The sequence below is a fragment of the Sulfitobacter sp. HGT1 genome (assembly GCF_013282155.1).
GTDB lineage: Bacteria > Pseudomonadota > Alphaproteobacteria > Rhodobacterales > Rhodobacteraceae > Sulfitobacter.
The window spans coordinates 113,585-168,636 of sequence record NZ_BLWI01000008.1 but is presented as its reverse complement, the minus strand read 5'-3'; the positions used below and the strand labels follow the sequence as shown (position 1 = coordinate 168,636).

The window sequence follows — 55,052 nt, the reverse complement described above, 5'->3', positions numbered from 1 at the left end:
CGAACTGGGCGGCAAAAACCCGGTTGTGGTATTCGATGATGCCGATTTCGAACGCGCCTTGGATGCGACGATCTTCATGATCTATTCGCTGAACGGGGAACGCTGCACATCGTCAAGCCGCTTGTTGGTGCAAGACACGATTGCCGACGCATTCGAGGCGCGACTGGTCGAGCGGGTCAACACCATTCGCGTCGGTCATCCGCTGGACCTTGCCACCGAAGTCGGCCCACTGATCCACAAGGTACATTACGACAAGGTGTGCAGCTATTTTGACATTGCCCGCACGGATGGTGCGACTGTGGCCGCAGGCGGCACGGCACCTGACGGGAAGGGCTGGTTCGTCAAGCCGACCCTGTTTACCCACGCGACCCCGAAAATGCGGATTTCGCAGGAGGAAATCTTTGGCCCGGTCCTGACCTCGATCCGGTTCAAGGACGAAGACGAGGCGTTGCGCATCGCCAATGATGTCGATTACGGGCTGACGGGATATGTCTGGACCAATGATGTCACCCGCGCCTTGCGGTTCTCGGACGCGCTGGATGCGGGGATGATCTGGGTGAATTCCGACAACGTGCGCCACCTGCCGACACCCTTTGGCGGCACCAAGGCCAGCGGGATCGGCCGTGATGGCGGGCAATGGTCGTTTGATTTCTATATGGAGCAGAAAAACACCGCCTTTGCCCTTGGCCAGCATAAAATTGCCCGTCTGGGCGCGTAAACAAAGGACAGCGCTATGCCAATTCCCGCCGCCAACCTGAACCCGCCCTTCAACATCGTCCGCCTCAGCCATGTCGAACTGCGCGTGACCGATCTGGCATGGAGCCGCGCGTTTTACGTCGATACCCTGGGTCTGCAAGTCACCCACGAGGACGCGACCCATATCTATCTGCGCGCCATGGAGGAACGCGGCCACCACTGCGTGATCCTGAAAAAAGCCGAAGCCGGATCGGTGGGGGTTCTGGGCTTTAAGGTCTGGAGCGAAGAGGACTTGGACCGCGCCGAGGCATGGTTCAGATCCCGCGATCTGCCCACCGCATGGATCGAGCGCCCGTTTATGGGCCGGGTGCTGTCCACCCGTGATCCGATGGGTATCCCGTTGGAGTTTTATGCCAAGATGGACCGGCTGCCGTCGATCCATCAGAAGTACAAGCTGTACCAAGGCGTGAAACCGCTGCGCATCGACCACTTCAACATGTTCAGCCCCAACGTCGATGCGTCGGTGCAATTCTATGGCGACATGGGGTTTCGCGTTACCGAATACACCGCAGACGAGGAAACCGACCGCACCTGGGCCGCATGGATGCAGCGCAAGGGCGGCGTGCATGACGTGGCCTTCACCAACGGCACCGGCCCGCGCCTGCATCACCTTGCGTTCTGGGTGCCGACGCCGCTTAACATCATCGACCTGCTCGATCTGATGAGCACGACCGGCTATGTGACCAACATCGAACGCGGGCCCGGACGGCACGGGATTTCCAACGCGTTCTTCTTGTATATCCGCGATCAGGATGGCCACCGCACCGAGATTTACTGCTCGGATTACCAGACGATCGACCCCGATATGGAACCGATCAAATGGGATCTCAAAGACCCGCAGCGCCAGACCTTGTGGGGGGCCGCAGCGCCGCGCAGCTGGTTTGAACTGGGGTCGCTTTTCGACGGGGTCACTGTCGCTGAAAGCGATCTGAAGGCGCAACCGATCATCGCACCCTAAAGGAAGTACACCATGAAATTTGCCACATTCACCGTTGATGACACCCAATATTACGGCGCTGTGTCAGACGGCGGCATGATCGCGCTGTCGGGCGATTTCCCGCAGTGGAAGACATTGCGCGATGTGATTGAAAACGATGGTTTTTCATCGCTTGAGGTCGCCGCACAGGGCAGGGCTGTCAGCCACGCCAATGGCACCTTCCGCTGGGATATTCCCGTGCCAAATCCCGAAAAGATCATCTGCGTGGGCGTCAATTTCCCCGATCGCAACGCCGAATATAAAGACGGGCAAGACGCACCGCCCAACATGTCGCTGTTCATCCGGTTTCCGCGCTCCTTTGTCGGGCATGAATCGCCTCTAACCCGCCCACCAGAGACACATCAGCTGGATTACGAGGGCGAAATTGCTGTCGTTATCGGCAAAGGTGGCAGACGGATTGACCAAGCTCATGCACTGGATCACATATCTGCAATAACCCTTTGTAATGAAGGTACATTAAGGGATTGGGTGCGTCACGCGAAATTCAACGTGACCCAGGGCAAGAATTGGGACGGATCAGGGGCCATGGGCCCTTGGTTGGTGCCCTTTACGAATCCTGACCAGATCGTCGATGTCGCGCTCGAGACGCGGGTCAACGGCGCGCTCCGCCAAAAGGACCGCACCGGGCGGATGCTGTTTCCCGTCGCGCGCCAGATCGCCTATATCTCGACCTTCACGACTTTGGTGGCGGGCGACATCATCATCACGGGCACGCCCACGGGTGCGGGTGCGCGGTTTGATCCGCCGGTCTGGCTGGTGCCCGGTGACGTGGTCGAGGTCGAAGCCCAAGGCATCGGCATCTTGCGCAACGGAGTAACCGACGAATGACCCCTGCTGAAATTACCGCCGCCGCCGACATGTTGTTTCAGGCCGAACTCAGCGGCCAGCAATGCGGGCTGCTGAGCCTTGCCTATCCCGCCATCACGCTGGACGATGCCTATGCCGTGCAGGCCGCCCTGGTCGCGCGCAAACGGGCGGCGGGGGCGCGTGTCATTGGTTGGAAGATCGGCCTGACCAGCCGCGCCATGCAACAGGCGCTCAACATCACCACACCTGACAGCGGCGTTCTGCTGGATGACATGGTGTTCCAGACCGGCGACACGGTGCCCAAGGGGCGGTTCATCCAACCCCGGATCGAGGCCGAGATTGCCTTTGTCATGAAAACCGATCTGGCCGGCGCGGATGTCACGCGCGATGCCGTTATTGCAGCGACCGACCATGTGACCCCCGCGCTCGAAATCCTCGACACCCGTGTGTTGCGTACTGATCCGGCGACCGGCAAACCGCGGGTGATCTATGACACGGTGGCGGATAATGCGGCCAATGCGGGCATCGTTTTGGGGGCTGAGCGGCACAGGATCGACGCGCAAGATTTGCGTTGGGTCGGGGCCGTGGTCAAACGCAACGGGGTGGTCGAAGAAACCGGATTGGGCGCAGGCGTGCTGAATGATCCGGTGATGGGGATTGTCTGGCTGGTCCAACGGCTTGCCGTCTATGGCATGGGTCTGTCGGCTGGCGAAACCGTTCTGTCAGGGTCGTTCATCCGCCCGATCGAGGCAGAACCCGGCAGCGTATTCGACGCGGATTTCGGGGCATTCGGCCGCGTGCAGTTGACCTTTGCCTGACCCGTTGCCGCGCTGGCTGCCGAACCGATCTAGGTCGCTGGCATTTGGGTCAGCCGCATTCACAAGGCAGCGATGGCGGCCAAGGCGCGCGGGCGATATCGACCATGTCTATTCGGAGAACGTCAGCAACACCGACTATGCCCGCGTCGTGTGTGAATATGCCGAAGCCGGGAATGGCCTGAAACCGTCGTTGCCTCGGCGATCTGGAACTTTGCGCCGACCTTGGACAAGACGATTGCCGAAGTGCACCTAGGCATGTGCATGGCGGCGGATTTCGGGATCTATGCGTTCACCAAAGAGGGCGGCACCGTTCTGGCCCCCTTGGGCACGTTTGAGGGTAAGGCCCCCGAAGCCGCGCTTGAACTGGTCAAAAAGCGCGAGGCCGAGATCATGTCAGGTGATTTCACCGTCGAGATCGACGATTGCGAACCCACGTCGCCGTAACCCATGATGGCAACCTCAGAGGTCGTTCTGCGCTTTGACGCCATCATCAAACGCTTTGGCAGGCTGGTCGCGAATGACGCGGTCAGCTTGTCTTTGCATCGGGCCGGGGTCGTGGCGCTGTTGGAGGAAAACGGCGCAGGCATGACGACGTTGATGAATATCGTGTTCGGGGGCGATACCGCCAGCAGAGTGTCGGTGCAGGTGTTCGGCCAGACCCTGCCGCCGGGCAATGCGCGTGCCGCGCGCGATGCCATGGTGCATCAGCATTTCACCTTGGCGGATAATCTGACGGTGTTGGAGAACATCGCGCCTGGCGTCCAATCGCTGAATTATTTTCACTTTAAGAAGGTTTGAATACCGTTCAAAAACAAATAATTGTAAGGCATATTTAAACTTATGGTTGAACCTTCGGCGCGGGTGGGCGGCCTGTCGGTCGGCGAACGCCAGCGGGTGGAAATCTTTAAGGCGTTGTACCGGTATGTGAAAATCCTGATCCTTGACGAACCCACCGCACATCTGCCCCCGCAAGAAGCAGATGACCTCTTCGCAACCCTTCGATTGGCAACCGCAAACGGTTTGTCGATACCCTTTATTTTCCATAAATTACATGAGGTTATAGAGATATCCGACCGTGTTACGGCGCTGCGCTATAGCAAGTTGGTCGCCCAGACCCGTACCGCTGACACGGATAAGAACCCATTGCCGGCGCTGATGATGGGCACGGTGGCAAAGCCCCCCGATATCACATTGCCTTCACCATGTAAGGCACTGCTTTCAAATGATAATATAAGTAAACCGAATTAGGGGGCATCCCGGGCCTCAACGTGATCCCGAACCCGCTGATCAACATCGTCTTGCAGGGGCACCATGATACATTCCCCAAGCGGCGCGGCCTGACGCGGTTCAAGGAAATGCTGGCGATGGGGATCAATGTCGGCTGGGGGCAGGATTGCGTGCCGGACCTGTGGTATTCGCTGGGAACGGGCGACATGCTGGACGTGGCGTTGATGGGGTTGCAGGTGGCGCAGATGACCAGCCCGGACGCGTTGCGCAAATGCTTTGACATGGTGACCACGGGCAATGCGCGCACCATGGGCTTGCAGAATTACGGATCGGAGGTCGGGGCCAAGGCATCACTGGTGGTGCTGGATGCCGGTGACCCGATAGAGGCGCTGCGCCTGCGGGCCAACCGGTTATGTGTGATCGCCAAGGGCAGGGTGATCGCGCGGGGGCCACGGTCTGACACGGTGCTTAACCTGCCGGGGCGGCCTGACCGCGTGGGGCGGCGGCATAAGACGTCACAGTAAATCGCGGCCGAAACCCATTAGCGGCATGAAATCGAGCCAAATCGGCAGATGATCCGACGCGCGCTTGGCATCCGGTGTTTCAACCACGCCGCCGCCGACCAGCCGCAGATCGTCATCCATCGCAATCCGGTCAAGGGCGGCCATGGGCATGCGCGCATGAAAGCTCTTGCCCGGTGCGTGGATGTTAAAGTGGTGTGCCAGCCGGCCAAGCCCGACAGTCTGTGACCATTCGTTCATATCACCGGCAATCAGCGTCGGGCGGCGCGACCGCGCGTCCAGATGGGCGATCAGCGCTGACAGCTGCGCCCGGCGCGACCGGCGCATCAGGCCCAGATGGGTGGCAATGACGCGCAATGCGATGCCGCCGATATCGGTATCCACCACCATCGCGCCGCGCGGTTCGGCACCGGGCAGGTTGATGTGCTGGACATCCTGAACTTCGGCGCGCGGGGTCAGCAAGATCGCGTTGCCATGCCAGCCCATGCTGACCTTGCTGGGCACGGGCACTGCGATCAGGCCGGTTTCGGCGGTCAGCATATCCATCGGCAGGGCCGAGGGGCGTTCACCAAGGCGCATGTCGGCCTCTTGCAGCACAACGATTTCGGCATCCAGATCGCGGATGATCCGCATGATCCGGTCAGGGTCGCGTTGGCGGTCCGTGCCCTTGGCCTTGCGCATATTATAGCTGGCGATGCGCAGCGTGGGGGCGGTGGTGGTATCTGGTGCGGTCATAACATCGGGGCTCCGATGCGGAATATGGCCTCGGACAGCCGGCGCGGCAAGGTCGGGTGCGGCGTGTTTGTGTGGCACTGCGCAAAACCGGCGGTGAACCAGTCAGACAAATCCGCCACGCTGCCCGCATCATAAAGAAACAACATCGCCTCAAAGTTCAGCAACATGCTGCGCACGTCGAAATTGGCCGTGCCCATGGCGGCGGCGTCATCAATCACCATCGCCTTGGCGTGCATCATCGCAGGGGTGAAATAGTGGATCACGGCACCGGCTGTTTCAGCGTCGCGCAGATAGGCACCGCGGGCGAAATCGGCGATCGGCTGCAACGATTTCTGCGGCACCATGATCCTGACATCGACACCGCGCAGGGCCGCGATGCGCAGGGCATTGGACAAGGGTTCGGTCGGCACGAAATACGGTGTCGCGATCCAGATGCGCGAATGTGCCAGATGCAGGGCGCGGATCAGCCCGTCATGCAGGGGGTCTTCGGCAATATCGGGGCCCGAGGGGATCAGTTGTACCGTGGCAAGGCCCGCAGATTTCGGGGCGGGGCTGGTCAGCTTGATATCGTTACCGCTTGCGACCTCCCAATCGGATCTGAAGACATCGCAAAACCCCTGTACGGCCAACCCTTCGAGCAGATAAGCCAGATCGACCCAGCTTGCATCGGTGGGCGCGTCCGACATGTAGTTGGCCCCGATGTTCATCCCCCCCGAGAAAACGCGGGCATTGTCGGCGATGATGATCTTGCGGTGATTGCGCAGGTTCAGGTGGCCCGAACTGGGCAATTGCAGAAACGGCGAAAAGAACAGCACGTCGGCACCTGCCTCTCTCAGCGCTTTCATCGCCTTGTGGGGGCCGCGCATGGTGCCGATCCGGTCCATGAGCAGCCGCACTTTGACGCCGGCCCTGGCCTTGGCGGTCAGCGCCTGGACAAAGCGCCTGCCGGTGTCGTCGTCGGTAACGATATAGAACAGGCAATCAATGCTGTGTTCGGCGGTTTCGATCATCTCCATCAGCGCATGAAATGTGGCCTGCGGGCTGTCGAGCAGCCTGAAGCTTTGGGCCTCGACGGCGGGGGGCATGTTGAAGGCCTGAAAGGTGTGATCCAGCGCGTGTACCGGCGTGCGGTGGTGTTCCTTGTCGGAAAACCGGATCGGGTTGTACTTCTTGTTTTGTTTGCGAAACCCAAGGCCCAAAAACACCGGCACGGCCACATAGGGTAATAACACCAGAAACAGGATCCACGCGGCAGTGGATTGGGGGCTGCGCCGCTGTTGCAGCAGAATGAACGCAACCAGCAACGTCAAAAGAATGACGCCCACGACCTCGATATGGGTGGTGATAAAGCCGAACATAGAGGGTCCCTGCATGTCTTCTTGCGGTAAGGGGCGATGTCGCGCCCCGCTTCAAGACTTAACAGAGCCCCCCGCGAAGTCACGGGGGGAGTTGCATGTTATTGGGGCAGGTGGATATTGAACCTTTCGCGGATCATCCGGTCGGTTGCGGGATCAAACCGCGCATTTGCACGCTGGGCCAGGATTTCTTCCTTGCGGGCTGTCGCCTTGGCCAGCAGATCGGGTTTGCCCAGTTCGGCCCATTCCTTGGGCGATGTGCGGTCGGCCAGTGCGGGATAGATATATTCGGTCTGCATCAGGCTCAGGGTCTGGTCGGAGCCCAGATAATGCCCCGGGCCGCCGATACAGGTGGCGCGGATCACCTCAAGGCTGACACTGTCCTCGGTGACTTCGATGCCGCGCACGCAGCGCAGGGCCTGACCGATCAGATCATCCCCCAAAATCAGCGATTCCAGACAGAACCCCAGCAAGGAGGCGTGCATGCCTGCGGCCTCGTAGACCATGTTCAGGCCGGACATGCCCGCCATCACATTCGACATCGCCTGTTCCCACCCCGCTTGCATATCGGGCAGCTTGGCATCGGCAATGCCCGCCGCAGCGCCGCCGGGCAGGTCATAGTAACGGTGCATCTGTGCACAACCCGCCGTCAGCAGCGCCTGTTCGCCGGACCCGCCCGACATGGCACCGGTGCGCAGGTCGCTGACAAAGGGCCATGTGCCAAAGATCGCGGGATGCCCCGGCTTGATCGCGTTGACATAGACCAGCCCTGCCAGACATTCCGCAACCGCCTGAACGATCGCACCGGCAATGGGGGCAGGGGCGGTGGCACCGGCCTGACCGGCCGACAGCAGCAGGATCGGCATGCCGCCGTCGATCAACGCCTCCATCACCAGACAGCTTTCGGTGGCAAATTTCATCGGGGGCACGACAAAGCAGTTCGAATTCGACACGAAAGGCCGTGCGCGCCATTTGTCTTCGCCTCCCGCGATCATGTGCAGGAGTTCCAGCCCGTGCGGCACAAAAGACGGTTCGGTAAAGGAAACCCCCACATGTTTGGTGGTGCCCGCACAGCAGGCATAGATCGAATTCAAATCCATCTCGAGGTTGTCGGGGATGTCGCGGCACACCATCGGGCGCTGCACGAAATGCAGGTTGTCGAGCTGGTCGGCAATGCGCGCGGCATCATGCAGGTCTTGCACGCCACATTCGCGGTAGGTGCGCCCGTCCACTTCGACCAGATGCACAGCGGCCCCGGCGGTGCCGTAATGGACCTTGGTGCCCGACAGTTCCAGATCGTGCTTTGGATCACGGCCATGCAAGGTGACAGAGCGGTTGGCCGATGCGATCGTGTCTTCGATCAGCGCACGGGGAAAGCGCAGCCGGCCGTCGTCGCCCAGAATGGCACCGGCACCGGTCATATAGGCAATTCCCGAAGGGGGCGCGTCGGCAAGGCCGATCTGTTCCAGCGCGTCCAGAACGGCCAGATGGATACGGTCCATCGCGGCGGGGGACAGCGGATTATAGGTGCCGCCCGACATGCCAGCCCGAACCGGGCGCAGATGATCGGCAAGGGGGGCAGCGCGTGCGGCACGGCGTGCGGCGCGGCCACCAGTGCGGTGAGGTGTTTGTACGGTCATGAAGTGAATCCAGTATTGGTGACTGTCAGGGTGCGAAAGGCCAAGCTAGTGGCCCAAGGGTGCCCCCCGTGCCGCACGCCCGCGATCCGCACCGATGGTGCGGCTGACACGCGTCGCGATGCAGTGGTCTGTTTTCATGAACCTGCTCCCAAGATTGTTCCGATGCTGCGAAAATAAAGTCGCCGACGCTGTCTTGTTTGCGACGTAAATTCTGTTTGCGACCAAGTGAACTCCTTGTGAACAAGGGCAATGGGTGGCGGCCCTCCGCCGACGGGCAAGGCAAAACAGCAACAAACCGCCCCCCGATTGATCTATGACAAGTGGTGATTGAAACCGATGCCTACTTTGCGAGTTATGTCATCGAGGCGGGATTGCCCCGCTCGGACATAATACTTCAAGGAGTTATCTATTATGAAACGTACAATGAAAATTGCTTCAGCCGCTCTTGTCGCATCATCTGCTTTCGCAGGCTCCGTCTTTGCCGGCAGCCTGAGCGAACCCGTGATCGAACCTGTGATGATGGAACCCGTTCCAGTCATCAACACTGGCGGCGATTGGACCGGTTTTTACGCTGGTTTGCAGCTCGGCTATGGCGATGCAGATGGCCCGGGCGTGCTGGATGGCGACAACGGCCTTTATGGCTTCCACGCTGGCTATGACTATGATTTCGGTCAGTTCGTCCTGGGCGGCGAGCTTGATTATGACCAAACCAACATCGACCTGAACGGTGGTGCAGCAACAATTGATTCCGTTGCACGTGCCAAGATCAAGGGCGGTTACGACTTTGGTAACACATTGGTCTATGCGACCGGTGGCTATGCCTTGGCTGACACGTCGGGCGGCGACGAAGATGGCGCGTTCTATGGTATCGGCATGAGCTATAAGGTCTCGGAACGCTACACCGTTGGTGCGGAGCTGCTGGAGCACCGTTTCAAGGATATCGGTGGTGTTGTCGGTGACGATCTGGACGTGACAACCTTTACCCTGCGCGGTTCCTACCGCTTTTAAGGCGACCAAGTGAGAAAACTGGCGGTGTGACCCTTGGGGGTGCCTGAAAAGGTGCCTCCGGCGGGGATATTTAAGAGCCAGAGAACAGGGGCCAGGGAGCAATCCCCGGCCTCTGATACGTTTTGGCGGTGCGGTTGCTATTTGATGCGGCTGTCGGCGAAATCGCACAGGGTTTTCAGGGCCTGCGCAAAAGCGGTGTCTTCGATGGTCATCGCAACCCTGATATGGCCCGCGGCTGCCTGACCGAAGCTTTCCCCCGGCATCACCGCGATATAATGGGCCTCGAGCAGGGCATAGGCGAAGTCTTCGCCGGACATGCCGGTGCTACGGATGTCCAGCATCAGATACATGGCCCCATCGGCGGGCACCAAGGACACGGCATTCTGGCGCGCGATGATATCCTGGGCCAGCAGACGGCGGCGCTGGAAGGGGGCGGCGATTTCTGTTTCGAAAGCGGGGCCTTGGTTCAGGGCGAATTGGGCGGCATCCTGGATAAAGCCCGGCACGCCGTAGGTGGTATGGGTGGCAAGATTGGTCAGATGTTCGATGGCATCCGCCGGCCCCACGATCCAGCCGCAGCGCGACCCGGTCATGGCGTGGCTTTTCGACATGGAGCCGACAACAAGCGTGCGGTCGGCCATATCGGGCAGGGCGCGGGGCGACAGATGTGTGCCTTTCCAGACTTGCGTGTCGTAGACTTCGTCAGAGATCAGCCACAGGTCGTGATCCATGCAGGCCCGCGCAATGCCGTCGAGGGTGGAGCGGGAATAGACCACGCCGGTGGGGTTGTTGGGCGAATTGACCAGCAGCGACTTTGCCCCCGGTGCGGCGGCAGCGATTACATCGGCACGGGGCTGGAAGGCGTCATCGGCATGGGCGGGGACTGCTTTTGGCACGGCACTGACACCGCGGATCGTGCCGGGATAGGTCGCATAATAGGGATCAATGAACAGCGCCGTGTCACCGGGGTTGGTGGCGGCGGCATGGGCGGCGAACAGGGCGGCCTGGCCGCCGGGGGTGATAACCACGTTATCGCGGGTCGTGGGCACGCCGGTGCGGTCCTGCACGCGCCGGGCGACGGTATCGCGCAAGGCGGTGGTGCCGGGAACCGAGGCATAGCCCGTGTGCCCGGCAAGGGCCGCCCGGTGCATTTCCTGCAAAATCGGTGCTGCGGTGCGGATGTCATGCTCTCCGATGGTCAGTTCGGTGACGGGGGTGCCGTCAGAGATCATCTGGCGGGCGCGCAGGAACACGCCCCAGCCATCTGATCCGCCGCCCAAAAGACCTGTGATGCGTGAGGAAAGCTGCATTCGTTATCTCCGATTGATCTGTTTGCGCCGCAGGGGCGCAGAGGTGGCGGGCTTTGTCAATCAAGCTTGACCCATAGGGCTGCCCCGCGCTAGGCAGGTGCCATGACGATGAACACACTCATTATTTGCTGTATTCCCTGCTGAGACTTTCCGGCGGGCCTGTTCATAGCGTTTTCTTTTCAAAACAAATGTGCCATGCCCGCGCCATACTTGCGTAAGGACGCGCCATATGACGACGATCAAGCTGCACAACACGAAAACCCGCAAACGCGAGGATTTCGTTCCCATCGACCCTGAAAACGTGCGGATGTATGTCTGCGGGCCCACGGTGTATGACCGCGCCCATCTGGGCAACGCGCGGCCGGTGATCGTGTTCGACGTGCTGTACCGGTTGCTGCGCCATGTCTACGGGCCGGATCATGTGACCTATGTGCGAAATTTTACCGACGTGGATGACAAGATCAACGCACGTGCGGCGCAAAGCGGTCGGTCGATCGGAGAGATCACCGCAGAGACGACCCAGTGGTTTCTGGACGATATGGCGGCCGTTGGGGCGCTTGAGCCGAACGAGATGCCGCGCGCAACGGCGTATATTCCGCAGATGATCGAGATGATCGAGGGGTTGATCACCAGTGGTCATGCCTATGCCGCCGAGGGGCATGTGTTGTTCGCCGTTGAAAGTTACAAGGACTATGGCGCGCTGTCGGGGCGGTCGATTGACGACATGATCGCCGGTGCGCGGGTCGAAGTGGCCCCCTACAAGCGCAACCCGATGGATTTCGTGCTGTGGAAACCGTCGGATGCGGACACGCCGGGCTGGGACAGTCCGTGGGGCCGTGGCCGTCCGGGGTGGCATATCGAATGTTCGGCCATGTCGTTCGAGTTGCTGGGCGCGCATTTCGACATTCACGGCGGCGGCAACGATCTGATGTTCCCGCATCATGAAAACGAGATCGCCCAAAGCTGCTGTGCCCATCCGGGGTCGGGCTTTGCCAATTACTGGCTGCATAACGAGATGTTGCAGGTCGAGGGCAAGAAGATGTCCAAGTCGCTGGGCAACTTCTTTACCGTGCGTGATTTGCTGGACCAAGGTGTGCCGGGCGAGGTGATCCGTTTTGTGATGCTGAGCACGCATTACCGCAAGCCGATGGACTGGACGGAGAAGAAGCGGGAAGAGGCCGAGAAGACTCTGCGGAAATGGATGAACCTGACATGGAATTTGCAGCCATTCGATGCTGGTTTGTTTGAGCCTGATCCAAAGTTTGTCGAAGCCATCGCCGATGATCTGAATACTCATCTCGCACTTGTTTACCTGAACGGTCTGACCGCGCAGCCGCAGAAACTGCTCGACCACGCGCGGTGGCTGGGGTTTCTGTCCGATAAGGCTCGTTTGGAAGAAGAAAAAGCGCGCCGTGCCTATTCGTCGGGCTCTGGAACTGGAGCAAGTGAGCTTCTGGCTTCTTTGAGACAGCGTATGGATGCTTTACGAAATGACGCTAAGCTAAGTAAAAATTTTGATCTGGTCGATGTGTTCAAGGCAGCGCTACTGGACGCTGGTGCAGAAGTGCGAATGAGCAAGGACGGCGTTGAAGTCATAGCAGGCCCTAATTTTGACCCAACGAAACTAGAGGCTCTCAAATGATGCGCGCAGTTGGCAACGGCGGGGCAGTTTGTTGGGACCGGAGTGAGGGGCCAGCCCCTCACGCTCCCCGGAGTTTATTTGGCAAAATGAAGGTGGGGGTGCGGAAGTGACGAGAGAACGCCTTTATCTTTATGACACCACGCTTCGGGACGGGCAGCAGACCCAAGGGGTGCAGTTTTCGACCGCCGAGAAAATCACCATCGCGAATGCTTTGGACGGGCTGGGGGTGGATTATATTGAGGGCGGATGGCCGGGGGCGAACCCTACGGATTCCGCGTTTTTCGAGGATGCGCCGCGCACCCGTGCCCGGATGACGGCCTTTGGCATGACCAAACGGGCGGGGTTTTCGGCCGAGAATGATGACGTGTTGGCCGCTGTGATGAACGCGGGTACCGAGACCGTTTGTCTGGTGGGCAAGACCCATGATTTCCACGTGACTGCCGCGCTTGGCATCGAGCTGGATGAAAATACAGAAAACATTGCGAAATCAATTGCCTATCTGGTGGCGCAAGGGCGCGAGGCGCTGTTTGATGCGGAGCATTTCTTTGACGGGTACCGCGCCAATCGCGCCTATGCGCTGACGGCGATCAAGGCCGCCTATGACGCTGGCGCGCGCTGGATTGTGCTGTGTGACACCAATGGCGGCACCATGCCCGCCGAGGTGGGGCGGATCACGGCTGAGGTGATTGCGGCGGGCATTCCGGGCAGCCATCTGGGCATTCACACCCATAACGACACCGAAAACGCGGTCGCCTGTTCGCTGGCGGCGGTGGATGCCGGTGCGCGGCAGATACAGGGCACGTTGAACGGGCTGGGCGAACGCTGCGGTAATGCAAATCTGACCACGTTGATCCCGATCTTGCTGCTGAAAGAGCCCTATGCCAGCACGTTTGAGACCGGGATCAGTCTGGAGGCGCTTGAGGGGCTGACCCAGATCAGCCGCAGTCTTGATGAAATCCTGAACCGTGTGCCGATGAAACAGGCGGCGTTTGTGGGGTCTTCGGCCTTTGCTCACAAGGCGGGGCTGCATGCGAGCGCGATTCTGAAAGACCCGTCGACTTACGAGCATATTCCGCCCGAACGGGTGGGCAATGCGCGGATCATTCCGATGTCCAATCAGGCGGGTCAATCCAATCTGCGCCGCCGTTTGGAAAGCGCAGGCCTGACGATTGCCAAGGGCGATCCGGCGTTGGGGCTGATCCTCGATCAGGTCAAGGCACGCGAGGCCGATGGCTATAGCTATGATACCGCGCAGGCCAGTTTCGAGCTGTTGGCGCGGCAGGCCCTGGGGCAGATGCCCGACCTGTTCGAGGTCAAGCGCTATCGCGTTACGGTTGAGCGGCGCAAGAATAAATACGACCAGATGGTCAGCCTGTCGGAGGCCGTTGTCGTCGTCAAAGTCGACGGTGAAAAGCGGCTTTCGGTAAGTGAAAGCATGGATGAGGAAGGCTGCGACCGTGGCCCGGTGAACGCGCTTTCCAAGGCGATCGTCAAGGATTTGGGGCAGTATTCGGCCCTGCTGGAGGATATGCATCTGGTCGATTACAAGGTGCGCATTACCCAAGGCGGCACCGAAGCGGTGACCCGCGTGATCATCGACAGCGAAGACGGGCAGGGGCGGCGTTGGTCAACCGTAGGGGTATCGGCCAACATCGTGGATGCGTCCTTCGAGGCGTTGCTGGACGCGATCCGGTGGAAACTGATCCGAGACCTGAAGGCATAAGGGACCAAAGGGATGCTGTTGAAAACCCTCCTGGCCATTGTGCTGAGCGTGGTGATCACGCTGGCTGTCGCTGTTGTTCTTGTTGTGAGTGATCCGGCCACGCCAGCCGCGCCAGTCGCGGCAACGGGCGGGTTGGATTTCGCAGACTATCTGGCGAATACCGCAGGGGGCACCGTGGCACCGCCGCTGCAGAATGCCACGATGCGCGATGGCTACGCGCTGGCCTACCGTCGTTTTGACGGGCCTTTGGGGGCACCGATGTTGGTCTTGGTGCACGGGTCGGGGTGGCACGGATTGCAATTTGTGCAGATCGCCCAACAGCTGAGCAAGAAGGCCACGGTTCTGGTCCCTGATTTGCGGGGCCATGGTGCTGCACCGGGGCGGCGCGGGGATATTGATTACGTCAACCAGCTTGAGGATGATCTGGTTGATCTGATCACTGCGCTACACGAACCGGGCCAAAAGATCGTTCTGGGCGGGCATTCCTCGGGCGGCGGGTTGGTCGTGCGGTTTGCGGGCAGCGATTATGGCCAGTTGCTGGATGGGGCGGTGCTGATCGCCCCGTTTCTAAAGCATAACGCGCCGACCACGCGGAAAAATGCGGGCGGATGGGCGACTGTGCATCAGCGCCGGATGATCGGCCTGTCGATCCTGAACGCCGTTGGCATTTCGACGTTTAACGACAAGACCGTGATCCGGTTTGCGATGCCCGATCTGGTGCTGGACGGGCCTTTGGGCGATACGGCGACCACGGGTTATAGTTACCGGCTGAACACCGGATTTGCACCACGGGATGACTATCTGGCTGATGTGGCGGGGCTGCCGCCGTTCGTGGTGATCGCCGGAGCCGATGATGAAGCGTTTTACGCAGATAAATACGAGGAAACGATGGCCGCAGTGAGCGACAAAGGCACCTATGTGATTGTGCCGGGCAAAGGGCATTTGGGGATCGTTGACGCCCCCGAAACGGTTCAGGCAATCGGGGGTTTTCTTGATGCAATTTGATGATGATCTGACCGCCTGCGCCGCCATTGTTGAGCGCGCGGACCCGTTGCGGTTTCGCGCGACCATGGCGGCCCCAGTCAAAGCGCGGCGCGTTTTGTTCCCGCTATATGCTTTCAACATCGAAGTGGCCCGTGCACCTTGGGTCACGCAAGAGGCGATGATTGCCGAAATGCGCCTGCAATGGTGGCGCGATGTCTGCGAAGAGATCAGCCAGGACGGCCCTGTGCGCCGCCACGAGGTCGCGACGCCTTTGGCGTCAGTCCTGACCGCAGATCAGGCGCGGTGCCTTGATACGCTGGTGGGGGCGCGCCGTTGGGATATTTACCGCGATGCCTTCGAGGATACCGCGCATTTTGACGCCTATATCGACCAGACCGCGGGCAGCCTGATGTGGGTTGCGGCCTCGGGGCTGGGTGCGGCGGATGAAACCGTGGTGCGTGACGCCGGCTATGGCGCGGGGGTGGCGGCGTGGTTTCACGCCATTCCGCAACTGGTGGAACAGGGCCGCGTGCCTTTGCTGGATGGCACTGATGCGGGGGTGGCGGGCCTGGCGCACAAGGCGCTTGGGCGGCTGCAAAACGCCCGAAGCCAGCGCGGCAAGGTGTCGGCAGCAGCGCGGCCTGCGCTGTTCAGCATCGGGGCAAGTGCTGCTGTGCTTGAGGCCGCGATCCGCGAACCGTCGCGGGTGGGGGATGGCAGCTTGCCCGCGCTTGATGATTTTCCGCTGTCGTGGCGCGCACTTAGCGGGCGGTGGTAAGCTTAGGCTTGTGCCGATTTCTGACGCAGCACCAGCCAGATCAACGCGCCGCCTGCCAAAACCAGAAACGGGATCATCGCGATATTCACTGCGGCCCAGCCTTCGATGGCGCTGCCGCCTGAACAGTTCATCAACCCGCCACTGGCCAGCGATGCAAAGGTCACGCCGCCGAACACCAGCAGATCGTTCAGGCCTTGCATCCGGCCCCGCTCGTGCGGTTCATGCGCGCCTGCCAGCATGGATGTGGCCCCGATAAAGCCAAAGTTCCAGCCGATCCCCAACAGGATCAGGGCGACATAGAAATTGCCCAGCACGACCCCTTGCAGGGCGACCATGCCTGCGACCGCCAGAATTGCGATGCCAAGTCCAAGGATCTTTTCGACGCCAAAGCGCGCGATCAGATGGCCGGTAAAGAAAGACGGCGCGTACATTGCCAGAACATGGCCAGTGACCACATGGGACGCATCCACGATGTTATAGCCACAGCCGACAACCGCCAGCGGCGTCGATGTCATGACAAGGTTCATCAACGCATAAGAGACCATGCCGCAGATCACTGCGACCGCAATGCGCGGCGTCTTGAGCAGCTCCATCCGGGACCGCCCCTTGGGGGCGTCAACCGATGGCAGAGGTGGCTTGGGGATTTGCAGGAACGCAAACAAAAGCATGCCAACCGCGTTCAATGCGATTGCGGCCACATAAACGGGGAAAAACCGCATCACGGTCGCATCAGGGCTGGAATCGGTCAGCAGACCCACCAGTTGCGGCCCCAGCACGGCCGACAAAAGCCCGCCCGCCATGACATAGGAAATCGCCTTGGGGCGAAATTCATCCGACGCGGTGTCGGTCGCGGCAAAGCGGAAAAAACCCTGGGAAGACATGTAGATGCCCATCAGGTAGCTGCCCAGCAGGAACATCGCAAAGCTTTGGACCGTCAGGGCATAGGCACAGGTCGCTGCCCCCGCCATGCCGCCAAAAGCGCCAATGATGAACCCGGTGCGCCGCCCGAATTTCTGCATCACGCTGGACAGCCACGGTGCCGTGGTCATCGACCCGAAGACGATCATCGAGATCGGCAAGGTCGCAAGGCAGACGTTGGGCGACAGCTGTTGCCCCGCCAATCCGCCGATCACGAAATACATCGGCATCTGGCTGCCAAGGAAAGCCTGCGCGGTGACCAGAACGGCCACATTGCGCTTGGCGCGGGTGTCATCAATCATTGTCATGGCAACGGCGTAAACTTAGCTTTTGCCATGGGCAAGCCCCTTGTGTCTGGTCGCGGCCTGAGCGACGATTGCACGATGGATCAGAGCACTCATATTTTGTTGATCGCGGGCAGCGCCGAGGCGCATGGCATTGCCGCACAGATAGCGCAAACATCGCAAAGAATGCAGGCGTTCCTGCGGGCCCCCGAACGCAGTTTCGGGCCTTTGCCCGTGCCTTGGAAAATCTGGTGCCCTGCGTCGGTTGAGGCGATGAAATTATTTCTGAAGCAGCAGCGGATCACCGCCATTTGTGATGCCGGTCACGGTTTTGATGCCGATGTGTCGGACCGCGCCGCCGCCGCTGCCGCGGAACTGGGGCTTGCCTATGGGCGGGTGTTGCGGCCGGTCTGGCCCGTTGATCCGCCGGGCCTGCGGGCCGCATCGGTTGCCGAAGCCGGCGCATTGATATTGCCGGGCGCGCGGGTTTTTGCGGCAACGGGCAGGGGCACCGTGGCCCAATTCGCCCCCTTTGCCGGCGCGCGTCTGTTCCTGCGCCAGAACGGCCCGAACGCCCGCAGTGTCTTGCCCGATTTTGTGGAACCGGTGTTGGGCACGCCGCCCTTTACCGTGGCACAAGAGGTCGCGCTGTTCGAGCAGTTGAACATCGACACAATGATTTGCCGCAACGTCGGCGGTGCCCCGAGCCGCCCCAAGTTGGATGCCGCGCGTCAGATGGGGTTACGGACCATCGTGATCGACAGGCCGGCCCCGCCACGCGATGTGCGCATCATGGGATCAACCGCTGAAGCGGTGGATTGGCTGGCCGCGCTATGACCGTCGGGCGCATTATCACCTGCGATGCGGATGTGGCCGAGGGGGCGGCGTGGCTGGCCGCGACCCATCCGCGCTTTGCCGATGCTTTGCAGGCGACCGGCCCTTTGCCCCTGCGGCTGCGTGCCGACGGGTTTGACGCGTTGATCGGGGCGATCATCAGCCAGCAGGTGTCGGTCGCGTCGGCAAATGCCATGCGCGCCAAGATGGATGCGCAGGGCCTGACCCACGAGGCGGCGATAGTTGCGGCGGGCGAAGACGGGTTGCGCGATGCGGGCCTGAGCCGCCAGAAAATCCGCTATGCTTTGGCGCTGGCACAGGCGGGCGTGGATTATGCCGCCCTGCGCGATGCCCCCGATGCGCAGGTGATCAAAACGCTGACCGCAATCCCCGGTGTGGGCAGTTGGACGGCGCAAATCTATGCCATGTTCTCGCTTGGCCGCGCCGATGTGTTCGCCGAGGGCGATCTGGCCTTGCAAGAGGCCGCAAAAGTGCTTTTTGATCTGCCAGAGCGACCAAAGCCCAAAGCGCTGGCGCTGATGGCCGAAGACTGGTCACCGTGGAGGTCGGTTGCAGCCCGCGCGCTGTTTTCGTACTACCGCGTTGTAAAACAAAGGGAAGGGATCACATGACACGCGTCTTAAACGCAGAGCGCCGCGAGCCGGTATCGGGGAAAACGCGGTCAGCCGTGGTCTTCCTGCACGGCTACGGGGCCAATGGCGCTGACCTTTTGGGGCTGGCCGATCCGTTGGGCGAACATCTGCCCGACACGCTGTTCGTGGCCCCCGACGCGCCCGAGGCCTGCGCCGGTGCGCCGATGGGGTTTCAGTGGTTTCCGATCCCGTGGATTGATAATTCCTCCGAGGAAGAATCCGAGCGCGGCATGATGCAGGCGGTGCAAGACCTCAATTCATTCCTGGATGCGCTGATGGTGGACGAAGATTTGCTGCCCGAACAGGTGGTGTTGTTCGGCTTTAGCCAGGGCACGATGATGGCGCTGCATGTTGCCCCGCGCCGCGAAGAAGCAGTGGCTGGCATTGTCGCGTTTTCGGGTCGTTTGCTGAGCCCCGAAAGCCTGAAAGACGACGCATTGGTGCGCCCGCCGGTCTTGTTGGTGCATGGCGATTCCGACGATGTCGTGCCGCCACAATCGCTGCCCGAAGCGGCGCAAGCCTTGCAAGACGCAGGCTGGACGGATGTGTTTGCCCATATCATGAAGGGCACCGCCCACGGCATCGCGCCTGACGGGTTAAGCGTATCGCTTGCGTTCATGCGCGACAAACTGGGGCTTTAGGTCTTTGATCGGCGGCGTGGCCCTTCGTCGGGCACGTCGCCCATTTTTTTCGGCGCAGCGTTCCCGATCCCGGCCATAAACGGGCGGTCGAACCTGAACGCATCGCCGCATTGGCTGCGCATGAAACGCCGGGTTTACCCGCTTGGCGAAACTTTCACATGCCCGTTACTTAACCATCATACCCTGTCTGCGACATCTTGTGCTCCTTTGCGACTTGTCAGGCGCAAAACACGAGATATAGTTTTAACCATCGGCGGGGCTGTTCCCGCCGGACCGGACGCGGAACGGCAAAGGGTTTACAGTTACATGGACGGCGACTTTAGAACAGAATTCACGCGCAGCCCCGCAGGGCTGAAAGATAAACCGGCCCTGGTGCTGAATGCGGATTACAGGCCATTGTCCTACTATCCGTTGTCGCTGTGGCCCTGGCAGGATGCGATCAAGGCGAAATGGCTGGACAGGGTCGATATCGTTGCCGAATACGACGACTACGTGCACAGCCCCTCGATGGAGATACGGATCCCTTCGGTTGTCGTCCTCAAAGATTATGTGAAACCTCAAAAGCGCGTGGCCTTCACGCGCTTTAATTTATTTCTGAGGGACGAATTTTGTTGCCAATACTGCGGCGCACGGGGCGATCTGACATTCGACCATGTGGTGCCACGGGCGTCGGGCGGGGTGACAAGCTGGCAAAATGTGGTTGCGGCGTGCAGCCCGTGCAACCTGCGCAAAGGGTCCAAAGCGCTGCACCAGACCGGGTTCCACCTGCGCAAACCGCCGCGCCAACCCGCTGCCGAGGAACTCCGCAACATGGGCCGCAAATTCCCGCCAAACCACTTGCACGAAAGCTGGATGGATTTTCTGTATTGGGATGCCGAGCTTCAGGCCTGATTGCGATGTGTGGGGTCGATTATCGCTGCCGGATCAGGTGAATTGCGATCTTAGAAACGCAGCGACGCGGTCATGGGCGGCAGGCGTTCGCGCCCCGCGGCGGCCATGCTTTCCATCAGGGCGCGCGCGTCTGCTACGGAGCCGTCTTGCAGTTTCGGCAGGTCAAGCGCTGCCATGGTATCAAGGACAGCCTGAATTTGAGGATGGACGTCGTCTGGCATGGGGGATCCTTGCTGCGTTTGGAAGAACAAAGTTTATTGGATTTCGCCGGCCTGACCACCATGAACAAACCCTGCGCCGCGCGTTGGCGTCTCAACCTCCGAAGCCGCAGCTTTCGAGGGAAAACTGTGGCTAGATATCCAGATCAACCCAAACCGGCACGTGGTCGGACGGCTTTTCACGGCCGCGCACGTCCTTGTCGATCTGGCTGTCGCGCAAACAATCCGCCACAGCGGGGCTGAGCAGAAAATGGTCGATGCGGATGCCGTTGTTGCGGTTCCATGCCCCGGCCTGATAATCCCAAAAGCTGTAATGGCCGGGCCCTTGGGTGCGCGCACGGAATGCATCGGTCAGGCCAAGGACCAACAAACGCCGCCAGGCCGTGCGCGATTCAAGCCGAAACAACGCATCCTCGCGCCAGGCATCGGGGGTCGCGGCGTCTTCGGCCTGGGGGATGATGTTGAAATCGCCAGTCATCAGAAACGGCGTTTCTTCGGCCAGCAGGGCGCTGGCGCGGTCGTGCAGGCGCTGCATCCACGCCAGTTTATAGGCGTATTTCCCGCCCTCTACGGGCTGGCCTGCGCTGTCGAGCTCGACCGGATTGCCATTGGGCAGATACAGGCCGCAAATGCGGATGGCCTGTTTGTCCCCCATGACCGAGGCCTCGATATAGCGCGCCTGATCGTCGGCTTCATTGCCGGGCAGGCCGCGTGTCACGTCTTCGAGCGGCAGTTTTGACAGGATCGCCACCCCGTTGAACGATTTTTGCCCGTGGGTTTCAACATTATATCCGCGCTCTTCGAATATCTCGCGGGGGAAATTTTCATCGACGGATTTGATCTCTTGCAGGATCGCAACATCGGGCTGCGCCTCGTCCAGCCATTGGGGCAGCGCGTCGATCCGTGCCTTGATCCCGTTGATGTTGAACGTTGCGATTTTCATGGCTGGCCCCCTGGCAAAGATAGGCTCCAGCTATCGCGTATCCTGTGCAGTGGGGCAAGAGCGCGGTCCGTTAAAATAGCGCTGGAATTGCCCCTGATTCGGGGCAGAATTGCGGAGGGGCGCGGATTTTAAAAATTCCGGAAACGTCAGGATGCCGGTTGAGATAGCTTCGAGCGTTCCGCTGTGTGCCGTTGTTTTTAATAGAATTTTCCCGATGGTCCGAAACGGATTTGATACACGGAACCCGCCGAAATTCGCGCTAAAATGGCAGTTAACGCACGAGTAACTACTTTTGAGATTAATTATTGGGCAATTGGAGCATTCGCTCGCAATTGGTTGAAAATCTAATTTCGAAGAGGACCTTACATGACTGCATTTGCCTATGTTGAAGAAACACTTTTCACCGCCGCACCATCGGACCGGACCTCGCTTCATGGGGGTGGGGGAACTGACCTGTTTACGACAGGGGCCAGCGCCGGACCTACCGATATGGCGACAGGCGGGGGGACCGACCTGTTTACCACCAGCTGCACCCCTGCGGGGACCGCTATGTCGTCGGGACATCTGGTGGAGCTGTTTACCACCAGCTGCTGATCTTCGTTTTGTAACGGCCCTGTGCCCGATGTGGCGCAGGGCATCTTCGGGGGCCGTCTATGTCGAATGTTCTTTCTTTCATGCCGCGCAACGGCGTCAATCCCGCCGGTTTTGGCAGCCTGACCTCAATGGTCGCTAACCAGCGCCGGGCGCGGGGGGATGTGTTCTGGCTGAAGGAAAATGCCGAATGGCTGGGCATTCTGGTCAGCATGCGGGCGCAGGTCGGGGCAGAGGCTCTGGCACCCTATGCACCGTTTTACGAAGCGATCCGCACACAGCTAGAATTTTTTCCGCAGTACTACCGCTTTTTCCTGTCAATCTGTCTGGACCTTGAGGATCTGGGCGCGGGCAGCAATCAGGGCGAAGCCTTGTGCAGTTGGGTTGCAACGCAGGGCGCGCCAGAGGCGGAATTGTCGGATCTGCAAAGGGGCGAAGCCGCGCGGCTTTTGGCGCGGCGTGGCGTCAGGCCCGACCCTTGCGATGGCTATTTGCCGGACCGCTTGCACCGTTTCATAGACCGGTCGGACACCTTTGCCTTGCCCAACAAGAAAGCGGCCTATGAACTGGCCCATATTGTTTTCTACCTCAGCGATTACGGGCATGTTGATCCGCAGTTGAGCGACAAGGCGGCTGTTAGCCTTGAATATGCCGGGCTGCTTGCTTTTCTGGATCAAGATATTGATTTGCTGGCTGAAATCTGCGCCGCGCTGCGGTTTTCAGGCCTCACGCCAAGTCCGATCTGGGAGGGTTTGGTTCAGGACGCCCATCATTCCTGCAGGTTGGTAAATGGCGGGCAGGGCGCAGCGAATGACGCCTATCACGGTTATCTGGTCACCGGATGGTTGGCGCACATGACCGGTTCACGCGCATTTGCCAGCCCTGTGCCGACGGGGCAGGTGGCCGTTCAGGGGGCTTTGAGCGGGCAAGGGGCATTGCGCCGCTTGTCTGAAACCCTGTTCGATCTCGGCTCTGACAGGGTGCCGGATTGGTCGCGGATGCGGGGCCGGGTTTTTTCGGATCTTGGCGGGGACGCGCAACAGGTGATTGTTGCGGCTGAACGCTCCAGCCCGATGTTTGACGCCTTTTTTGAGGGGTTTGCCCGGGCTGCAACGGCAGAAATGGCCTCATTGGCATGAGGCCAGCCTCCGGCGGGAGTTTATTTGGCAAAATGAAACCCCGAGGCGGGGTGTTACATCGAAAAGGAGGTGCCGCAGCCGCAGGCGCTGGTGGCGTTCGGATTTTCGATCACGAAACGCGCGCCGATGAGTTCTTCGGAGAAGTCGATTGTCGCATTTGCCAGAAACGGCAGGGAGATGCTGTCGACGACGACCTTTTGGCCGGCCCCTTCGAGGATCATGTCATCGTCTTTGGGGGCGTCCAGGATAATTTCATATTGAAAGCCCGAGCATCCGCCGCCTTCGACTGCGACGCGCAGGGCCTTGCCATCAGCCGCCGCACCGATTTCGGCAAGGCGGTCAAAAGCACGGGATGTAACTTTGGGGGGCAGGTTCATTTTCGGGCTCCGGTGTGATCGGTTTCCATCTGTCGTTGGTTGCAATATAGAAAGCCATAGGACAGGCCACAAGGACCACTGATCATGCGCGCTTCTTTTGCCTCTGATCCGGCAGCGACCCGGGGACGGTTGATGCCGGAGGAGGAAAGCACCTTCCGGTCTTGCTTTCAGCGGGATCGCGACCGGATTATTCACGCCAGCGCCTTTCGCCGGCTCAAGCACAAGACGCAGGTGTTCATTGAACACGAGGGCGATTATTACCGCACGCGGCTGACCCATTCGATCGAGGTGGCCCAAGTGGCGCGCACGATTTCGGGGGCATTGGGCTTGAACGCGGAGCTGACCGAGGCGGTGGCATTGGCCCATGATCTGGGCCATCCGCCCTTTGGTCACACCGGAGAGGACGCGTTGCAGGCGTTGATGCTGCCCTATGGCGGGTTTGATCACAATGCGCAGGCGATCCGCATCGTGACGCATCTGGAGCGGCATTACGCGGAATTCGACGGGTTGAACCTGACCTGGGAGACTCTGGAGGGACTGGCCAAGCATAACGGTCCGGTCACGGGCCCGCTGCCTTGGGCATTGGAGGTTTATGGCCGCCAGCATGATCTGGAGCTGGGCACCTATGCCAGCGCCGAGGCACAGGTGGCCGCGATTGCCGATGATGTGGCCTATAACCACCATGATCTGCACGACGGGCTGCGCGCGGAGCTGTTTTCGACCGACGAGCTGGCCAAGCTGCCCATTCTTGACCGCAACTTTGCCGAGGTGGACCGTTTGTACCCCGGCCTGAACTATTACCGCCGCCGTCACGAAGCGCTGCGCCGTTTCTTTGGTGTGCTGGTCGAGGACGTGATAAACTTTGCGCGCATGCGTCTGGACGAAATGCAGCCGCAATCCGCGACCGATATTCGTATGGCGGGCCGGACGTTGATCCGGTTTTCGGACCCTGTGTTTCAGGACCTCAAGGTGATCCGCGCGTTTTTGTTCGACCGGATGTACCGGGCACCGTCTGTCGTGATCATGCGTAAGCAGGTGACGCAGGTGGTCAATGACTTGTTCCCGCATTTCTGCGCCCATCCCGAAGAGCTGCCCAAGCAATGGCGCAAGGATGTCGAAGAGGCCGAGAACGACACAGCCCTTGCGCGGATTGTCAGCGATTATATCTCGGGGATGACCGACCGCTTTGCGCTTCAGGAACATGAACGGCTGATCAAAGGCTAAGCGCCCTTGATGTTTGGCGGTTTTTCAGGTGATACACGGGCCTAAGACGAAGGAAAGCCCCAAATGAACCTATTTGCCGATATCCGCACCCATGTGCTGTCCACACTTGATGCACTTGTTGCTGACGGGTTCTTGCCCGCCGGCCTGAGCTTTGACGCCATCACGGTGGAGCCGCCCCGCGATGCGGCCCACGGCGATATGGCCACCAACGCGGCGATGGTACTGGCCAAACCGGCAGGCATGAAACCCCGCGAGATTGCCGATAAACTGGCGGAAAAGCTGGCTGAAGACCCGCGGATCACATCAGCCGAGGTCGCAGGGCCGGGGTTCTTGAACCTGCGTCTTGCCCCGTCTGTCTGGCAGGGTGTTGTGGGGGCTGTACTGGCCGAGGGCGTTGATTTTGGTCGCGGCGCATTGGGCAAGGGCAAGCGGGTGAACGTTGAATACGTGTCCGCCAACCCGACCGGGCCGCTGCATGTGGGCCACACCCGTGGCGCGGTTTTTGGCGATGCTTTGGCATCCTTGCTGGATTTCGCGGGCTTTGACGTCACGCGTGAATATTACATCAACGACGGCGGGGCGCAGGTCGATGTTTTGGCGCGGTCTGTCTACAACCGCTATCTTGAGGCGCATGATCTTTCTGTCGATTGGCCCGAAGGCACCTATCCCGGTGACTATCTGATCGAGGTCGGCGAGGCGCTGAAAGCCAAGGTGGGCGATGCCTATATCGGCAAGGACGAAGATGTCTGGCTGGAAGACGTGCGCAACTTTGCCACCGAAGCAATGATGGAGCTGATCCGCGCCGATCTGGCGTCTTTGGGCGTCAAGATGGATGTGTTCTTTTCCGAAAAATCGCTTTACGGCACCGGCCTGATCGAGGCGGCGATTGAAGACCTGAAATCAAAGGGTCTGATCTATGAAGGCGTGCTTGAGCCGCCAAAAGGCAAGCTGCCCGAAGATTGGGAAGCCCGCGAGCAGACCTTGTTCAAATCGACCGAGCATGGTGATGACGTGGACCGCCCTGTGATGAAATCCGACGGGGGCTGGACCTATTTCGCGCCCGATATCGCCTATCACTATGACAAGGTGCAGCGCGGCTTTGACATGTTGATTGATGTGTTCGGGGCCGACCACGGCGGCTATGTCAAACGGATGAAGGCGGCGGTATCGGCGCTGTCTGGTGGCACTGTGCCGCTGGATATCAAGCTGACGCAGTTGGTAAAGCTGTTCAAGGACGGCAAGGAATTCAAGATGTCCAAGCGGGCAGGGACCTTTGTGACCCTGCGCGATGTGGTGGATCAGGTTGGCCCTGATGTGACCCGTTTTGTTATGCTGACCCGCAAGAACGACGCGATGTTGGATTTCGACTTTGCCAAGGTACTTGAGCAATCCCGCGAAAACCCTGTGTTTTATGTGCAATACGCCCATGCGCGGGTGAATTCGGTTCTGCGCAAGGCCGCCGAGGCCGGCATCGCCACGGATATGGCGACCTTGCAAGCTGCGGATTTGTCCCTGCTGGATCACGAGGCAGAGCTGAAGCTGGCAGGCAAGCTGGCCGAATGGCCGCGTCTGGTTGAAACAGCAGCCCGCAGCAATGAACCGCACCGGATCGCCTTCTATCTCTACGAGCTGGCAGGCGATTTCCACGGGCTTTGGAACCGGGGCAATGATGACCCGTCCTTGCGGTTCTTGCAGGAGGACGCGGCTGTGTCTCAGGCAAAAATCGCGCTGGCAAAGGCCGCGGCGATTGTAATTGCGTCAGGTCTTGGTATTCTTGGTGTGACCCCGGCGGAAGAGATGCGTTAATCGCACGCCCGCTGGACAGGCAAATTCAAACTACAGACCCGCGCCGATTAAACGAGTGGCGGGCAGTGAGGCAGAAATGGCAGATTACACGTCTTCCCCCCGTGGTGGGGGATACCACGCAGAGTCCGATATCTATGCCGTGCGTCCTGCGCAGGGTAACCCGTTGGCAAAGCTGACAAATGTGGCAGGTGCCGCGATGTCCGTGGCGCTGATTGTCGGGATCGGTGTCTGGGGCTACAAGCTGCTGGTACGCGATGTCACGGGTATTCCGGTCGTGCGCGCGGCCCAGGGCGACATGCGTGTGCGCCCAAAGAACCCCGGTGGCCAACTGGCGCAAAACCAGGGGCTGTCGGTGAATGCCGTTGCCTCGGAAGGGACGGCGGATCAGCTGGCCGATCAGGTCATTCTGGCCCCCAGAGCGCTTGATCTGGCCGATGAAGACCAACCCGTTCTGGCGTCGATGGTTGCAACTGCGCCACAGGTTCCAGCCCCGAAAAACCCGACCCCCGATGTGAGCGCCGCCCTGCAAAGCGGTAATGTCGACGATCTGGTTGCCCAGTTGACCGACGGCATGGAGCCGCTGGATGATGCCCCGCTAGAGCCGATCAATGCCAGTATGTCGATCGACACGTCAGTCTTGGACATGGCTGTGTCGAATGCGGTTGCTGTGGCGATGGTCGCCGAACCTGGGGTGAAAGCATCGTTGCGCCCGAAAACGCGGCCTGCCGTGCGGGCCGTGGTGACACCAGCGGCCTATGACAGCGGCGCACCATCCTCTGTCAAAGAACTGGCCGCCGACAGCCTGCCTGCGGGCACGCGGCTGGTGCAGCTTGGTGCCTTTGACTCGCCGGAGATCGCGCGCAGCCAGTGGGACAAGCTGAACGGTCGTTTCGGGGCCTATCTGGAAGGAAAATCGCGCATCGTTCAGGAAGCCAGCAGTGGCGGGCGCACGTTTTACCGTTTGCGCGCACATGGGTTCGAAGACATTGCCGACGCGCGCCGCTTTTGCTCCGCACTGGTTGCCGAGAACGCGGATTGTATCCCTGTCGTGACCCGCTAATGCGCTTTGGTGCGACGATACTGGATGCGACCGGCCTGCGTCTGACCGCGCAGGAAAAGGCGTTGTTCCGTGCGGTGAAACCCTTTGGGTTTATCCTGTTCGCCCGCAATATCGACACCCCCGATCAGGTGCGTGCGCTATGCGCCGAAATGCGCGAAGCGGCGGGGCATAATGCGGTGATTACCGTCGATCAGGAAGGCGGGCGTGTGCAGCGTTTGCGGGGTCCGGTCTGGCGCGACTGGACAGCCCCGCTTGATTTCGTGCAGGCCGCCGGTGCCAATGCGCCCCAAGCGATGTACCTGCGCTTTCGTCTGATTGCGCAGGAGTTATTTGCCGTGGGGATCGACAGCAACTGCGCCCCCATGGTCGATGTTGCAGGCCCGCAAACCCATGAATTCTTGCGCAACCGCTGCTATGGGACCGATCCGACGCAGGTGGCCATATTGGGCCGCGCGGCGGCTGACGGGATGTTGGCGGGCGGGGTGTTGCCTGTGGTCAAACACATGCCCGGTCACGGGCGCGCGACGATGGACAGCCATTTTGACCTGCCCTTGGTCGGCGCTGCCCGGGCTGAGCTATCGGAGTGCGATTTCGCCCCCTTCAAGGCGCTGAACGACCTGCCGATGGGGATGACCGCGCATCTGGTATATGATGCGATTGATCCGCGCCCTGCGACATTGTCACCGGTGATGATGCAGTTGATCCGGGACGAGATCGGATTTGATAACCTGATCATGACCGATGACATTTCGATGAAGGCGCTTGCGGGCAGTGTTGACCAGATCAGCCGCGATGCCTTAGCGGCGGGATGCGATGTGATCTTGTACTGCAATGCCTCGCTTGAGGACCGCAGGATGGTCGCAGATGCGGCGGGCGAAATGACGGATGCCGCACAAATCCGCGCCGAACGCGCGCTTGCCATGCGCAAAACACCAGACGAGATTGACATTTCCGCCCTGACTGCGAAGCTTGACGCGCTTTTGGGCGGGGAATGGCATGGCTGAAAACCTTTTTGAGGAAGACCAGACAACGGTCGCCGAAAGGCTGGCCGCTGAAGCGCTGATCGTGGATGTGGACGGGTTCGAGGGGCCATTGGACCTTTTGCTGACCCTCAGCCGCACCCAAAAGGTCGATTTACGCAAAATATCGGTTCTGCAACTGGCGCGGCAATATCTGCTGTTTGTGGAAAAGGCCAAGGCGCTGCGGCTGGAACTGGCGGCGGATTATCTGGTGATGGCGGCGTGGCTGGCGTTTCTGAAATCGCGTCTGCTCTTGCCGCCTGACCCGACCGAAGAAGGCCCCTCGGGCGAAGAACTGGCCGCCCATCTGGCATTCCAGCTGGAACGCTTGCAGGCGATGCGCGATGCCGCCGCACGGCTGATGGCGCGCGACCAGCTGGGGCGCGATTTCTTTGCCCGCGGCCAGACCCACGAGGTCAAGCGCACGCGCCGCGTCACCTATAGCGCGACCTTGCTGGACCTGATGCAAGGCTATGCCCGTATCCGAACCCGCGATGATTTCCGCCCCTTTGTGATGGACCGCGAAAAAGTGTTCACCATGGAACAGGCGCTGGAGCGGATGCGCGGGTTGATCGGATTTGCGGGGGACTGGGGCGATCTGACCAGCTATTTGCCGGAGGGTTGGGGCGATGACCCGGTGATGCGCCGTTCGGCCACGGCCTCGACTTTTGCGGCCTCGCTTGAACTGGTCAAAGAGGGTCATCTGGAGATCCGCCAGTCAGAGATTTTTGCCCCGATCGAGCTGCGTAAAAGGGAAAAACGTCGTGAGTGAAGCGATTGAAGAGAAAGAAGAAAGCCTGTTCGAAGCCCCGCCTGTGGCCGAACAGGAACGCATGTTGGAAGCGATCCTTTTTGCCGTCGCGGAGCCGATAACATTGCGCGAGATCGAAACCCGTCTGCCCCATGGCTGCGATGCCGCCGAAGCGATGGTGCATCTGCGCAAACGCTATGAGGGGCGCGGCGTGCAGGTGGCCAGGATCGGCGATGCCTATGCCATGCGCACCGCCGCCGATCTGGGGTATCTGATGCAAAAAGAAACGGTCGAGGTGCGCAAACTGTCGCGTGCCGCAATCGAGACCCTGGCGATCATCGCCTATCACCAGCCCGCCACCCGCGCCGAGATCGAGGAAATTCGGGGCGTGTCCGTGTCGCGGGGCACATTGGATCAACTGTTAGAACTGGACTGGATCCGCTTTGGCCGGCGCAAAATGACACCGGGGCGGCCCGTCACATTTGTGGTCACCCAAGGTTTCCTGGCGCATTTCGGGTTGGAAAGCCCGCGCGATCTGCCCGGGTTGAAAGAGCTGCGGTCTGCCGGATTGCTGGAGAGCCGCCCTGCCTTTGGTGGTCTTCCGCTGATGACGGGCGAAGAAGACGAGGGCGACGAGGTGGACGGCCAGAGCGAGCTTTTCGAGGATTAATCGCCAAGTGGCCTGAAAATTGCCTTAGTGATCGCTATGTTCTAGGCAAGAGACAGAGTTGCGCGAAATAACGAGGTCAAAACATGAACCAGATTGTGAATATGATACTGCGCCGCGTCATGGGGCAATTGATCAACCGGGGTGTGAACTTTGGCTTTGATCAGGCCTCCAAGATCGGCAAAGGGAAACGCGGTTCGGCTGTTCAGCCTGATGTGTCGCCCGAGGAAGACGCCCGCCGCGAACATGCCGCGCGCGCGCAGGGCAAGCAATCACGCCAGATGCTCAAGACCATGCGCCGTTTGGGCCGTTTCTAGGTGAAGGTAGGGGGCGCTGCCCCCCGCCCCAAGGGGCGTCCCCCGGGATATTTCAGAGCCAGAGAAGGGGCTTAGCGGGGCGCTGCAAAGTGTTTGCTGAGCTTGAGGCCTTGCCCCTGGTAGTTTGAGGCGATGCCGGACCCGTAAAGTTGCGTCGGGATGATCGCCATTTTTTCATAGACCAGACGTCCGACGACCTGACCGTGTTCCAGCACGAAGGGGGCCTCGTGGCAGCGGACTTCGAGCACGCCGCGTGATCCGGCACCGCCGGACTGGTCGTGGCCAAAGCCCGGATCGAAGAACCCCGCATAATGCACACGGAACTCACCCACCATCGCCAGATAGGGGGCCATTTCGGCGGCATATTCGGGGGGAATCGTCACGGCCTCGCGGCTGACAAGAATATAGAACGCGCCGGGGTCGAGGATGATCTGACCGTTGTCGCTGTGTACTTCTTCCCAATAGTCGGCGGGGGCGTAATGGCCGATCTTGTCCAGATCGATCACCCCGGTGTGCGGTTTGGCGCGGTAGCCGACCAAGGTGGTGTTTGGCAGGCGCAGATCGACGGAGAAGCCCAAGCCATCGTCGATCACGGCCTCACCGTCCACCAGGGGCGTATCGGCGTGGAGCTGGCGCAGGGCGGCGTCGTTCAGTGTGGCATCGCCGGTTGAAAAGCGGATCTGGTTCAGGCGCATGCCGGGGCGCACAAGCACCGAGAAGGAGCGCGGGCAGATTTCGGCATAAAGCGGTCCGGTGTAGCCGGGGTTCACGCGGTCGAATTCGGTGCCGCCATCGGTGATGGTGCGGGTCAGCAGGTCAAGCCGGCCGGTCGAGCTTTTGGCATTGGCGACAGCGGAGACATCATCGGGCAGGGAGAGTTCTTCCATCAGGGGCACAACGTAAACGCAGCCCTTCTCCAGTACGGCCCCGTTTGTCAGGTCAACCCGATGCATTTCAAATTCGGCCAGACGGTCGGCGACTTTGGCACCATGACCGGCAAGGAACGAGGCCCGTACGCGGTAGGCCACTGCCCCCAGGCGCATATCAAGGCTGGCGGGTTGAATCTGCGCCGGATCCACAGGCAGGCTGCCGGTGATCTGGCCTGCGTCGATCATGTCGCGGATTTGCTGGTTTGGAATCACACCGCCCATAGCTGGACCTTTCAAATGCAAACACCCGCACCGTGAAAGGCGCGGGCGTTTGTTTTATGTCGGTTGGTCGGGCTAGCAGGACTCGAACCTGCGACCTTCCGTCCCCCAGACGGACGCGCTACCAGGCTGCGCCATAGCCCGACATGACGGCGTAAATACCTGATAATCGCGGGTGCGCAAGGGGGAATTGCCGCAAAGCGCATGTCGTTTCAGTCTTTTGCCACAAGACTGCGCCCCGAGCCCATCGCAGCGCGCAATTTTGAAAGCCGCGAGAGCAGGGGGGCTATGTCGGCAGCGGCATCAGGGCTTAGTTTTCGAAGGTTGCGTGCCGAAGAAACCGCGCCGGCTTTGGCGGGGATGTCTTCCTCGGCAAAGTCGATCGAGACGTCGATGATACGCGGCTTGGGCTTAGGCGCGTCTTGCGGCGCGTCTTGTGTCGGAGTGGCGGTTTGCCTGGACGGGGTTGTATCTTCGGGTCGGGTATCAGCCGCGGCGGGTTTGGCATCGCCGGATTGCGGCGCAATATCGGTAGCGGCGTCCAGAATTGGTTGGGTTTCCGGATCAACCTGTTTGTTTTCAGCAGGTTGCGCCCCATCTTCTTGCGTCGCATCTTCGACGCCGATTTCTGCGGGTTCGTGATCCTCGGGCGCGGTTTGCAGTGCTTCGGGCTGTTCCGTTTCAGCGGCACGCGCGGCATCAAAGGGCAGCACGACGTTTTCGATTCTTTCGGAGCTTTCGGGGTCCGGCGGGGAGGCCACCGCGTCGATGGTGGCGTTGGTCGGGGCCTCGGCAAATTCGGCTTGTGTCAGTTCGTCCAGCGGCGCGGACATTGCGGCGACATAGTTCATGCCTTCTTCGCGCAAGACTTTCTGGACGCCTTTGATGGTCAGCCCGTCGTCGTGCAACATCCGTTTGATGCCGCCAAGCAGCAGCATGTCGGCGGGACGGTAATACCGCCGCCCACCGGCCCGTTTTATGGGCTTAACCTGGGTGAATTTGCTTTCCCAAAACCGCAGGACATGGGCCTGAATGCCCAACCAATCTGCGACTTCTGAGATCGTACGGAATGCGTCCGGAGACTTGGACATCAGATCAACGCTTGTTTCCGTCTGCGACCCGGTCCTTCATCAAATGGGACGGGCGAAATGTCAGAACGCGGCGGGGATTGATCGGAACTTCCTCGCCTGTTTTTGGATTGCGGCCGACGCGGGCAGATTTGTCGCGGACCGAGAACGTCCCGAAGGACGAGATTTTGACCTGCTCGCCTTGAACCAAGGCGTCGGACATATGTTCAAGAACGGCCTCTACCAGCTGCGCGCTTTCATTCCGGGACAGACCTACTTCGCGAAAGACAGCTTCGCTTAGATCCATCCGGGTCAACGTTTTGTCGGCCATTCTATCCCCCATGTATTTTCGATGAGCATAGGCAGGGATGTTTTGACCTGTCAACAACTATGGGTCGTAAGGCCCTGTTTGCGCGGCAAAAAGCCGGATTACCAGCGCAGGACGACTGCGCCCCAAGCCAGCCCGCCGCCGATTGCTTCGGTCACGACAAGGTCGCCTTGCTTGATCTGGCCGCGCTGTTTGCCGACCGACAGCGCCAGCGGAATTGACGCCGCCGAGGTGTTGCCGTGGTCTTGTACGGTCACGACGACTTGCTCCATCGGGAGGTTCAATTTCTTTGCAGTGCCTTGAATTATACGGATATTTGCCTGATGCGGCACGATCCAGTCGACATCTTCGGCGGTGACGCCTGCGCGTTCCATCGCGGTGGTCGCCGTGGCGGCCAGCTTTTCAACCGCATGGCGAAACACCTGATTCCCCTGCATCCGAAGGTAACCGGTTGTGCCTGTGCTGATTCCACCATCGACATACAGCAGGTCGCGATAGCGCCCGTCCGAATTCAGATCCGTCGACAGGATGCCACGGTCGGCAGGGGTGCCTGTGCCTTCCTGGGCCTCAAGCAGCAACGCGCCGGCACCGTCACCGAACAATACGCTGGTGCTGCGGTCGGTCCAGTCCATGATCTTGGAGAACGTCTCGGAGCCGATGACCAGCACGCGTTTGGCCTGACCGGATACAATCAGCGCATTGGCGTTGGACAGCGCAAAGATGAACCCGGCGCAAACGGCCTGCACATCAAAGGCAAAGCCGTTTTCCATGCCCAGTTGCGCCTGCACCATCGTGGCGGCAGAGGGGAAGGTCAGATCGGCGGTGGAGGTCGCCAGAATGATCGCATCAACGTCGGCGGGGGTTTTACCCGCTTCTTCCAGCGCGATGCGCGCAGCAGCGGTGGCCATGGTCGAGGTGGTTTCACCTTCGCTAACGAAATGCCGCCGCTCGATGCCGGAGCGCGACCTGATCCATTCGTCATCGGTGTCAATCTTGCCCTCGAACTCGGCGTTTTCGACAATACGTTTGGGCAGATAATGCCCCGAACCAATTACAACAGATCGTATGGTCATTCTTCGGTCTCTTTCACCGGTGGGGCGGTCGCTACGCGTGCCGCAAGCCGGTTGGTAAATTCACTGTCCGCCAAACGTGCGGCCAGCTTGATTGCCGAGGATACGCCTGTTGCATCGGCAGCGCCATGGGATTTTACGACAGTGCCGTTCAGCCCCAGAAACACACCACCGTTGACGCGGCGGGGGTCAAAACGTTTGCTGACACGACGCAGCGAGCCATAGGCCAGCACTGCGGCCATGCGTGACCAAATCGAATGTTTAAAGGCTTCGCGCAGGCCTTTGCTGATCAATGTGGCAGTTCCTTCGCCGGTCTTGATTGCGATATTGCCGGTAAATCCGTCGGTCACGATCACGTCAGCCACATCGCCCGAGATATCGCCGCCTTCGACGAAACCCACGAAATCGAATTCGGCAGCGTCAGCGGCATCACGAATCAGCTCGAAGGCTTCTTTCAATTCGGTGCGGCCTTTGTGTTCTTCGGTGCCGACATTCAAAAGCCCGATGCGCGGGCGTTGGATGTCCATGCCGTTTCGGGCGTAGGATTTGCCCATCAAGGCAAAGCGCAACAGGTCATCGGCATCCGCACGGACATCCGCGCCGACATCCAGCAAGACATTAAAACCTTGCGGACCGGTAGAAGGGTAAAGCACGGCAATCGCAGGGCGGTTCACGCCGGGCAATTTTTTCAGCCGGATCATTGATATCGCCATCAATGCGCCGGTGTTTCCGCAACTGACGGCGACGGATGCCTCGCCGGTGCGGACAGATTCGATGGCAGACCACATGGAGGTGTCTTTGCCATTGCGCACGACATTGCTGGGCTTGTCATCCATGGTCACAACGCCAGCGGCATCACGCACCGTACAACGGCCCGCAAGTTCGGGGCGCTTGGCAACCAGAGGTTCCAGCGTTTCAGCAGGGCCATGCAGCACAAAGCTGATGTTCGGATTCTTAGCCGCAGACTCAGAGCACCCGGCAACAACAATTGCCGGGCCCTGATCGCCCCCCATCGCATCAACTGAAATGAGGGTACGCTGAGCGTTCGCTATAGGCTGATCGGACGAAACCGTCATCTGGTGCGAAGCCTTTTTTAAACCGCGGTTGAAGATAACAGCTTACGCCGCGTCTTCGTCTAGGTCGATCTCTTCGTTTTGAGCGATGACTTGATTGTCATCGTAGTGACCACAGGCCGCACAAATGTGGTGTGGACGCTTCAGTTCACCACAGTTGTTGCATTCGTTTGGGTTCGCAGCGGTCAGCGAATCGTGTGCACGACGGTTATTGCGACGCGACTTGGATACTTTATTCTGTTGGACAGCCATATCTGGTGCCTTTGCCTTCGGGGTCGTTCAGCGGCATGTAGCCAAAGACGACCGTGTTTCAGATCAACTCCCGGTTTGGGCGTGACGTGCGTTTAGGCCGAAGCCTATCCGATGTCCAACCTTAATTGGGGTGAAGGGCGCAAAATACTGCGAAACCTCGCCGATGCAACCCCGTTTTACCCCCAATCGCCGGTCAATTCAGTCTTTCGGGTCTTCGAGTTTTTCGCGCAGCTGCGCCAAGCCTGCAAAGGGCCGCGCATCTTCGTCGGTCATCGGCGCGGCACCAGGTTCGGTATAGACGGCCTGTCCCAGCTCTGCGTCGGCCGCACGGGGGTATTCGGGGACCTCAAGCGCCAATGCCTCGATCATCACCACCGCGGGGTCGATCCAGGTGCCCAGCCGTTCGCTGGCGTCATCCTCGGGCATTTCGGCCTCTGGTTCTTCGGGCTCTATATAGTCTTTGACGAACAACCGCGTGATATTGGCGTCAATACGGGTCATCACGGGCTCAAGAGTCACAACGCAAGGCTGCACAACAGTCGCCCCAAGACGGCCTTCGAGACGCCAATCGGTTTTCCCAAGGGCTGTCAGCTTTCCCTCGAAGGATAATTTTCGCAAAGTTGTCAGGCCCAGCTCATCCGCGATCTGGCGCAGTCTGTCGGCGTCAGGGCGCAAGGAAAAAGGGGTATCAGCGTTTTGGGGCAGATCTGCAACGCGCAATGCAGTAGATGTTGGGGGCGTGCGAGACATGATGTTTTGCTTTCGTTTCTTGAACCATAGGGCATGCTTGGTGTATGCGAGATAAAAGCCATGATCCCCAAGGGCAAGAGGGCAGCAAGAATGCGTATCAACCGCCATGTCACAAAGACACTGATGACCGCCGCTCTGGTAAGCGTTGGTCTTACGCTTGGGGCCTGCACGCCGCAGTACCAAAACCACGGCTATATCCCGCTTCAGGAAGACCTTGACCAGATTACCGTGGGCAAGGACACCCGCGAGACTGTTGCTGCAACAGTGGGTGTGCCTGCCTCGGCCGGGCTGCTCAAGAATTCGGGCTATTACTATGTACGCTCGCGCCGCAAGGCGATCGGCTTTCTGGAGCCCAAGGTGATCGAGCGCGAAGTCGTTGCCATCAGCTTCAGCTCCAACGGGGTGGTGCAGAATGTTGAACGTTTTGGTCTGGAGCGGGGCAATGTCATCACACTTGACCGCCGTGTGACCAGTTCGCCGGTCAGCGACAAATCCTTTATCCGCCAGCTTTTGGGTAACATCGGCCGGTTCAACCCCGCCGGTATTGCAGGCTAAGGCATAAAACCTTGGGCGGGGGTGCCCATGTGGACATGCTCGCCATGAGCCGGGGGCGTTACGAGGTTTCCACCGCAAGGCTACCGCAGGATATTGAAGTCGCCCAAGCGCTTAGGGCGCGGGCCTTTGGCCTGAACGCGGCGCTTGATGCCGATTCCTTTGATGCAGACCAACGCCATATTCTGGTGCGCGACCGCGACACCGGGCGGCTTGCCTGCTGCTTTCGTATCGGTGTATTCGAAGGGCGGGCGATCAAGGACAGCTATGCCGCACAGTTTTACGGGCTGGATCGCTTGGCGCTGTTTGACGGCAAGATGATGGAGCTGGGCCGTTTTTGCGTGCATCCCGATGTGTCGGACCCCGATGTGGTGCGCATCGCCTGGGCCGCCATGACCCGCTTTGTCGATGCCGTGGGGATCAGGTTGCTGTTTGGCTGCACGTCCTTCAAAGGCACCGATCCGAGCGGGTTTCTGGATGCGTTCGGGGTGCTGGCCGAACGCCATCTGGCACCGCCCGCATGGCACCCGCGCGAATTGGCCCGCGAGGTCTTGCGGTTCGCGGATCTTGCACCGGCGGATTCCGATAGAAAATCCGCCACACTCCAGATGCCGCCCTTGCTGCGCACCTATCTGTTGATGGGGGGCTGGGTCAGTGACCACGCGGTCGTGGACCGGCAGATGAATACCCTGCATGTGTTTACCGGACTCGAGATCGACGCGATCCCCGAGAATCGCAAACGCCTGCTGCGCGGGTTGGTTTGAAAAGATTCTATGCCTTCGGCGAGGATTTAGAACCATTTGGAAGCAGGGGTCATTGACGCTGGCGCGGCGTGACGCTAGCTGGCGTTCATGGCACGCGCACCCTTATTACAAGTGAACGAGATTACGCTGACTTTCGGCGGCGATCCCGTATTCGAAAATATGTCTTTGGTCGTTCAACCGGGCGACCGGCTGGCTTTGGTCGGGCGAAACGGCTCGGGTAAATCCACCTTGATGAAAGTCATGGCTGGCATTGTTGAACCGGACAGCGGCGAGGTCGTCGTAGGCCCCGGCGTGTCGGTTGGATATATGGAGCAGGACCCGGATTTGACGGGGTTCGAGACCTTGGGCGATTTCGCGTCCCACGGGCTTGATCCGTCAGAGATGTACAAGGTTGAACGCGCGGGCGAGGGGTTGAAGTTCGACCCTGCGCGCCCTGTCAGCACCGCCAGTGGCGGCGAGCGTCGTCGCGCGGCTTTGGCGCGGTTGATGGCGTCGGAGCCCGAGCTGATGTTGCTGGACGAGCCGACCAACCATCTGGACATCGAGGCGATCCGCTGGTTGGAAGACGAGTTGAAAACCACCCGCGCCGCTTTTGTTATTATTTCTCACGATAGGGCGTTCTTGCGTGAATTGACCCGTGCGACCCTGTGGATCGACCGCGGTGTGGTGCGCCGGCAGGAAATCGGCTTTGGCGGGTTCGAGGCCTGGCGCGACCAGATGTGGGAAGAAGAGGACATGCAGCGCCACAAGCTGAACCGCAAGATCAAGGCGGAGGCACGCTGGGCTGTCGAGGGCATTTCCGCGCGGCGCAAGCGCAACCAGGGCCGCGTGCGCGCCTTGCAAGACCTGCGGGCCGAGCGCGCCAGCCAGATCAACCGGCAGGGCACGGCCGCCATGGCGCTTGAGGCCGGACCCAAGTCGGGCCGCAAGGTGGTCGAGGCTGTGGGCATCACCAAAGCCTTTGGCGATAAAACGATTCTGCGCCCCTTTGATATCACGATCCAGCGCGGCGACCGGATTGCGCTGGTGGGGCCGAACGGCGTGGGCAAGACCACGCTTTTGAACATGCTGATCGGCAAGGAACAGCCTGATTCAGGGACGATCAAGCTGGGCACCAACCTTGAGATCGCGTTATTTGACCAGGCGCGTGCGCAGCTGGATGGCGACATGTCGCTGTGGGACAGCCTGACCGGCGACCCCGAGATGCGCGTATCGGGCAAGGCGGACCAGATTTTGGTGCGCGGCCAGCCGAAACATGTGGTCGGCTATCTGAAAGAGTTCCTGTTCGACGAAGCGCAGGCGCGTGCGCCTGTGCGGTCGCTGTCGGGTGGGGAAAAGGCGCGGTTGCTGCTGGCCAAGATCATGGCGCGGTCCAGCAACATGCTGGTGCTTGATGAACCGACCAACGATCTGGACGTCGAAACCCTTGATTTGATGCAGGAATTGCTGTCGACCTATGACGGAACTGTGCTGCTGGTCAGCCACGACCGCGACTTCCTTGACCGCGTTGCCGCGACCACTATTGCGATGGAAGGTGACGGCAAGGCCACGGTCTATGCGGGCGGTTGGACCGACTATCTGGAACAGCGCCAGCAGGATGACTTTGACCAAAGCGTTGTTGCCAAGGCCAAGCCGGGGGCAAAGGGTGAAAAGCCGAAAGCCGCCGCGCAAAAGGGCCTTAGCTTTACCGAAAAGCACCGTCTTGAGGCATTGCCTGCCGAGATTGCACGGCTTGAGGCCGAGATTGCCAAGCTGGAAGAGCTGATGAGTGATCCGGCGCTTTATACCGACAATCCGGTGAAGTTCCAGAAAGCCACGGATGCGCTGATCGAACGGAACGAGAAGCTGCAAGATGCCGAGGCCGAATGGCTGGTGCTTGAGGAAAAAGCCGAAGATTAAAGCGAGGGGGGCAGGGTGAACCGCCCCCCTTTTTGCTTAGCCCAACTGCACCAGCGCGTGGCGTTTCTTGCCCGCGCTTAACTTGAGTGGCGATGCCAGTGCCGCGGCGTCGATCATCATGCCTGCATCGGTCAGCGGTTCGTCATTGATCCGCGCCCCGTTTTCCGAGATCAGGCGCTTTGCCTCTTTGCCGGACGCTGCCAGACCGGATTTCACGATCAACTGCACGATCGACATGCCGTCGCCAATGTCAGCGGCTGTCAGTGTCAGGGTCGGCAGATCATCCCCGATGCCGCCTTTTTCGAACACTTCGCGCGCGGTTGCTTCGGCGGCTTTGGCAGCCTCGGCCCCGTGCAGCAGGGTTGTGACTTCGTTGGCAAGGCGGATCTTGGCCTCGTTGATCTCGGCCCCCTCAAGGGCACCCAGACGGTCGCATTCCTCCACCGGCAGTTCGGTATAAAGCTTGAGGAAACGGCCCACGTCAGCATCGGTGGTGTTGCGCCAGAATTGCCAGAACTCGTAGGGCGACAGCATGTCGGGGTTCAGCCAGATGGCACCCGATTGCGATTTGCCCATCTTCTTGCCGTCGGATGTGGTCAGCAGCGGCGATGTCAGACCGTAGACTTCGCCATCAATCACCCGGCGTGTCAGGTCGATACCGTTAACGATATTGCCCCACTGGTCCGATCCGCCCATTTGCAGGATACAGCCATAGCGGCGGTGAAGTTCCATGAAATCATAGGCTTGCAGGATCATGTAGTTGAATTCGAGGAAGGACAGCGACTGTTCGCGGTCAAGGCGTGATTTAACGCTTTCAAAGGACAGCATCCGGTTGATCGAAAAATGCCGCCCGATGTCGCGCAGAAAATCGAGGTAGTTCAACCCGTCCAGCCATTCAGCATTGTTGATCATCAAGGCAACATTTTCCGGCCCTACCGCTTCGCTACTTGAGGGCATCGGCCCCTCTTCATAGGTCAGGTAGGCGCTGAACACTTTTTTAATGCCGGCGATGTTATCGTCGATCTGTTCAGGGGTCAGCAGGGGGCGTTCATCGGCGCGAAACGACGGGTCGCCCACCTTGGTTGTGCCGCCGCCCATCAGGGTGATCGGTTTGCCGCCGGTCTTTTGCAGCCAGCGCAACATCATGATCTGGATCAGCGATCCGACATGCAGGGACTTGGCAGTCGCGTCAAATCCGATATAGCCGGGTTGCGCCCCCTTGAGCAGCGCCTCGTCAAGGCCTTGATAATCCGTGCAGTCGGCCAGAAAGCCGCGCTCCATCATGATGCGGATAAATTCGGATTTGGGATGGTATGTCATGGCGCTTGCCCTCAGCTTGGGTGGTGGTGCACTCTATATGTGCTGAGCAGACAAAGGAAAAGGCCATGAATAAGGCCCATGGAAATCGGATCGCGAAAACAGGCGTATTGCGGGCCGCCGGCGCGATGAGCGGCACGTCTTTGGACGGGGTCGATGTGGCGGTGATTGACACGGATGGCCATGATATCATGGGGTTTGGTGCGTCAGGCTACCGCGAATACTCAAGCGATGAACGCAAGGTGATCGCCGCGGGTTTCGGAAAATGGTCCGGACCCGAGGTTCAGGCCGCGGCGCAGGTGATCGAGGCGGCGCATCTGGAGGTGCTGCGCGATTTTACCCAAGTGGATGTTATCGGCTTTCACGGGCAGACTTTGGCCCATGCGCCGCGCCAGCAGGGCACCTTGCAAGTGGGCGACGGGGGCGCGCTGGCCGATGCCCTTGCCACGCCCGTGGTGTGGGATTTTCGCAGCGCTGATGTGGAACTGGGTGGCGAGGGTGCGCCTTTGGCCCCGTTCTTTCACCACGCCTGCGCACGCTTTGCGGGGCTGACCGGCCCGGTGGCGTTTTTGAACCTGGGCGGTGTGGGGAACCTGACCTGGGTTGATCCCGCCATCGCACAGCCCCATGCGGATGGCGCTTTGCTGGCGTTTGATACAGGGCCGGCAAATGCGCCGATCAACGATCTGATGCAATCGCGGTTGGGGCTGGCCTATGACAAGGGCGGCAGGATCGCGTCAACAGGCACGGTGGAAACCGGCGCGCTTGAGCTGTTTCTGGCAGAGCCGTATTTCACAAGAATGCCGCCCAAGTCATTGGACCGTAATGATTTTGCTGAAATGGTGGCGCTGGTGGGCGAGTTGTCGGATGCTGATGCGGCGGCCACCCTGACCGCCATGTGCGCCGCTGGCGTGGCCGAGGCGATGGCGCATTGCCCGCGCTTGCCGGACCGTGTTCTGGTCACAGGGGGCGGGCGGCATAACCCGGTGTTGATGGAGATGTTGGCGGTAAGTCTGGATTGCCCCGTCGCCCCCATCGAAGACATCGGGCTGGATGGTGACATGCTGGAAGCGCAGGCATTCGGCTATCTCGCCGTGCGTGTGGCACGCGGGCTACCCACGTCTTGTCGCAGCACCACGGGCGTCAGCGCGGCGGTTGGCGGCGGCACGGTCAGCTATCCGACATCGGGTGAGTGAGCGGCAGTACTGCGCCGTAACCGGTTCTAAATCAGATACTTACCCCGAAAAATGAAAAAGCGCGCAAATGATTGCGCGCTTTTTTGTTTTGGCAGAAGGGCAGTTCGCCCAAGGAAATTACCCCTTGAGGATCGACCGGCCTGCATATTCGGCGGTGAGGCCGAGTGCTTCTTCGATGCGGATCAGCTGGTTGTATTTCGCCAACCGGTCCGACCGCGCCAAAGACCCTGTTTTGATCTGGCCACAGTTTGTCGCAACTGCCAGATCGGCAATTGTCGCATCTTCGGTTTCGCCGGAACGGTGGGACATCACGTTGGTAAAGCCCGCGCGATGCGCCATATCGACGGCTTGCAGCGTTTCCGTCAGGGTACCGATCTGGTTGACCTTGACCAGCATCGAATTGGCCGATCCGCGCTTGATCCCTTCGGCCAGACGGGCAGGGTTGGTGACGAACAAATCGTCGCCCACCAACTGGATCTTGTCGCCCAAACGGTCGGTCAGCAGTTTCCAGCCATCCCAGTCATCCTCTGACATGCCGTCTTCAATCGAGATGATCGGGTAGTCGGCGCAAAGGGCGGCCAGATAATCGACGTTCTCGGCGCTGGATAGTGTTTTTCCTTCACCAGCAAGGACATAGCTGCCGTTCTTATAGTATTCTGTCGCCGCGCAATCCAGTGCGAGGTAGATTTCCTCGCCGGGTTTGTAGCCTGCTTTTTCAATGGATTTCAGAATGAAATCAAGGGCATCGCGGGTGGAGTTGATGTTAGGCGCGAAGCCGCCTTCATCGCCGATACCGGTGGACAGGCCCGCGGCGGAAAGCTCTTTTTTCAGGGTGTGGAACACTTCGGCACCCATGCGCACGGCATCGCGGATGTTGTCAGCGGCCACTGGCATGATCATGAATTCCTGAATATCGATAGGGTTATCAGCATGTTCGCCGCCGTTGATGATGTTCATCATCGGGACGGGCAGGACCCGTGCCGACGTGCCGCCAACATAGCGAAACAGTGGTTGCGAACAGAAATCTGCGGCGGCTTTGGCGGCGGCCAGGGACACACCCAAAATCGCGTTGGCCCCCAAACGTTCTTTGTTATCAGTGCCGTCCAGTTCGATCATGATGCTGTCGATTTCGACCTGTTCGGTGGCGTCGATGCCAACCAGCGCATCAGCGATTTCACCGTTGACGGCTTCGCAGGCCTGCAACACGCCCTTGCCCATATAGCGCGCCTTGTCGCCATCGCGGCGCTCCATCGCCTCGTAGGCCCCAGTGGAGGCACCCGATGGCACGGCTGCGCGGCCCATGGTGCCGTCTTCGAGAGTTACATCAACCTCGACGGTGGGGTTGCCCCGGCTGTCCAGAATTTCGCGGGCGTGAATGTCGATGATGGTGCTCATGAGGGCAGATCCTTTTGGGATGGGTATTTGCGCGGTGTATTAGCCCGAAGCGGGCCGGATGGGAAGTGGTTAGGGCAGGTCTTTGACTTTGCGTTCACGCCATACGGTATAGATGCCCGAGGCGACAATGATGGTTGCGCCAACATAGGTTAGCATGTCGGGGCGTTCGCCGAAAATGGTGATCCCCACGGCCATCGCAAACAACAGGCGCGCATAACGAAACGGGGTGACAAAGCTGATTTCGCCCACCCGCATGGCCGCCACGATCCCGTAATAGGCCACCATGCCAATCGCCAGCGCCGACCCCATATAGGCCCATTGCAGCGCCGTCATCGGCACAAAGAAGGTGCCGGTGCCCAGCATATAGATCAGGCTGGCCGGGATCAGCGCCAGAAACGCAAGAAACGACAGTTGAAAGCTTGATGTGCTTTGGGGCACGCGGCGGGTTGCCAGATCGCGCAGGGACAGGCCGAAAACGCCGATCAACGCCAGCAAGGACAGCGCCTGAAAGCTTTCCATCCCGGGGCGGATGATCAGGATGACGCCGAACAGGCCCACCAGAATTGCGCTCCACCGTCGCCAGCCGACCGGATCGCCCAGAAAAAGGGCCGCCCCCAGGGTGACCACCAGCGGTGTCGCCTGCAAAATCGCCGAAGCCGATGAAATCGGGGTCAGCACGATTGCGGATACAAAACCCAAAGTGCCGATGATTTCGCCCAAGGCACGCAGAAGAATTGGTTTGGACAGCATCGTGCGTTCGAACAGCGGTTGCGCCTTGACCCGCATCACCAGACCAAAGCAGATTGCGCCGCCCAGGCCCAGGATGAACAGAATTTGGCCAATGGGTATTTCATTGCCCATCAGTTTGATGAACATGTCCTCAATGGCAAAGCCCAGCATGGAAAATACCATGATGATCGCACCGCGCAGATTGTCCATATATCAGGCCCTTATGATTACCGGGCAGCCATTTCAGAGCGGCTGGCGATTGTCGATACCCCGATCGTCCGGCTAGCCGGCCTTTGCGGGGCCAAAAATCGCCCTTGCGCTGTCTTCGTCCGCCCGCACAACGCGGCGTTTCGAATATTTCGCACCCTCTCGAAGCTGCGCATCCGATGTCAAAAGGGGAAAATCCTGCTTTTCTTTCGACAACAAGATCCCGCGTGTGCCGGTTGATCCGGTGACAAGGTACATGTTCATTTCTGGCCAGTTGAAATGCCCGCCCTCCCGCAGCGCGTTGATATCCGCAACAAAGTTGTGGCATTGGACATTTTCGACCAGCAAGACAAAGCGGTCCGCGCTGTTGACCATATTGGCCAGGGCCACGAAATGGCTCACGGCGGTGTGGATATGCATCAGCACCGCTTGCGAATAGACCAGTTCAGCGCGTGGCCAATGGTGCGAAAAGGGCATGGTCAGGTCTTGCAAGCCGACGCAGTCCGCAAGTTCGGGGTGGCGTTGCACCGCCATATCAAGCTGGGTTTGGCCCCGATCCCCGCCGGTGAAACGGATCGCCGGGTAAAGCGTCTTGCCGTTTGCCACATGGTCCCCGCCGCCACATCCGACCTCGTGCACCGACTTTGGTTGCAACTGGCCGATCATCTCGAGGATCAACAGAGCGTTCGGATGCAAGGCACCATTTTGGATAGTAACACCCCCAGTTGCCGCGTCAAAGCTCAACTGGCCGTCCTGCGCAATCGCGACAAATTCGGATTCTATATCGTTCTTGACGCGCCTGGCATAGCTATCCGCCGTATAGGTATTCCAGTCGAAATCATCGTCATAGAACTTGCGGGTTTTATAAATCAGGCGGCCAAGCAAAGACATATCGAGAAACCTTTCAAATACGTTACAAATTGCTAGGCGATCACCGCCGAGAACTCAAGTTAACCGGTTCGTTATTTAGCAGCGCAGACAGACAAGCGTTGACTTCCCCCGCCGCAGCCCCCATGTGACACTCAAGCGAAGCCTTCTGCCGCGTGAGCAGTTCAGCCTTTGGCCCATGCGGGTCATGTCAGTGCCGAGAGATAAGGCCGCCGATGTTCCCAAAATCACGCGTGGGGCCAAACGCAACAGACAGGGTATCGGCATTAGGCTGGCCCCTGCGATCTGCTTTGCGTCCCTCGCGGTATGTCCCCTGTACGGGGTGCCGCGTGATTTAGACGGGTCCGGCGCTTGTGCCGCGGCCCTCGGAAAGACGACAGAATATGAGCGATTTTGAAATGATGGGCCTGCCGCGCCGTTTGGTCAAAGCCTTGACCAACATGGGCATGACCGACCCGACCCCGATCCAGCGCCAGGCGATTCCCCATGCAATGAACGGCCGCGACGTGATGGGCCTTGCCCAGACCGGCACCGGCAAAACCGCAGCCTTTGGTGTGCCGCTGGTTGCGCAAATGCTGGAAATGGAAGCCCGCCCCGAACCGCGTACCGTGCGCGGCCTTGTGCTGGCCCCGACCCGTGAACTGGCCAACCAGATCATGGAAAACCTCAAAGGTTTCTGCGAAGGCACACAGTTGAAAACGATGATGGTCGTGGGCGGTCAGTCGATCAACCCGCAGATCAAACGCATGGAACGCGGCGTTGACCTGTTGGTCGCCACGCCGGGCCGTTTGCTTGACCTGATGGACCGTCGCGCCGTGCTGCTGCACAAAACCACGTTTCTGGTTCTCGACGAAGCCGACCAGATGCTCGACATGGGCTTTATCCACGATTTGCGCAAAATCGCGTCCGTGTTGCCCAAAGAACGTCAGACCATGCTGTTCTCGGCCACCATGCCCAAGCTGATGAACGAAATTGCCAACAGCTATCTGATCAGCCCGATCCGCATCGAAGTGTCTCCTCCCGGCAAAGCGGCGGATAAAGTGACCCAAGAGGTGCATTTTATCGCCAAGGCCGAGAAAAAAGCCCTGCTGATCGAATTGCTGGCCAAACACACCGAAGAACGCGCCTTGGTCTTCGGGCGCACGAAACACGGCTGTGAAAAGCTGATGAAGGATCTGGTCAAGGCCGGTTTCAAAGCCGCCTCGATCCACGGTAACAAAAGCCAGGGCCAGCGCGACCGCGCGATTGAATCCTTCAAAAAAGGCGAGATCACCGTGCTTGTGGCCACCGATGTGGCCGCGCGCGGTTTGGATATTCCTGACGTGAAACATGTCTATAACTACGAATTGCCCAACGTGCCCGACAACTATGTCCACCGCATCGGCCGTACGGCCCGCGCAGGCAAGGACGGGGCTGCGATTGCCTTTTGCGCCCCAGACGAAATGGGCGAATTGAAGGACATCCAGAAGACGATGAAAATCTCGATTCCCGTGGCATCGGGTCGTCCGTGGGAAGCGATTGATGAACCCGCCGCGCCGAAAGGCGGCCGTGGCCGCGGTCGCGGTGGACGCCCTGGTGGCGGTGGCGGCGGTCGTCCCGGTGGCGGTGCTGGTGGCGGCGGCGAGGGTAAACCCGCAGGCGCGGCCCGGCGTCGGCGCAAGCCCGGCGGCGGTGCCGGCAAACCCGGCGGCCAGCGCGCAGCGTGACCCCGAAACTTCGCAAACTGACGCTTGGCGTCCTTTATTCCGTGGTGGCGCTGCTTGTTGCAGTGCCACCCGTCTACATTATGGCAAGGGCCGGAACCTGTGATGTGCCGCCCTGCACGATGACATCAAGCCAGCTGTTCAAAGGCGACACGATCCTGTTCTGGATGCTGCCCTTCAGCATTGCAGCCGTGGTTTTGGCCTTTGCCTTCAAGCTTAAAAGCCGCCGCTGACCGCATTCCAAATGGACTTAAATCCTCGCCCGAAGGGCGAAACCAGCCCGGTTTGCCGCGCAGGTCTACGTTGATGTTTTGCGGACCACAGACTGCTTGTTCACAACACGGCCCAACCGTAGCATCAGCAAGAACCCCGTTGCCGCCAGAGCCAGAACCGATGTGGTCAGCAGATCGAGATTGCCCTCGAACCGCAATCCGATGGGCGAAGCGATGAGCGCAGCCAGCACCGTGGACACGGCCCCGATGACAGACGCGGCAATGCCCGCGATATGGCCCATCGGTTCCATCGCCAGCGCGCTCAAATTGCCCAAGACCAGTCCGGCCTGAAGAAACAACGAGATTTCCCAGATCAGGAAAAAGCCAAAACCGAAAGGTTCGGGCAAGTTACCCAATCCGAAAAACAACATGGCCGCAGACAGGACGATCTGCGCCCCAAGGGTCAATGTCACGATCCGCTGCATCCCCAGACGCACCACCAAAAGCGCGTTCATCAGGCTGGATGCGCCGGAGATCAGTGCGATCAGCCCGAACCAAAGCGGAAAGCTGCCCGCGCGGTCATAGACCTGGTCGAAAACCGGCTGAACCAGCATCAATGTGGCAAACATGATCGACATCGCCAGCGTCTGAACGGTGATCGACAGGCGCACCACGGGATTGCTGAAAATCTCTTTCACGGCCGACCAAAGCAGCCCCAGTCTGAGCGGCCTGCGGTCTTCTACAGCCAGCGTTTCAGGCAGCCGCATCCCGACCCAGATCAACGAGACGATCGAGAAGACGATAAAGCTAACGAAAATACCGCGCCAGTTGGAAAAACTGACAATAACCGCGCCCATCGACGGGGCAAAGGCCGGCACCAGAACAAAAACCATCATAACAAAAGACATGATCCGCGCCATCTCGCGGCCAGAAAACAGATCGCGAATAATCGCAAGGGACACGATGCGCGGCCCGGCGGCACCCAAACCCTGCAAAACCCGCGCGGCGAGCATCAGTTCGAGCGACTGACTGGCCCAAGCCAAAACCGTGCCCGCAATATAAAGCGCGGCCCCGCCATAGACGACGTTTTTACGGCCATAGGCATCCGACAGGGGCCCTGTGAAAAATGTTCCAAGTCCAAGGCCAAAGATAAATGCCGTCAGGATCAGGGGCACCCGTTCCGGCGTCATGGGGGCCAGATCCGCAGTAATTTGGGGCAGGGCGGCCAACATCGCATCGGTTGAAAACGCGATCGTGGCAAAAAGCATCGCAATCAGGGCCACGAATTCTGAACGGCCCATCGCAAAGTCAGGTCTGTCTGAAGGCATCTGCACCGCTCCCTAAACGCCCGGCGGCGATATTGCGCCAAGCCGTTCTCCCTTAGCGAGTGCCGGGGGACAGTACAATGCCTCTAAGGTTTAAGCCGATTTCAAGACGTGCTCTGACCGGCCTGGGGAAATTTCTGATGGCAGGCGCACAACTTGCACGATGTCGTGCAGATCATCCACATGCGCCGGTGCGCCGCGGCGCAATGCCAGCACCGAAATGTTGTAATTCACGATGTCGGTGCGGCGTTGGTCCCAGCTGTCCAGCGCGATCACCCGCGATACATAGCGACAGCTTTCCAGCACAGCACGGCGCTGGTCAAAGGATATCGCCGAATCCCGGCCCAGTTGCACGCAAAAGGCGTCTGTCGCGCAGCCGACGATCAATTCGGTCCCAAGGCTGGACAGATCGGCCAGAAGACGCGCGTGGTGCGCACGAAACCCGTCGAAACAGCCATAGGTCAGCACGCTGCGCGATCTGATCCTTTCGACGGGATTGACGGTAAGAGAGGGCGCAGCCTGCGCCCGGTTACGCACCCGGAAGGGGGGTACTGATTGTTCTAACATGCTGCCCGCTCATTTATTCAACTGGGGTCTTCGCCCCGTTTATAGCGGTGATTCTAGGCTGGCTGATCTGCAAAGGCAAAGTGTTTTTGCAAGGTCGCGGCAGTCTTGGCAGCCTTAACCGGCCTTGCGCAGATCGGCCAGCACCTGTTTCCACAGCTCGGGTGGCTGGGCACCGGGGACCGCATGTTTGCCGCCCACGATAAAGGTCGGAACAGAGGTGATCCCCATCTTGCGGCTGTGCGCATCGCGGTCGCGGATGTTTTGCACGTCAGCATCCGTGGCCAGCAGGCGGCTGATCACCGATGCATCCAGCCCGATCCCGTCTGCGATATCGGCCAGCACTTCGGCATCGCCAATGTCGCGCGCATCCACGAAATAGGCCTTGAACAGGGATGACACGGCAGCCGTCTGACGTCCCTCGATGCCGGCCCAATGGATCAGCCGGTGCGCATCCAGCGTGTTTGGCGTGCGTTTCATCGCTTCAAAATTGATCGTCAAACCGGCTTTTTGGGCATGTTCAACCACGGGCGCATAGGCTTTGACTGCGGCTTCCTTGCCCCCGAATTTACCTTCGAGGTATTCGCGGCGGTCCATGCCGCCCTTTGGCATGTCCGGGTTCAGTTGAAACGGATGCCATTCAATCAAAAAAGGATGGTCCGGTTCTGACGCCAAAGCGCGGTCCAGATGGGCCTTGCCGATATAGCACCACGGGCAAATCGGATCGGACATGATGTCGAGCTTGATTGTGTCAGTCATTTTGCGCCTCATACCCCGCGCGCAGGGCGCGTCGCAGCAATTTGCCGTTGGCACCCATGGGCAGCTCTGGCAGATGAACATAAAGGCGCGGCTGTTTGTAGCGCGCCAGGTTTTCTTGTGCATAAAGCGCCAGTGCGGCTTCGTCCAGCGGGGCATCGGCGGTATAAAACGCAGCGATCACGCTTACATCGGCACGCACGGTGACTTCGGTGACACCCACGGCGGTGATGCCGGGATAGCTGACCAGCTTTTGCTCCACCTCGATGGGCGATACGCGAAAGCCGCCCGCGTTCATCATATCGTCATTGCGCCCCAGATAGGTGATCTGGCCATCCTCGGCCATCACCCCTTGATCACCGGTCATAAACCAGCCGTCCTGAAATTTTTCCGCCGTTTGTTCGGGCGCGCCAAGATAGCCCAGCATCAGCCCGGGATCGGTTTTATAGACCGCAATCGTCCCTTCGGTGCCATAGGGCACAGGCCCGTCCGGTCCGATAAGGGCCACGCGCCGGCCGGCCTGCGGGTATCCCAGCGACCCGCCCGATGCAGGACGCGCGGGGGAGCCGGATAGGAACGTCGAACATTCGGACATGCCATAGGCCTCGAAGATCGGGGTACCACTGGCGGTTTGCCACGCGCTGCGCACGGCCTGAGGCAGCTTTTCCCCCGCGCTCAAACCATGGCGCAGACCAGGAATGTCGATGGTGTCATGTTGCTTGAGGATTTGCCGGTAAACCCCCGGGGCAGCTGCGAAAATACTGGCACCGGCCTGGCGCATCAGCGCTGGCAGATCAGCGGCAGCAGTGCCCGCGGCAGGGATCAAGGCCGTGGCCCCCATCGTCCAGGGGTCCATCAATCCGGTGCCCAATGTATAGGTCCAGTTGAACGCCCCCGCATGCATGACACGGTCGTCTTCGTGCAGGTCATACCAGCCGTCAAACATCATCTGCCGCGCCCAAATGGCACGGTGCGCATGCATGACAGCGCTCGGCTTGCCCGATGTGCCAGAAGTATAGATGATATAGCCCAGCCGTTCGGGATCGCCCATGTGCCAATCGGCGGGCGGCAGGCTGCGCATGGCACGCAGCGCATCGACAGTGACCACACCCGCGACATCCGGACAGGCTACAGCCGGATCGTTCAAGATCGCTTTGGGCTGCAAGGTTTCGACAATCGCGCTGACTTCGGGTTCGGTCAGCGCCGCAGCAGTGGGCACAGGCACCAATCCGGCACCAAGAGCACCCAGATAGGCCAGCGGAAAATCGACCGTATTGCCCAACCGCATCAAAACGATGTCACCGGGCACCAGCCCAAGCGCCAAAAGACCGGTCGCGGTCCCGCGCACGGCCGCTTCCAATGCAGCATAGGTCCAGGTTTCGGCACCATCCGGCGCAATGACCGATAGCGCGATTTTATCGCCAAGCGTGGCCGCTTTTGCCAGCACATGCGCGGCCATATTGAACGGTGCGGGGCAGGGCGCAAATCCGTCAGAGGGAGAGAGTGATAACATGCCCCTTCGCTAGCGCGGGTTCCGGCCCGTTGCAAGCAGGATGGACGGGCTATATACGCAAGCTATGACCGACCAGGCCCCGAAATCCCTTATCCAGATTGCCCGCGAAAGCGGCAAAGCCGAAACCGCCCCGCCCGTTGATCTGGGCGCGCGGGTGCGCGAGCTGCGCAAAGCCCGCAACTGGACGCTGGAACAAGCCGCCAATCAGGCGGGGCTGGCGCGTTCAACCCTCAGCAAAATCGAAAACGGGCAGATGTCGCCCACCTATGACGCGCTGAAAAAACTTGCTGTGGGGCTGGAAATCTCGGTGCCGCAATTATTTACGCCGCCCTCTGCCGGCCAGATCAACGGGCGCATGGCTGTCACCAAATCCGGCGAAGGCACCAGCAAGGCCACCACCACCTACGAACATGACCTGTTGGCCGATACCTTGCGCAAGAAACAGATGCTGCCCTACCGCGCCCGCATCCGTGCCCGCAAAATGGAAGAATTCGACGGCTGGGTGCGCCACGATGGCGAAGAATTCCTCTATGTGCTGACCGGCGTGATCCGGCTTTACACCGAATTCTACGAACCCGTGGAAATGCGCCGCGGCGACAGCGCCTATTATGACGCTGCGATGGGCCATAATGTCGTCTCCACCAGCGATGAAGACGCGACAATCCTCTGGGTCACCTCCCTGACGTAACCCGCCCCGTTCGGCTTCATTTTGCCAAATAAACTCTCCCCGAAGGGCCGTTCAGCCACAGGGTCCACACCACGATATAAGCCCCTGAACGTCGCTCTTAGCGCTCTGCATCAATCCACCAGACCTCTGGCATGTAATTCGGCCCATCCCCGTATAGCGGCACGTGGACGGGGTATTTCATCTGCGCAACATGGGCGATGCGGTCTTGGGTGAACTGCCAGAACGGCACCACATAGCGCCCTGCGGTCAACACACGGTCCAGCGCGCGGGTTGCGGCGATGAAATCCTGCGCTGTGGTGGCGCTGACCATCCTATCAATCATGGCATCAATGGCGGGGGATTTCGCGCCCATCATATTGCGACTGCCCGGCTGGTCTGCTGCCTCTGATCCCCAATAATAGCGCTGCTCGTTGCCCGGGCTTAACGAAAGCGCCCGCCGGAAGATCGCCATATCAAAATCGAACTCGGCATTGCGCGACACGAATTGCGCGTCATCAACCGCCTCGACAGCGGCCGCGATCCCCAACCGCTTGAGCGCCTGGATATAAAGCTCGGCAATTGCCATGTTTTCGGTACTGCCCTTGGACAGCAGAATGTCAAAGCGCAGCGCCTTGCCGTTTGCATCACGCATTGTGCCATCCTGCGCGGTGTATCCGGCGTCTTGCAGGGCTTTCATCGCGGTGCGAATGCCCGACCGGTTGCGTGCCGATCCGTCTGAAGCGGGCAGGGCATACCCGTCCAGCGCGCCCTCTGGCAGGCTGTCTTTGAAGGGGGCCAATAATTCGGCCACGCGGCCCTCGGCGGGGCCATGGGTCATCGCCAAGGGCGAGTTCGAAAAATACGAGGTGATCCGGGGTTGCGCCCCGCCGGTCAGGGTCTCGTTTATATATTCAAAGTTGAACGCGGCAATCATCGCCTCGCGCACGCGGATATCGTCAAAGGGCGCGCGGCGGGTGTTCATCACGAAACCGGTCATGCCGGACGGTTTTTCATGGGTGAAGACAGACTTCACCACGTCGCCGCGCTGGATCGCCGGAAAATCATACTGGGTGTCCCAGCTTTCGGCGTTGAATTCCCGTATCGCCGAGATTTCGCCCGCCTTGAACGCCTCGAACAGCACATTGGCATCACCATAGAAATCAAGCTTGATCTGGTCGATGTTGTGGGTGCCGCGCCGGAATGGCACATCTTTGCCCCAATACTCGGGATTGCGCGTCAGGGTCACCTGACGCCCGGCCTGATAATCGGTGACGGTATAGGGACCGGAGCCCACAGGAATATCGGCCAAAGGCGCATTGGCAAAATCGCGACCTTCCCATTGCGCCTTGCTCAGGATCGGACGCATGCCCGCCAACAGCGCCAATTCGCGGTTCTCGGTGTTGAACGCCATCCGGACGCTGCGGGGGCCGGTCTGGGTGATGCTGTCAATCTGCGCGCGCAGCCCGTGATAGCGCGGATGCCCTTCGGACCCCAGCAGATCGTAGCTGAAGATCACATCCTGGGCGGTGACGGGGCTGCCGTCGGCAAACCGCGCCTCCGGTCTTAGCGTGAATTCCACCCAGGACCGGTCCTCGGCGACCTCAATCGATTCGGCCAAAAGACCGTAAAGCGTGAAAGGTTCGTCCCAGGATCGGCCCATTAACGTCTCGTGGGTGAAAAAAGGCAACTGCCACGGCGCGGTGCCTTTGCGCACGAAAGGGTTAAGGCTGTCAAAGCCGCCGGTGTTGCCCAGAACAATTTTGCCGCCCTTTGGCGCATCTGGGTTCGAATAAGGCAGAGACACAAAATCCGGTGGCAAGGCGGGGTCCCCATACATAGATATCCCGTGCATCGGCGCGGCAGTTACTGCAAGGCCAGACAGAATCAGTGAGGAAACAGCCGCAACTGCCCGACAGGTTTGGAAAAAATATGAGGTCATTTTCGAAACAATCCTGCTCTACCCTTGTTTTATTAGGCCAACTCTTAGCCGCGCTGAGGGGGCTTATCAAACTTTAAGCTTGGATTACGGCGAAGGTTTGCGTATAAAGACCTTACTGCTCGATAGGTTTCTTGCCTGTATGAAACCTGCCTCAATAACTTAACGTCCGCTTCGTGCGGACGTTTTTTTTTGCCCGTGGGGGTTTGGTTTTATTCTCATCAATTTCGGCCAGATCGCAGCTGTCAGCAGAATTTAGCCATTTCAATCGGACCGGCCGCATTCCATGATGCAGTCGCAGAAACCGCAGGAGAACACCATGGCCTACACCATCGACCTTTCGCAAAAAACCGCTCTTATTACCGGCTCGAATTCGGGCATTGGCCTTGGGATCGCCTGGGCCCTGGCGCGCGCCGGTGCCGATGTCGTGCTGAACTCGTTCACCGACCGCGACGAAGACCACGCCATCGCCGAAGCGATCTCCAAAGAAACCGGCACCAAAGCGCGCTATATCAAGGCGGATATGTCCAAAGGGGAGGAATGCCGACAGTTTGTCATGGATGCGGGGCATTGCGATATTCTGGTGAACAACGCGGGCATCCAGCACGTGGCCCCGATCCCCGATTTTCCGGTGGATAAATGGGACGCAATCATCGCGATAAACCTCAGCTCGGCATTTCATACCACCGCGATGGCGCTGCCGATGATGCGCAAAGCCGGCTGGGGCAGGGTCGTGAACATCTCGTCTGCACATGGCCTGACGGCGTCCCCGTTTAAATCAGCATATGTCGCAGCAAAACACGGCATCGTGGGGCTTACCAAAACCACCGCCCTCGAGACAGCCAAAGAAGCGATCACCTGTAACGCCATCTGCCCCGGCTATGTTCTGACCGACATCGTCGAAAAGCAAATCCCCGACACGATGAAAGAATACGGCATGAGCCGCGAAGAGGTGATCAAGAACGTCATGCTGGTACGCCAGCCCAGCAAGGAATTCGCGACTGTTGAACAATTGGGCGGCACCGCCACCTTCTTGTGCTCGGATGCGGCGGCACAAATCACCGGAACGACAGTCAGCGTCGATGGGGGCTGGACCGCGCTGTAGCA

General features: G+C 59.7%; 55 protein-coding genes, 1 tRNA gene and 3 pseudogenes (1 of these 59 cut by a window edge). 33 read left to right on the top strand and 26 right to left on the bottom strand.

Annotation, left to right across the window (positions count from 1 at the left end):
• From hpaE to HGT1_RS07040, 7 genes and pseudogenes are all read left to right on the top strand, one after another.
• Nucleotides 1-718, top strand: the final stretch of a protein-coding gene (hpaE, locus tag HGT1_RS07070) for a 5-carboxymethyl-2-hydroxymuconate semialdehyde dehydrogenase (RefSeq protein WP_176249229.1). Its footprint begins 788 nt before the window's first position; the window shows 718 of its 1,506 coding nt (coding positions 789-1,506); its start codon lies beyond the left edge, outside the window; its stop codon occupies nucleotides 716-718.
• A 15-nt stretch (nucleotides 719-733) separates the two neighbouring features.
• Entirely contained in the window at nucleotides 734-1,714 is a 981-nt protein-coding gene (gene hpaD, locus HGT1_RS07065; protein WP_176249228.1) for a 3,4-dihydroxyphenylacetate 2,3-dioxygenase, read from the top strand.
• 12 nt (nucleotides 1,715-1,726) lie between these two features.
• Nucleotides 1,727-2,581, top strand: coding sequence for a fumarylacetoacetate hydrolase family protein (locus tag HGT1_RS07060; RefSeq protein ID WP_176249227.1), 855 nt, complete (start codon nucleotides 1,727-1,729; stop codon nucleotides 2,579-2,581).
• Entirely contained in the window at nucleotides 2,578-3,378 is an 801-nt protein-coding gene (gene hpaH / locus HGT1_RS07055; protein WP_176249226.1) for a 2-oxo-hept-4-ene-1,7-dioate hydratase, read from the top strand. Before HGT1_RS07060 ends, hpaH begins: the two co-directional genes overlap by 4 nt.
• 171 nt (nucleotides 3,379-3,549) lie before the next feature.
• Nucleotides 3,550-3,822, top strand: a pseudogene (locus tag HGT1_RS07050) (BMP family ABC transporter substrate-binding protein); the annotation flags it as partial.
• 3 nt (nucleotides 3,823-3,825) lie between these two features.
• Nucleotides 3,826-4,626: pseudogene (locus HGT1_RS07045) on the top strand (ATP-binding cassette domain-containing protein).
• Between the two features lie 11 nt (nucleotides 4,627-4,637).
• A pseudogene (locus HGT1_RS07040) lies at nucleotides 4,638-5,129 on the top strand (amidohydrolase family protein); the annotation flags it as partial.
• On the opposite strand, the gene HGT1_RS07035 reads toward HGT1_RS07040, so the two are convergent.
• From HGT1_RS07035 to HGT1_RS07025, 3 genes are all read right to left on the bottom strand, one after another.
• Nucleotides 5,121-5,861: an endonuclease/exonuclease/phosphatase family protein gene (locus tag HGT1_RS07035; protein ID WP_255200122.1), complete on the bottom strand. Its 741-nt coding sequence runs from the start codon at nucleotides 5,859-5,861 to the stop codon at nucleotides 5,121-5,123. The pseudogene HGT1_RS07040 and the gene HGT1_RS07035 sit on opposite strands and share 9 nt — an antisense overlap.
• The gene (locus HGT1_RS07030; RefSeq protein WP_176249224.1) at nucleotides 5,858-7,219 is read right to left on the bottom strand and encodes a phospholipase D-like domain-containing protein; all 1,362 of its coding nucleotides are present in this window, start codon (nucleotides 7,217-7,219) and stop codon (nucleotides 5,858-5,860) included. Before HGT1_RS07030 ends, HGT1_RS07035 begins: the two co-directional genes overlap by 4 nt.
• Before the next feature lie 98 nt (nucleotides 7,220-7,317).
• On the bottom strand, nucleotides 7,318-8,856 hold the full coding sequence (locus tag HGT1_RS07025) for a trimethylamine methyltransferase family protein (RefSeq protein WP_176249223.1): 1,539 nt from the start codon (nucleotides 8,854-8,856) through the stop codon (nucleotides 7,318-7,320).
• 411 nt (nucleotides 8,857-9,267) lie between these two features.
• Between HGT1_RS07025 and HGT1_RS07020 the strand changes: the two genes are divergently transcribed.
• Entirely contained in the window at nucleotides 9,268-9,864 is a 597-nt protein-coding gene (locus tag HGT1_RS07020; RefSeq protein ID WP_176249222.1) for an outer membrane protein, read from the top strand.
• 137 nt (nucleotides 9,865-10,001) lie between these two features.
• Here the strand turns inward: HGT1_RS07020 and HGT1_RS07015 are convergent, their stop codons facing one another.
• Complete coding sequence (locus HGT1_RS07015) at nucleotides 10,002-11,174, bottom strand: pyridoxal phosphate-dependent aminotransferase (protein ID WP_176249221.1); 1,173 nt, start codon at nucleotides 11,172-11,174, stop codon at nucleotides 10,002-10,004.
• A gap of 229 nt (nucleotides 11,175-11,403) precedes the next feature.
• Here HGT1_RS07015 and cysS point away from each other — a divergent pair, with 229 nt between their 5' ends.
• From cysS to HGT1_RS06995, 4 genes are all read left to right on the top strand, one after another.
• Complete coding sequence (gene cysS, locus HGT1_RS07010) at nucleotides 11,404-12,816, top strand: cysteine--tRNA ligase (RefSeq protein WP_176249220.1); 1,413 nt, start codon at nucleotides 11,404-11,406, stop codon at nucleotides 12,814-12,816.
• 106 nt (nucleotides 12,817-12,922) lie between these two features.
• Entirely contained in the window at nucleotides 12,923-14,539 is a 1,617-nt protein-coding gene (gene cimA / locus HGT1_RS07005) for a citramalate synthase (RefSeq protein ID WP_176249219.1), read from the top strand.
• A gap of 18 nt (nucleotides 14,540-14,557) precedes the next feature.
• Nucleotides 14,558-15,544, top strand: coding sequence for an alpha/beta hydrolase (locus tag HGT1_RS07000; protein WP_217902977.1), 987 nt, complete (start codon nucleotides 14,558-14,560; stop codon nucleotides 15,542-15,544).
• Nucleotides 15,534-16,301, top strand: a complete 768-nt coding sequence (locus HGT1_RS06995; protein ID WP_176249218.1) for a squalene/phytoene synthase family protein — start codon at nucleotides 15,534-15,536, stop codon at nucleotides 16,299-16,301. Before HGT1_RS07000 ends, HGT1_RS06995 begins: the two co-directional genes overlap by 11 nt.
• Nucleotides 16,302-16,303: 2 nt before the next feature.
• On the opposite strand, the gene HGT1_RS06990 is transcribed toward HGT1_RS06995, so the two are convergent.
• Nucleotides 16,304-17,527 (bottom strand): MFS transporter, encoded by a 1,224-nt coding sequence (locus HGT1_RS06990; protein WP_176249217.1) that lies wholly within the window; start codon nucleotides 17,525-17,527, stop codon nucleotides 16,304-16,306.
• 27 nt (nucleotides 17,528-17,554) lie between these two features.
• Here HGT1_RS06990 and HGT1_RS06985 point away from each other — a divergent pair, with 27 nt between their 5' ends.
• The 3 genes from HGT1_RS06985 to HGT1_RS06975 are packed head-to-tail and all read left to right on the top strand — an operon-like array spanning nucleotide 17,555 to nucleotide 19,631.
• A complete protein-coding gene (locus HGT1_RS06985; protein ID WP_255200121.1) occupies nucleotides 17,555-18,340 on the top strand; it encodes a precorrin-6A/cobalt-precorrin-6A reductase in 786 nt (261 codons plus the stop codon).
• The gene (locus tag HGT1_RS06980) at nucleotides 18,337-18,969 is read left to right on the top strand and encodes a DNA-3-methyladenine glycosylase (protein WP_176249216.1); all 633 of its coding nucleotides are present in this window, start codon (nucleotides 18,337-18,339) and stop codon (nucleotides 18,967-18,969) included. Before HGT1_RS06985 ends, HGT1_RS06980 begins: the two co-directional genes overlap by 4 nt.
• A complete protein-coding gene (locus tag HGT1_RS06975; RefSeq protein ID WP_176249215.1) occupies nucleotides 18,966-19,631 on the top strand; it encodes an alpha/beta hydrolase in 666 nt (221 codons plus the stop codon). The genes HGT1_RS06980 and HGT1_RS06975 overlap by 4 nt, the downstream gene beginning before the upstream one ends.
• Here the strand turns inward: HGT1_RS06975 and HGT1_RS18460 are convergent.
• Nucleotides 19,628-19,753 carry a DUF6434 domain-containing protein gene (locus tag HGT1_RS18460; protein ID WP_373029632.1) on the bottom strand — a complete coding sequence of 42 codons (126 nt, stop codon included), beginning with the start codon at nucleotides 19,751-19,753 and terminating at the stop codon, nucleotides 19,628-19,630. The two genes, HGT1_RS06975 and HGT1_RS18460, sit on opposite strands and share 4 nt — an antisense overlap.
• A gap of 184 nt (nucleotides 19,754-19,937) precedes the next feature.
• On the opposite strand from HGT1_RS18460, the gene HGT1_RS06970 reads away from it, so the two are divergent.
• Nucleotides 19,938-20,522: an HNH endonuclease gene (locus HGT1_RS06970; RefSeq protein ID WP_176249214.1), complete on the top strand. Its 585-nt coding sequence runs from the start codon at nucleotides 19,938-19,940 to the stop codon at nucleotides 20,520-20,522.
• 50 nt (nucleotides 20,523-20,572) lie between these two features.
• On the opposite strand, the gene HGT1_RS06965 is transcribed toward HGT1_RS06970, so the two are convergent.
• On the bottom strand, nucleotides 20,573-20,743 hold the full coding sequence (locus tag HGT1_RS06965; RefSeq protein WP_176249213.1) for a hypothetical protein: 171 nt from the start codon (nucleotides 20,741-20,743) through the stop codon (nucleotides 20,573-20,575).
• A gap of 130 nt (nucleotides 20,744-20,873) precedes the next feature.
• Complete coding sequence (gene xth / locus HGT1_RS06960; protein ID WP_176249212.1) at nucleotides 20,874-21,683, bottom strand: exodeoxyribonuclease III; 810 nt, start codon at nucleotides 21,681-21,683, stop codon at nucleotides 20,874-20,876.
• A 366-nt stretch (nucleotides 21,684-22,049) separates the two neighbouring features.
• Between xth and HGT1_RS06955 the strand changes: the two genes are divergently transcribed.
• Together HGT1_RS06955 and HGT1_RS06950 are read left to right on the top strand one after the other, a co-directional pair.
• Entirely contained in the window at nucleotides 22,050-22,277 is a 228-nt protein-coding gene (locus HGT1_RS06955; protein ID WP_176249211.1) for a DUF6749 family protein, read from the top strand.
• A gap of 59 nt (nucleotides 22,278-22,336) precedes the next feature.
• Complete coding sequence (locus tag HGT1_RS06950; RefSeq protein ID WP_176249210.1) at nucleotides 22,337-23,413, top strand: DUF6902 family protein; 1,077 nt, start codon at nucleotides 22,337-22,339, stop codon at nucleotides 23,411-23,413.
• A gap of 53 nt (nucleotides 23,414-23,466) precedes the next feature.
• Here the strand turns inward: HGT1_RS06950 and HGT1_RS06945 are convergent, their stop codons facing one another.
• The gene (locus tag HGT1_RS06945) at nucleotides 23,467-23,790 is read right to left on the bottom strand and encodes an iron-sulfur cluster assembly accessory protein (protein ID WP_176249209.1); all 324 of its coding nucleotides are present in this window, start codon (nucleotides 23,788-23,790) and stop codon (nucleotides 23,467-23,469) included.
• An 84-nt stretch (nucleotides 23,791-23,874) separates the two neighbouring features.
• Here HGT1_RS06945 and HGT1_RS06940 point away from each other — a divergent pair, with 84 nt between their 5' ends.
• The 7 genes from HGT1_RS06940 to HGT1_RS06910 all read left to right on the top strand — a co-directional run bounded on the left by HGT1_RS06940 (nucleotide 23,875) and on the right by HGT1_RS06910 (nucleotide 30,634).
• Complete coding sequence (locus HGT1_RS06940; RefSeq protein ID WP_176249208.1) at nucleotides 23,875-25,014, top strand: deoxyguanosinetriphosphate triphosphohydrolase; 1,140 nt, start codon at nucleotides 23,875-23,877, stop codon at nucleotides 25,012-25,014.
• A gap of 63 nt (nucleotides 25,015-25,077) precedes the next feature.
• On the top strand, nucleotides 25,078-26,820 hold the full coding sequence (gene argS, locus HGT1_RS06935; RefSeq protein WP_176249207.1) for an arginine--tRNA ligase: 1,743 nt from the start codon (nucleotides 25,078-25,080) through the stop codon (nucleotides 26,818-26,820).
• A gap of 76 nt (nucleotides 26,821-26,896) precedes the next feature.
• Nucleotides 26,897-27,880 carry an SPOR domain-containing protein gene (locus HGT1_RS06930; protein ID WP_255200120.1) on the top strand — a complete coding sequence of 328 codons (984 nt, stop codon included), beginning with the start codon at nucleotides 26,897-26,899 and terminating at the stop codon, nucleotides 27,878-27,880.
• Nucleotides 27,880-28,884, top strand: a complete 1,005-nt coding sequence (nagZ, locus tag HGT1_RS06925) for a beta-N-acetylhexosaminidase (protein ID WP_176249206.1) — start codon at nucleotides 27,880-27,882, stop codon at nucleotides 28,882-28,884. The genes HGT1_RS06930 and nagZ overlap by 1 nt, the downstream gene beginning before the upstream one ends.
• Nucleotides 28,877-29,671 (top strand): ScpA family protein, encoded by a 795-nt coding sequence (locus HGT1_RS06920; RefSeq protein ID WP_176249205.1) that lies wholly within the window; start codon nucleotides 28,877-28,879, stop codon nucleotides 29,669-29,671. Before nagZ ends, HGT1_RS06920 begins: the two co-directional genes overlap by 8 nt.
• Before the next feature lie 61 nt (nucleotides 29,672-29,732).
• On the top strand, nucleotides 29,733-30,320 hold the full coding sequence (gene scpB, locus HGT1_RS06915) for an SMC-Scp complex subunit ScpB (protein ID WP_373029642.1): 588 nt from the start codon (nucleotides 29,733-29,735) through the stop codon (nucleotides 30,318-30,320).
• A gap of 83 nt (nucleotides 30,321-30,403) precedes the next feature.
• The gene (locus HGT1_RS06910; RefSeq protein ID WP_176249203.1) at nucleotides 30,404-30,634 is read left to right on the top strand and encodes a hypothetical protein; all 231 of its coding nucleotides are present in this window, start codon (nucleotides 30,404-30,406) and stop codon (nucleotides 30,632-30,634) included.
• 71 nt (nucleotides 30,635-30,705) lie between these two features.
• Here the strand turns inward: HGT1_RS06910 and HGT1_RS06905 are convergent, their stop codons facing one another.
• The 8 genes from HGT1_RS06905 to HGT1_RS06870 all read right to left on the bottom strand — a co-directional run bounded on the left by HGT1_RS06905 (nucleotide 30,706) and on the right by HGT1_RS06870 (nucleotide 36,322).
• Nucleotides 30,706-31,785, bottom strand: a complete 1,080-nt coding sequence (locus HGT1_RS06905) for a 2'-deoxycytidine 5'-triphosphate deaminase (protein WP_176249202.1) — start codon at nucleotides 31,783-31,785, stop codon at nucleotides 30,706-30,708.
• A 64-nt stretch (nucleotides 31,786-31,849) separates the two neighbouring features.
• Nucleotides 31,850-31,926, bottom strand: a tRNA-Pro gene (locus tag HGT1_RS06900).
• A gap of 68 nt (nucleotides 31,927-31,994) precedes the next feature.
• A complete protein-coding gene (locus HGT1_RS06895; protein ID WP_176249201.1) occupies nucleotides 31,995-32,873 on the bottom strand; it encodes a MerR family transcriptional regulator in 879 nt (292 codons plus the stop codon).
• Nucleotides 32,874-32,877: 4 nt separating this feature from the next.
• Entirely contained in the window at nucleotides 32,878-33,180 is a 303-nt protein-coding gene (ihfA, locus tag HGT1_RS06890; protein ID WP_219578341.1) for an integration host factor subunit alpha, read from the bottom strand.
• A 98-nt stretch (nucleotides 33,181-33,278) separates the two neighbouring features.
• Nucleotides 33,279-34,250, bottom strand: coding sequence for a beta-ketoacyl-ACP synthase III (locus HGT1_RS06885; protein WP_176249199.1), 972 nt, complete (start codon nucleotides 34,248-34,250; stop codon nucleotides 33,279-33,281).
• Complete coding sequence (gene plsX / locus HGT1_RS06880) at nucleotides 34,247-35,323, bottom strand: phosphate acyltransferase PlsX (RefSeq protein WP_176249198.1); 1,077 nt, start codon at nucleotides 35,321-35,323, stop codon at nucleotides 34,247-34,249. Before plsX ends, HGT1_RS06885 begins: the two co-directional genes overlap by 4 nt.
• Nucleotides 35,324-35,365: 42 nt before the next feature.
• Entirely contained in the window at nucleotides 35,366-35,572 is a 207-nt protein-coding gene (gene rpmF, locus HGT1_RS06875) for a 50S ribosomal protein L32 (protein WP_176249197.1), read from the bottom strand.
• Nucleotides 35,573-35,770: 198 nt separating this feature from the next.
• Entirely contained in the window at nucleotides 35,771-36,322 is a 552-nt protein-coding gene (locus HGT1_RS06870) for a DUF177 domain-containing protein (RefSeq protein WP_176249196.1), read from the bottom strand.
• A gap of 90 nt (nucleotides 36,323-36,412) precedes the next feature.
• Here HGT1_RS06870 and HGT1_RS06865 point away from each other — a divergent pair, with 90 nt between their 5' ends.
• The 3 genes from HGT1_RS06865 (at nucleotide 36,413) to HGT1_RS06855 (ending at nucleotide 39,537) form a co-directional block, all read left to right on the top strand.
• Nucleotides 36,413-36,877 (top strand): outer membrane protein assembly factor BamE, encoded by a 465-nt coding sequence (locus HGT1_RS06865; RefSeq protein WP_176249195.1) that lies wholly within the window; start codon nucleotides 36,413-36,415, stop codon nucleotides 36,875-36,877.
• A gap of 35 nt (nucleotides 36,878-36,912) precedes the next feature.
• On the top strand, nucleotides 36,913-37,638 hold the full coding sequence (locus HGT1_RS06860; RefSeq protein WP_176249717.1) for a GNAT family N-acetyltransferase: 726 nt from the start codon (nucleotides 36,913-36,915) through the stop codon (nucleotides 37,636-37,638).
• Between the two features lie 87 nt (nucleotides 37,639-37,725).
• Entirely contained in the window at nucleotides 37,726-39,537 is a 1,812-nt protein-coding gene (locus HGT1_RS06855; RefSeq protein ID WP_176249194.1) for an ABC-F family ATP-binding cassette domain-containing protein, read from the top strand.
• A gap of 36 nt (nucleotides 39,538-39,573) precedes the next feature.
• On the opposite strand, the gene tyrS is transcribed toward HGT1_RS06855, so the two are convergent.
• Nucleotides 39,574-40,857 (bottom strand): tyrosine--tRNA ligase, encoded by a 1,284-nt coding sequence (tyrS, locus tag HGT1_RS06850; RefSeq protein ID WP_176249193.1) that lies wholly within the window; start codon nucleotides 40,855-40,857, stop codon nucleotides 39,574-39,576.
• Nucleotides 40,858-40,922: 65 nt separating this feature from the next.
• Between tyrS and HGT1_RS06845 the strand changes: the two genes are divergently transcribed.
• Entirely contained in the window at nucleotides 40,923-42,050 is a 1,128-nt protein-coding gene (locus HGT1_RS06845; protein ID WP_176249192.1) for an anhydro-N-acetylmuramic acid kinase, read from the top strand.
• Between the two features lie 117 nt (nucleotides 42,051-42,167).
• Here HGT1_RS06845 and eno read toward each other — a convergent pair whose 3' ends face one another.
• From eno to HGT1_RS06830, 3 genes are all read right to left on the bottom strand, one after another.
• Nucleotides 42,168-43,445: a phosphopyruvate hydratase gene (gene eno, locus HGT1_RS06840; protein WP_176249191.1), complete on the bottom strand. Its 1,278-nt coding sequence runs from the start codon at nucleotides 43,443-43,445 to the stop codon at nucleotides 42,168-42,170.
• 69 nt (nucleotides 43,446-43,514) lie between these two features.
• Nucleotides 43,515-44,384, bottom strand: a complete 870-nt coding sequence (locus HGT1_RS06835) for a DMT family transporter (RefSeq protein ID WP_176249190.1) — start codon at nucleotides 44,382-44,384, stop codon at nucleotides 43,515-43,517.
• A 72-nt stretch (nucleotides 44,385-44,456) separates the two neighbouring features.
• Nucleotides 44,457-45,272 (bottom strand): hypothetical protein, encoded by an 816-nt coding sequence (locus HGT1_RS06830; protein WP_176249189.1) that lies wholly within the window; start codon nucleotides 45,270-45,272, stop codon nucleotides 44,457-44,459.
• A gap of 380 nt (nucleotides 45,273-45,652) precedes the next feature.
• Here HGT1_RS06830 and HGT1_RS06825 point away from each other — a divergent pair, with 380 nt between their 5' ends.
• Complete coding sequence (locus tag HGT1_RS06825; RefSeq protein ID WP_176249188.1) at nucleotides 45,653-46,975, top strand: DEAD/DEAH box helicase; 1,323 nt, start codon at nucleotides 45,653-45,655, stop codon at nucleotides 46,973-46,975.
• Nucleotides 46,972-47,205 (top strand): hypothetical protein, encoded by a 234-nt coding sequence (locus HGT1_RS06820; protein WP_176249187.1) that lies wholly within the window; start codon nucleotides 46,972-46,974, stop codon nucleotides 47,203-47,205. The genes HGT1_RS06825 and HGT1_RS06820 overlap by 4 nt, the downstream gene beginning before the upstream one ends.
• 65 nt (nucleotides 47,206-47,270) lie before the next feature.
• On the opposite strand, the gene HGT1_RS06815 is transcribed toward HGT1_RS06820, so the two are convergent.
• The 4 genes from HGT1_RS06815 to HGT1_RS06800 form a co-directional block, all read right to left on the bottom strand.
• Nucleotides 47,271-48,512, bottom strand: coding sequence for an MFS transporter (locus HGT1_RS06815; RefSeq protein WP_176249186.1), 1,242 nt, complete (start codon nucleotides 48,510-48,512; stop codon nucleotides 47,271-47,273).
• A 90-nt stretch (nucleotides 48,513-48,602) separates the two neighbouring features.
• The gene (locus HGT1_RS06810; RefSeq protein ID WP_176249185.1) at nucleotides 48,603-49,076 is read right to left on the bottom strand and encodes an adenylyltransferase/cytidyltransferase family protein; all 474 of its coding nucleotides are present in this window, start codon (nucleotides 49,074-49,076) and stop codon (nucleotides 48,603-48,605) included.
• 114 nt (nucleotides 49,077-49,190) lie between these two features.
• Complete coding sequence (locus tag HGT1_RS06805; protein ID WP_176249184.1) at nucleotides 49,191-49,832, bottom strand: DsbA family oxidoreductase; 642 nt, start codon at nucleotides 49,830-49,832, stop codon at nucleotides 49,191-49,193.
• Nucleotides 49,825-51,342 carry a class I adenylate-forming enzyme family protein gene (locus tag HGT1_RS06800; protein WP_176249183.1) on the bottom strand — a complete coding sequence of 506 codons (1,518 nt, stop codon included), beginning with the start codon at nucleotides 51,340-51,342 and terminating at the stop codon, nucleotides 49,825-49,827. The genes HGT1_RS06805 and HGT1_RS06800 overlap by 8 nt, the downstream gene beginning before the upstream one ends.
• Nucleotides 51,343-51,406: 64 nt before the next feature.
• Between HGT1_RS06800 and HGT1_RS06795 the strand changes: the two genes are divergently transcribed.
• On the top strand, nucleotides 51,407-52,030 hold the full coding sequence (locus tag HGT1_RS06795) for a helix-turn-helix domain-containing protein (RefSeq protein WP_176249182.1): 624 nt from the start codon (nucleotides 51,407-51,409) through the stop codon (nucleotides 52,028-52,030).
• 97 nt (nucleotides 52,031-52,127) lie between these two features.
• Here the strand turns inward: HGT1_RS06795 and HGT1_RS06790 are convergent, their stop codons facing one another.
• On the bottom strand, nucleotides 52,128-53,846 hold the full coding sequence (locus tag HGT1_RS06790) for an extracellular solute-binding protein (protein WP_176249181.1): 1,719 nt from the start codon (nucleotides 53,844-53,846) through the stop codon (nucleotides 52,128-52,130).
• Between the two features lie 418 nt (nucleotides 53,847-54,264).
• Here HGT1_RS06790 and HGT1_RS06785 point away from each other — a divergent pair, with 418 nt between their 5' ends.
• Complete coding sequence (locus HGT1_RS06785) at nucleotides 54,265-55,050, top strand: 3-hydroxybutyrate dehydrogenase (RefSeq protein ID WP_176249180.1); 786 nt, start codon at nucleotides 54,265-54,267, stop codon at nucleotides 55,048-55,050.
• Nucleotides 55,051-55,052: the final 2 nt, after the last annotated feature.

What these genes read in the sequence shown, in the direction of transcription:
- argS (WP_176249207.1), top strand. Translation starts at nt 25,078, where the DNA reads ATGAACCTATTTGCCGATATCCGCACCCATGTGCTGTCCACACTTGAT.
- HGT1_RS06885 (WP_176249199.1), bottom strand. Translation starts at nt 34,250, where the DNA reads ATGACCATACGATCTGTTGTAATTGGTTCGGGGCATTATCTGCCCAAA.
- HGT1_RS06965 (WP_176249213.1), bottom strand. Translation starts at nt 20,743, where the DNA reads ATGCCAGACGACGTCCATCCTCAAATTCAGGCTGTCCTTGATACCATG.
- hpaD (WP_176249228.1), top strand. Translation starts at nt 734, where the DNA reads ATGCCAATTCCCGCCGCCAACCTGAACCCGCCCTTCAACATCGTCCGC.
- HGT1_RS06855 (WP_176249194.1), top strand. Translation starts at nt 37,726, where the DNA reads ATGGCACGCGCACCCTTATTACAAGTGAACGAGATTACGCTGACTTTC.
- HGT1_RS06970 (WP_176249214.1), top strand. Translation starts at nt 19,938, where the DNA reads ATGGACGGCGACTTTAGAACAGAATTCACGCGCAGCCCCGCAGGGCTG.
- nagZ (WP_176249206.1), top strand. Translation starts at nt 27,880, where the DNA reads ATGCGCTTTGGTGCGACGATACTGGATGCGACCGGCCTGCGTCTGACC.
- HGT1_RS06835 (WP_176249190.1), bottom strand. Translation starts at nt 44,384, where the DNA reads ATGGACAATCTGCGCGGTGCGATCATCATGGTATTTTCCATGCTGGGC.
- HGT1_RS06975 (WP_176249215.1), top strand. Translation starts at nt 18,966, where the DNA reads ATGACACGCGTCTTAAACGCAGAGCGCCGCGAGCCGGTATCGGGGAAA.
- HGT1_RS06945 (WP_176249209.1), bottom strand. Translation starts at nt 23,790, where the DNA reads ATGAACCTGCCCCCCAAAGTTACATCCCGTGCTTTTGACCGCCTTGCC.
- HGT1_RS06920 (WP_176249205.1), top strand. Translation starts at nt 28,877, where the DNA reads ATGGCTGAAAACCTTTTTGAGGAAGACCAGACAACGGTCGCCGAAAGG.
- HGT1_RS06865 (WP_176249195.1), top strand. Translation starts at nt 36,413, where the DNA reads ATGCGTATCAACCGCCATGTCACAAAGACACTGATGACCGCCGCTCTG.
- HGT1_RS06870 (WP_176249196.1), bottom strand. Translation starts at nt 36,322, where the DNA reads ATGTCTCGCACGCCCCCAACATCTACTGCATTGCGCGTTGCAGATCTG.
- HGT1_RS06805 (WP_176249184.1), bottom strand. Translation starts at nt 49,832, where the DNA reads ATGACTGACACAATCAAGCTCGACATCATGTCCGATCCGATTTGCCCG.
- hpaH (WP_176249226.1), top strand. Translation starts at nt 2,578, where the DNA reads ATGACCCCTGCTGAAATTACCGCCGCCGCCGACATGTTGTTTCAGGCC.
- HGT1_RS06785 (WP_176249180.1), top strand. Translation starts at nt 54,265, where the DNA reads ATGGCCTACACCATCGACCTTTCGCAAAAAACCGCTCTTATTACCGGC.
- HGT1_RS07015 (WP_176249221.1), bottom strand. Translation starts at nt 11,174, where the DNA reads ATGCAGCTTTCCTCACGCATCACAGGTCTTTTGGGCGGCGGATCAGAT.
- HGT1_RS06860 (WP_176249717.1), top strand. Translation starts at nt 36,913, where the DNA reads ATGCTCGCCATGAGCCGGGGGCGTTACGAGGTTTCCACCGCAAGGCTA.
- scpB (WP_373029642.1), top strand. Translation starts at nt 29,733, where the DNA reads ATGTTGGAAGCGATCCTTTTTGCCGTCGCGGAGCCGATAACATTGCGC.
- HGT1_RS06895 (WP_176249201.1), bottom strand. Translation starts at nt 32,873, where the DNA reads ATGTCCAAGTCTCCGGACGCATTCCGTACGATCTCAGAAGTCGCAGAT.
- HGT1_RS06795 (WP_176249182.1), top strand. Translation starts at nt 51,407, where the DNA reads ATGACCGACCAGGCCCCGAAATCCCTTATCCAGATTGCCCGCGAAAGC.
- HGT1_RS06830 (WP_176249189.1), bottom strand. Translation starts at nt 45,272, where the DNA reads ATGTCTTTGCTTGGCCGCCTGATTTATAAAACCCGCAAGTTCTATGAC.
- HGT1_RS06995 (WP_176249218.1), top strand. Translation starts at nt 15,534, where the DNA reads ATGCAATTTGATGATGATCTGACCGCCTGCGCCGCCATTGTTGAGCGC.
- plsX (WP_176249198.1), bottom strand. Translation starts at nt 35,323, where the DNA reads ATGACGGTTTCGTCCGATCAGCCTATAGCGAACGCTCAGCGTACCCTC.
- HGT1_RS06825 (WP_176249188.1), top strand. Translation starts at nt 45,653, where the DNA reads ATGAGCGATTTTGAAATGATGGGCCTGCCGCGCCGTTTGGTCAAAGCC.
- tyrS (WP_176249193.1), bottom strand. Translation starts at nt 40,857, where the DNA reads ATGACATACCATCCCAAATCCGAATTTATCCGCATCATGATGGAGCGC.
- HGT1_RS06980 (WP_176249216.1), top strand. Translation starts at nt 18,337, where the DNA reads ATGACCGTCGGGCGCATTATCACCTGCGATGCGGATGTGGCCGAGGGG.
- eno (WP_176249191.1), bottom strand. Translation starts at nt 43,445, where the DNA reads ATGAGCACCATCATCGACATTCACGCCCGCGAAATTCTGGACAGCCGG.
- HGT1_RS07030 (WP_176249224.1), bottom strand. Translation starts at nt 7,219, where the DNA reads ATGTTCGGCTTTATCACCACCCATATCGAGGTCGTGGGCGTCATTCTT.
- cysS (WP_176249220.1), top strand. Translation starts at nt 11,404, where the DNA reads ATGACGACGATCAAGCTGCACAACACGAAAACCCGCAAACGCGAGGAT.
- HGT1_RS07025 (WP_176249223.1), bottom strand. Translation starts at nt 8,856, where the DNA reads ATGACCGTACAAACACCTCACCGCACTGGTGGCCGCGCCGCACGCCGT.
- HGT1_RS18460 (WP_373029632.1), bottom strand. Translation starts at nt 19,753, where the DNA reads ATGCGCAGCCAATGCGGCGATGCGTTCAGGTTCGACCGCCCGTTTATG.
- HGT1_RS06800 (WP_176249183.1), bottom strand. Translation starts at nt 51,342, where the DNA reads ATGTTATCACTCTCTCCCTCTGACGGATTTGCGCCCTGCCCCGCACCG.
- HGT1_RS06845 (WP_176249192.1), top strand. Translation starts at nt 40,923, where the DNA reads ATGAATAAGGCCCATGGAAATCGGATCGCGAAAACAGGCGTATTGCGG.
- HGT1_RS06810 (WP_176249185.1), bottom strand. Translation starts at nt 49,076, where the DNA reads ATGTTAGAACAATCAGTACCCCCCTTCCGGGTGCGTAACCGGGCGCAG.
- HGT1_RS06950 (WP_176249210.1), top strand. Translation starts at nt 22,337, where the DNA reads ATGTCGAATGTTCTTTCTTTCATGCCGCGCAACGGCGTCAATCCCGCC.
- xth (WP_176249212.1), bottom strand. Translation starts at nt 21,683, where the DNA reads ATGAAAATCGCAACGTTCAACATCAACGGGATCAAGGCACGGATCGAC.
- HGT1_RS06955 (WP_176249211.1), top strand. Translation starts at nt 22,050, where the DNA reads ATGACTGCATTTGCCTATGTTGAAGAAACACTTTTCACCGCCGCACCA.
- HGT1_RS07060 (WP_176249227.1), top strand. Translation starts at nt 1,727, where the DNA reads ATGAAATTTGCCACATTCACCGTTGATGACACCCAATATTACGGCGCT.
- ihfA (WP_219578341.1), bottom strand. Translation starts at nt 33,180, where the DNA reads ATGGCCGACAAAACGTTGACCCGGATGGATCTAAGCGAAGCTGTCTTT.
- HGT1_RS06910 (WP_176249203.1), top strand. Translation starts at nt 30,404, where the DNA reads ATGAACCAGATTGTGAATATGATACTGCGCCGCGTCATGGGGCAATTG.
- HGT1_RS07020 (WP_176249222.1), top strand. Translation starts at nt 9,268, where the DNA reads ATGAAACGTACAATGAAAATTGCTTCAGCCGCTCTTGTCGCATCATCT.
- HGT1_RS07035 (WP_255200122.1), bottom strand. Translation starts at nt 5,861, where the DNA reads ATGACCGCACCAGATACCACCACCGCCCCCACGCTGCGCATCGCCAGC.
- HGT1_RS06815 (WP_176249186.1), bottom strand. Translation starts at nt 48,512, where the DNA reads ATGCCTTCAGACAGACCTGACTTTGCGATGGGCCGTTCAGAATTCGTG.
- HGT1_RS06790 (WP_176249181.1), bottom strand. Translation starts at nt 53,846, where the DNA reads ATGTATGGGGACCCCGCCTTGCCACCGGATTTTGTGTCTCTGCCTTAT.
- HGT1_RS06985 (WP_255200121.1), top strand. Translation starts at nt 17,555, where the DNA reads ATGGGCAAGCCCCTTGTGTCTGGTCGCGGCCTGAGCGACGATTGCACG.
- HGT1_RS06990 (WP_176249217.1), bottom strand. Translation starts at nt 17,527, where the DNA reads ATGACAATGATTGATGACACCCGCGCCAAGCGCAATGTGGCCGTTCTG.
- HGT1_RS06940 (WP_176249208.1), top strand. Translation starts at nt 23,875, where the DNA reads ATGCGCGCTTCTTTTGCCTCTGATCCGGCAGCGACCCGGGGACGGTTG.
- rpmF (WP_176249197.1), bottom strand. Translation starts at nt 35,572, where the DNA reads ATGGCTGTCCAACAGAATAAAGTATCCAAGTCGCGTCGCAATAACCGT.
- HGT1_RS06930 (WP_255200120.1), top strand. Translation starts at nt 26,897, where the DNA reads ATGGCAGATTACACGTCTTCCCCCCGTGGTGGGGGATACCACGCAGAG.
- HGT1_RS06905 (WP_176249202.1), bottom strand. Translation starts at nt 31,785, where the DNA reads ATGGGCGGTGTGATTCCAAACCAGCAAATCCGCGACATGATCGACGCA.